The sequence below is a fragment of the Marinobacter sp. genome (genome assembly GCF_041595835.1).
Taxonomy (GTDB): Bacteria; Pseudomonadota; Gammaproteobacteria; order Pseudomonadales; family Oleiphilaceae; genus Marinobacter.
Window position 1 is genome coordinate 56870 of the sequence record NZ_JBFHJO010000006.1, and the last position, 49033, is coordinate 105902.

The following is a 49033-nucleotide window of genomic DNA, read 5'->3' on the forward strand; positions in this document are numbered from 1 at the left end:
AGCACTTTCAGCTTGCTGGCCAGGGCTTCACGAGCCGCGTCATTAAAGTGATTAAAGATTTCAAACGGACTCAAGCCAACCCCGAAACGGACGCCCTGGTGTTGGCACAAGCGGGCAAATTCCACCAATTCATTAAGTTCTTCCGCCGGGTGAGACTCCTGCCAGCGCCGGCGTAAATAGGGATCAGCCTTGGGGGCGTACAGGTAAAAACCATAGCCGTGCATCGCCAGAGTCTTCAACAGCCTGCGGCGCTCAGCCCAACTCCACATCGGGCCGTAAAAACCCTCAATCACACCGAGTTCAACTGCCATACATTGTTTGCTCCCTGACTCTGGCTTTCCTACATCATATACTCAAGTACGTGCCTGGTCAGGGCCTCTGATCATCAACCGACTGCCAGCACCTCGAAACGAAATCGTATACCTGGTCCAAAGCCATCCCGGCTATGATGGGCAAACATTAGCGCCGGAACCAACTCATCTTATGCAAGCCCAGCAAAACCGCCTGACCGCTCTGGACGCACTGCGTGGAATCGCTGCATTAGGCGTGGTTCTGTTCCACTATCTGCCCTACTACCACAAGTTGTACGGGCACGACTTCAGCGTCCCCTCTTTTCTGGATTTCGGGCGTTACGGCGTTCATCTGTTTTTCATGCTCAGTGGCTTTGTCATCTTCATGACGCTGGAACGAACCCGGACGGCCCGCTGGTTTGCTTTGGCTCGGGCATTCCGTTTACTCCCTGCTTTATGGGCTGCTATAGCCCTGACCTTTCTTTCGGTTCATTGGCTGGGTCCGGCGGACCGCGCAGTAGGCCCCGGCTCGGCCCTTCTGAACATGACGCTCCTGCACGAATATCTGGACCACCCGCATGTAGACGGTGCCTACTGGAGCTTAGTGATTGAAGCCACCTTCTATGTGTGGATCGCACTATTGTTTTACGGATTAAACAGCTGGCAAAGGCTCCGCCCGGTATTCTGGCTGTGGACAGCGATCAGCTACATAGGCGTTCTGTGGTGGAAATCCATACCAGACACTTTAGATTTTCTGGTGAAAGACCTTCTGTTTGTTCGGTATGCACCGCTTTTCATCAGTGGCATGTTGATCTTTCGCTGGTATAAGTACAGCAAGCCACCTGCAGCCGACATTACGTTACTGGCCCTGACCATCGGCCACTGTTTGATCGCCTATAAAGCTCCTTACAACCTGTTCGTTTTAAGCTGCTATGGCCTTTTTATCCTGGCATCTGCGGGCTATCTGAACATTCTATCCAGGCCCGGCATACTCTGGCTTGGCAGTATCTCCTACACGCTGTACCTGTTACACCAGAACATTGGCTATGGCATGATCCGTCTTTCTTACCAGATCGGATTGCCCGGACCAGCGGGCGTTGCAATCGCGCTGATCACTGCACTCGGCCTTGCCTCAGCCGTACATTACGGAGTGGAGAAACCCGCTCTGAGCGCTTTCCGCCGATGGCGAGTGCTCCGGGTTGATTCTACGCAGTGAACAATATTAACTAGACTGAAACCACAAAAGATCACTTTGCAACTCTGACTGGAGCACAACACTATGGAAATCAAAACCTTTGAGGACCTGATCGACTGGACCAAACAACTTCATGCTCACCTTGCCCGTTGCCTTCACGAGTCTGCGGACAGGCACAAAAACGAACGTGCAAGCGCACTGCTAGACTACATCAGCAGCCACGAAGCTCTGTTAGAAAAGGCTGTAGCAGAATACGAAAGACAAGCTGACCCGAAGGCCCTGCAAACGAGGCTATACGACTACGGAGTACACAAGCCTCTCAAGAAAAATCCTTCCTGCAACACAGACTATGCCAACATGACGTTTGACGATATTGCCCGCGATATTTTCGATTTTCATGACCAGGTTATGGAGCTCTACGACACTTTGATTGGCAAAGCCGAAATTTCTAGCGTCAAAAGTCTGCTGGAAAGTCTGAAATCACTGGAAAAACACGAGGCCATGCTCATGGCCAGCCAGATAGGACGAATGAACGACCTGTGACCCGGGCTCTTTTCGACCCGGCCACCTAGCCATAGGTCGTAATTCAGCCACTTTTTACCACCCGGCGATAACGAAAGGTGTCTTTCTGAACTAAACTAACCTCCAACTCGGATTCATAAAATGGCCGATACATAACCCAAGTAACAAATACAACAACTACAGGTTGGAAGCGCAATGAAGATCCGTTCTGTTTTATCCGCTACGATCTTGGCGGTGGCAACGTTATTCTTTGCCTCGCAGGCACTCGCTCAAGAAAAATTCACCCTGAAACTCGCCGAGACCTGGGGCCCGAATTTTCCCATCTTTGGTGACACCACCAAGCGCTTTGCTGAAACCGTTGAAAAAATGTCCGATGGCCGCCTGACCATTCGTATCGATTCGGCCAATAAGCACAAAGCTCCACTGGGCGTGTTTGATATGGTCAAGGCTGGCCAGTACGACATGGGGCATTCTGCTTCCTACTATTGGAAAGGCAAAGTTCCCGAAACCCTGTTCTTCACCAGCATGCCCTTTGGCATGAACGCCATTGAACAGTACGCCTGGTTTTACCATGGCGGTGGCATGGAACTGATGCAGGAAGTGTATAGCCCCCACAACATGCTGTCGTTTCCTGGCGGTAACACCGGCATTCAGATGGGCGGATGGTTCCGCAAAGAAATCAAATCCCTGGACGACCTCAAAGGTCTCAAAATGCGCATCCCGGGCTTTGCTGGCGAAGTCTTTGCCCAGGTGGGGGTCAACCCTACCAACATCGCTCCGGGTGAGCTTTACACAGCACTTGAGCGCAATACCATTGATGCGGTTGAGTGGGTAGGGCCGGCCCTGGATCTGCGCTTAGGCTTCCAGCAGATTGCCGACTACTACTATACTGGCTGGCATGAGCCCGCAACTGAATTGCAGTTCCTGGTCAACAAGCGTGTATGGGAAAAACTACCGGCAGACCTAAAGGAAATCATGCGAGTAGCCATGCGCACCGCATCCTATGACATGCTGGTACATTCTCAGCATGCCAACGCAGAAGCCTGGGCAAACATCAAAAAAGATTTCCCCAACGTACAAATCAAACAGTTCCCGGCCGATATCTTTCAGGCCATGTACGATGCCAACAAAAAACTGTTGAAAGAAACGGCTGAAGCCAGCCCCATGGCCAAGAAAATCATCGACTCGCAACTGAGTTATCAGGAACAAAGCCGCGCTTATACCAATATTTCTGAGCGTGCATACCTCAACACCATGGGCGAAGTTCAGTAAACTCTGGGTCGTAATGAATCAGAGCCGGGATCGCTCTTTACGGGGATTCCGGCTTTTTCTTTTCAACAGCCCACAAAACATCCGCTTAGCGGAGGAAGAGGTGCAATGCGCTGGATAATCAGACTGGATGAGGGCCTGGCCTGGCTCTCAAAACTTTGCGGCTGGGTCGCCTGCGTGGCCATGATCCTGATGGCTGCCAACGTGTTCTATGACGTCGTCACCCGATATGTGTTCAGCGATGTTTCGATTGGCATGCAGGAGATGGAGTGGCACCTTTACTCTGTGGTCTTCCTGATGGGCATTCCTTACGCTCTTCGCACCGACGGTCACGTTCGCGTCGATGTTTTCTACACCAATTGGCAACAGAAAAACAAAGCCTGGATTAACCTGATTGGCGCACTGGTATTTGTGATCCCTTTCGCCTACCTGATTGGTATCTATGGCTACAGCTTCGCCGTTAGCGCCTATGAAATGGGCGAAGGCAGTGGTGACCCGGGCGGACTGCCCAACCGCTGGATCATCAAGTCAGTGATTCCCGTCAGCGCCTTTTTTATCGGTACCGCCGGATTAAACATGGTCACCTACGCCATCCGCGTGCTGGCTGGCGAAAAAGAATACGAAAGTGAAAACAGCGCCGGAGGTCTCGCATGATCGGCATGGTTATGTTCCTGGTTGCCCTGTTCATGCTGATGCTGGGCTTCCCGGTGGCGTTCACCTTTGGAGGTGTAGCACTGTTCTTCGGCATCTTCGCCGAAGGCATGGACTTGTTTGCATTCATGCCCTACCGGGTCATGAGCGTCATGCAGAATACCGTACTGATGGCGGTTCCCCTGTTCATTTTCATGGGTGTGATACTTCAGCGAACCAAGCTGGCTGAACAGTTATTAACGTCTATGGGGCGGTTATTTGGTGGTTTGCCAGGTGGTTTGGCCATTTCCACGATTCTGGTAGGTGCTCTGCTGGCAGCTTCAACCGGTGTCGTGGGCGCGAGCGTCGTGGCCATGGGGCTGATCTCCCTGCCGGTCATGCTTGCCCACAACTACGATAAACGGCTGGCCACAGGCACTATCTGTGCATCCGGCACTCTTGGCCAGATCGTACCGCCATCTATCATCCTTATTATTCTGGGTGATGTTCTGGGCCTTCCCGTTGGTGATCTTTTCAAAGCCGCCGTCGGGCCCGGCATGGTTCTGATTGGTCTTTATGTCGTTTACATTCTGGTTCTGACTCGCCTGAAACCTCAAACCGCTCCGCCTATGCCGACAGATCCCAGCATCAGCCGCGGCAAGGAAATCCGTAACGCCCTGCTAGCGATCATCCCGCCTTTGGCACTGATTGTGGTGGTTCTGGGGTCCATTTTTACAGGCATTGCTACCCCCACCGAGTCATCGGCCCTGGGGGGAGTAGGCGCTGTGGTTCTGGCTATTATCTACGGTCAGTTCAGCTTCAGGATGGTCTGGGATGCCTCCAAAGATACGGTCAAGGTCACTGCCATGGTCTTTGCCATCCTGATCGGCGCGACAGCCTTCTCCATGGTATTCAGCTATACCGGCGGGGACTATCTGCTTGAAGAGTGGTTAATGATGCTCCCGGGCGAACAGTGGGGGTTCATCATTCTGGCCATGCTGGTAATACTCGTATTAGGTTTCTTCATCGACTTCGTAGAAATCTCCTTCATCATTGTGCCGATTCTGGCGCCAGTGGCTGAAGCTATGGGCATCAACATGCTCTGGTTTGCCATACTGATTGCCATGAACTTACAGACCAGTTTCCTGACCCCCCCCTTCGGATTCTCTCTGTTCTACCTTAAAGGTGTTGCCCCTTCGAGTGTTCGAACAACCGATATTTATAAAGGTATTGTGCCTTTTATTCTGATTCAGATTCTGGTCCTGGCGATGATCATCATCTTCCCGGAATGGTTCGGAATGAGCTCAACCTACTAATGCTGACGTTTTCTCCTGGCAGGGTCGGTTATGTCCGACCCTGCACACTTCTCCAGCCTCTTCCTTTACTGAACCTGACAAAATCCGATCATTTTCTATACTGAATGAGATACGCGATTCTCAGTCTGGCTTTCGGGACCGCCTGGAAAAGAACACCAAAAGGAGAACCCACTGTGACACGGAGTACTGCCCAAAAGACACAATATCCGGAGAAGGCTGGCAAAGCGCACATACTGAGCCTTCCTACTGAGAATTCCCGCAACGACAGAGAACCCCACAGCTACGAGCGCTGGCTGATCAGCAAACTGATGCGCATGGTCGGATCACCACCGGTCCGTTTCAAACTGTGGAATGGAGACCTGATCGAGCCAGATCACCAGGTTGCCAGCTATACACTAACGCTGGCAGACCCGAAAGCCCTTTATACTCTGGTCGCCAATCCCAACCTTGCCTTTGGAGATCTATACAGTGCCGGCCGGCTAAAACTGGAGGGTGACCTGACCGAATTCATGGAAACCCTATACCGGTCTGTTCACACTGCCCGGCAGCAATGGCCAAAGTGGCTGGCGACACTCTGGAAAACCCCCAACCCCCGATCCTCAGGTATTCCTGAAGCGAAAGAGAATATCCATCACCACTACGATCTGGGCAATGACTTCTATCGGCTCTGGCTGGACCAGGCAGAAATGCAGTACACCTGTGCCTATTACGAAGATGCCGACAAGACGCTGGAGCAGGCCCAGCAAGCCAAACTTGAGCATGTCTGTCGAAAACTCCGGCTGAAACCAGGAATGACCGTGGTTGAAGCCGGCTGCGGCTGGGGCGGCCTGGCCCGTTATATGGCGCGCAATTATGGGGTGACAGTTCACGCCTACAACATTTCCCGGGAACAACTCGACTATGCCAGGGCTGAAGCCCGCCGCCAGGGACTTAACAAGCAGATCACCTACGTAGAAGATGACTACCGCAATATTCAGGGTCAATACGATGCCTTTGTCTCAATTGGCATGCTCGAGCACGTGGGCAAAGAGAACTACTCAGCACTTTCAGATCTGATCAAACGCAGTCTGAAGCCTCACGGCCTTGGTCTGTTACACAGCATAGGGCGCAACCGGCCTATGCTGATGAACACCTGGATCGAAAAGCGGATCTTCCCTGGTGCATACCCTCCCAGCATTGGCGAATTCATGCATATCTTCGAGCACAATGATTTGTCTGTACTGGATGTGGAAAACCTGCGACTGCATTACGCCCAGACTCTGACCCACTGGATGGAAAACTTCCTCAAGCGTCAGTCTGAAGTCTCCCGAATGTATGACGAACACTTCACCCGCGCCTGGCGGTTCTATCTGGCGGGATCTGCAGCTGCCTTCAGGGCAGGCTCACTACAGCTTTTCCAGGTGGTCTTCAGTCACGGCGACAATAACCAGTTACCCCAGAGCCGACAGGATTTATACACTTTCCCGGCAACATTGGAGGGATTGTGATGGACTATTACGATGCCATCATCGTTGGGGCTGGTCCCGCGGGCTCTACTCTGGCACGAGCACTGGAGGGCTCCGGTAAGAAGGTGCTGATTATCGACAAAGCCAGATTTCCCCGAGACAAAACCTGTGCTGGCTGGGTGACCCCCGCAGTTCTGGAAAGCCTGAACATTGATATCGGTGATTACAGCTGCGGCCGAACCCTTCAACCCATTCGCCGCTTCCGGATCGGCATGATGGGGCAAAGCCCGGTAGAAAATGATCACCGTAACATCGTCAGCTACGGCCTGAGGCGCTGCGAATTCGATGCCTACCTGCTCGATCGCGTAACGTCTGCCAAACAGCTTGGTGCGCCGGTCAAATCCATTATCCGGGAAAACGGCAACTGGATGATCAATGATCGATGGCAAGCACCCTTGTTAATCGGTGCCGGCGGGCACTTCTGCCCGGTAGCCCGGTTAATCGGAGCCCGCCCCGGCAAACATGAGACCATCGTCGCGGCCAAAGAAGTGGAATTCAAGATGACGCCAGACCAGGCAAAAACCTGCGCTGCCCTGGGCGACACCCCTGAACTCTGGTTCTGCCGCGACCTCAAAGGTTATGCGTGGGTATTCCGCAAAGGCAACTTCCTGAACATCGGTCTGGGGCGTGAAGATAACCATCTTCTGACGGAGCACCTGGAAACATTTGTCAGCGAGATGACAAAGACCGGCCGTATTCCCTCAGATTTACCCCATCGATTTAAAGGTCATGCATATCTGCTTTATAACCACGCTGACAGGTCACTGGTAGACGACGGCGTCCTGCTGATCGGCGACGCCGCGGGGCTCGCCTACACCCAGAGTGGAGAGGGCATAAGACCGGCGATTGAATCCGCTCTATTGGCAGCACGGGTCATTCTTAACGCCCCGGATTACTCTGCCCTTTCACTCCAGAGTTATGGTGAGCAGATTACTGAAAGATTTGGTCGCCGCCCTACCGGGCAGGAGCACGGGTTCGAGTTGCCGGAATGGCTGAAGCAACCCATTGCCAGCACTCTGATGCGTTCGCACTGGTTTACCCGAAAAGTGGTCATCGAGAAGTGGTTCTTGCACCAACAGGTGCCACCACTGGATGTTGCGGTTTAACAAACGCAGAGGCCGGGCATTGCCCGGCCTCTGAAACCCCTTCACAGCAGCCATTCCGTTAATACGGCTGCTGTGATTTAGCTGTTCTGATCAGAACTTCACCCGCATACCCGCCAGAAACCCCATGTCGGCATTCTCTTCATCGGTATCCGCAACTTCAGCAAAAACACTGACGTTCTTGGCATTCGGGAACTTATAAGTAACGTTGGCGTACCAAGCAGTGACATCATCACTGTTGTCTTCTTCCTGGTTCTGCAAACCGACGGCTACTCCGGTTGTGCTGGTTACATCAAAAGTAGCAGCAACGTTGTACAGGGTTGTGTCCAGGTCTGTATTACCGTCATCAGTCACACTGTAATCGGCCGCCAGTCCAAACATTCCGAAATCGTAGGCTGCACTTACACCATAGGTATCAAGAGAATCACCAACCAATGGTGTGTGTTGCTGGTATGCCGCAGCCAATGTCAGGCCGGCAATCTCAGTGGAAGCAAACAGATCAAAGAACTCTCCGGTAACACCGTCTTTGTCTTCAGCTTCCAGCTCATAAGAAACGGCCAGATAGACGCTGTCGAGTTCCAGGTTAATGCGCAGAGTATCATCACCATCAGTGCCAACAGCATCAAACTGATCTTCATCCAACGGTGCTTCATAGGCTTCTTCAACTCCGAACTCATCAGATGCAAAGTTCTGTTTACCAAAAGAAAAAGCCGTTACGCCATACTGCAACCCCACATAAGCCTCTTCAATCGGCTCATCCACGTCTTTGCCGTTGGCGTGATCTTTAAAATCGAAGTCCAGGCGACCAAAGGCTTTCATATCATTGCCAAGGTCGTAGCTGACATAGTTTTTCAGCTCCAGGTCATCAAAATCCACGTATTCGCTCTTGTCGTCACCGACTTTCTTACGCAACTGAACCTGAAAATCACCGTTCACTGTGTATGTGAACCCTTCATTCTCATACACCGTCACAGCACTGGCAGAACCAACAGCCATTGAAGATACAGCAACCGCCAAAAGAACCTTTTTCATTATTTACTCCACTGCCCGTTTGTTGAGCGATTCACGCCGACTGACACCTGGCCACCGGACACGAACCGCAAGGTTGTTTACTCAACTGAGACGTCACTATGGAGCGGTCTTATGACAGGGCTATGACATGATTTAAGGAACGTGATTTTTTTCAGCCCTAGGATGATTTGTCTGTTTTTTTACACCGATTAAAACGCAAAAAACCGCACCCTAAAGCGCGGTTTTCCTTTGTGGACATTGCTGACTAGCGAGATGAAGTTCCTACAAGTTCAATGCCATACAGCGTAGTGGTCCCACTGACTTCGTTTCCGACAGCCAGAATCGGCTGGCCATTCGGGCTGTCTTCTGCTGGAATAAACGCCATCCCTTCCGGCCCTAAATCACCCGCATTACCTGATTCCACCTCCTCCGTACTCACGGTAAAATCCCGATTATTCAGATACTGAACAAACTGAGGATTCTGAGGATTGGTGACGTTGTAGACCATGATGCCGCCAACACGCTCAAGCCCGATAAACGCATAATACTGGCCATTAATTGCACCAATCGCTACCGCTTCGGGCTCCGGCCCTTTGTCGTCAGAGCGATTATCAGAACCATTGTCATCGTTGTTAGCGTTAAACCCTTCCGGAATCAGTCTGGCCGTAATGCGCTCAAAATCATTACCGGAATCGAACACCTGTTGCCCCTGTTCATTCCAGATGGAAAACGAGCGAGCACCGTAACTATAGAGTTCACTGTATACACAGTCTTTTTCGACATCAGTGGCAGTATTTGCAGGATCGCAGCCATTGCTGACACCCAGCGTAGACGTTACCTTCAGCCGTCCCAGATTAGCGCTATCCTGCAACGCCTTACGCTGAGCTTCGTCGCCAAAGGCATCACTTAACTGCAAATCCTTAACCCGGTACTCTTCAGTGAAGCCGTCATAATCTCGTGAGTCACCTTCATTCGCGGTGATGTAATAGGTTTTTCCATTGTAACCATAGCTTGCAATAGCATCCGGCAGGTACATCCCCTTCACGGGCCAGTTGCGGAGATTGATGCCACCATCCTTATTACTGACATCAAGCTCATTTCCCGGCATCTGGTGATCTTTGAAGCCCAGCGGAAGCACCTCCAGAATGCTGGCGCTTTCAATATCCAGCACGGCCACAGCATTATTTTCCTGCAATACTACCCAGGCACGGGTGTTATCAACGGAGATAGCAATGTACTCCGGCTCGAAATCCTGGGCCGCTGTCGCGCCCGGCCCAAATATCCGGACACCAGCTTCACGCAGCGCCTGTTCACGGCCATTGAACGCGCGAAAATCTGCCGTCCTCACCGTGGCCTTCTCAACTCCGGCAGATAAGTCGATGACACTGACGCTCCCTTCAGGATCATGGGTGTAATCACCGCTGGGCTCACCTTCATTAGCCACCAGAACCTTTTTGCCATCACGAGTGAACGTCACCATATCGGGCAACGCTCCTACCTTTACCTCACCGACCTTAGTCAAGTCGGCCGTGTTGTAAAACACGACCTTACCGTTTGCCTGTTTCACCTTCGCTTCGATGGCCACCGCAACCAGGTCACCGTGCACTGCCACACTGTTGGCAGATGCGCCTTCGCGCGTTGCATCAATGGTACTTACTAACACTGGATTTTCCGGGTTACGGACATCCAGCACATCGACCGTAGCTGCATTGGCATTGATGACGAACAAACGCTGGCTGAGAGCATCATGAGCGACAATCTCCGCAGCGCTCTCATCGAAAACATTACCTTCAGACCGGTAACTGCCCAGTAGATTCAGTTCGATAAGACCCTGAGCCGCCGTATTTTCCTGAGCCGGCGCGTATCCGCTGCCAGAGCAAGCCGCGAGTCCGAGAGATGAAGCCATAACGGCAGTAGCAAGGAGGGAGCAATTAGAGTTCATGTTTACCTTAGGTTGTCGAATTAATGAATAGATCAACCCAACCTATGGCAAGCAGATGACAGAATGGCTTCAGTAAAAAGACAGTTTGACTATCGCGGCACAAAAAAGGCGACTCAAAGAGTCGCCTTTTCCAACTTATGCTCCGCCCGGATTCAGTGCCCCAGGTAACTACGATACATCCACACCGTTTTTTCTTGCTGAGAGATGTAATCACTCATCAGAGCAGACGTGCCCTCGTCCTCGGCTTCGCCAGCCAGATTGAGTATTTCACGCTGCTTTCTGATCAGCTTACCGAAGCTCTCAACAATATTCTTCACCGCTTCTTTACCATTAGAAACGTCTTTGCTCTCAGCGACATCCGACTGCTGGATATAGGCGCTGTAGGCATGGGATGGAGTATGTCCCAGAGTAAGAACACGCTCAGCAATCTCATCCACCTTCAGTAACAGGTCGTTATACAGTTCTTCGAACTTCACATGCAGCTCAAAAAACTGCTCACCCTTGATATTCCAGTGGTAACCCCGGGCGTTCATATAAAAAATCTGGTAACTGGCTAACAGCTCATTAAGTGAGCCTGCCAGTTTTTGAGTTTTATCTGTATCAAGACCAATAAAGTTCTTCCCCATGTTGAACCTCCTAGTTCTTATGCTGGGTTGACTATGTTGATCAGTATAGGCCGGTGCATGGTCCTACTGAAGTTTACTTCTTCAATCGCCAAGATAGCTTTGAGTTATAAATCTAGCCCACAATTAATAGACACTACCTATCGGTAACCATTAAACATTCTATTTGCAAACGATTCTCAATTAGATTCAAATTGGAGCATCGAAATGTAACACGCGGAGCTAATCATGAGTGCACTCAAACAGTATGTTCACAATCATAGCCCGAAAAACGACCATTCGCTGCTGAAGACGATCACCTTTGCCATGACTCACTTCACTGTCGCTTTTACTGTCGCCTACTGGCTGACAGGCGACATCATGATTGGCGGCCTGATCGCCATGGTGGAGCCTGCGATCAACACCGTGGCCTACTTTTTCCATGAAAAGATATGGAAACGGTACGAGCAGAATTCAACCACTAGTGCCGTTAACTCTGCCAGCGCTTTTCCAGAATCCCCCCTGGGCTGCTGAGTCAAACCGCCCGGGTTAAACACCCGGGCCACAGTCCATGCAGCCTTCTTCAACCTGCGGGCCTGCCTGCAGGTTGTAGTGGAGATCCTTCAAGGCTGAGCGCAGCCCCTCTTCAATAACGGGGTGGTAAAAGGGCATTGCCAGCATCTCACTGACCGTCATGCGCATCTGTGCACACCAGGCCAACAGATGGGCAATATGCTCTGCCGCCGGGCCGAACATTTCTGCCCCCATAAACAAACCACTGCCGTGCTCACCATACACCCGTAACAGACCACGGTTTTTACCCATGACTTTGCTACGGCCCTGTTTTTCAAAATTCACCTCACCTACCGCATAACAACCCCGGCATTTCTCATCAACCTGATGGATAGTTAACCCTACCGAGGCAATCTGTGGGTCAGAAAACACCACGCTCATGGGTGTCTTTCTTTTTCCAGCACGCACATCCGGCCAGGCACCGGCGTTATCACCAGCGATACGGCCTTCGTCGGCCGCTTCGTGCAATAAGGGTCGGTCGGAATTCACATCACCGGCTATAAAAATATGGCTGTCGCCGCAACGCATGGTGTAGGGGTCAAATACTGGCATTCCGCGATCATCAAGCTCAATGCCCGCATTCTGGATATCCAGATTATCCACGTTAGGCTGGCGGCCAGTAGCAGCTAACAGATAATCGAAAGTTTCCTGCCATTCACGGCCGTCTTCGACCCAGGTAATCTGAACACCTTGCTCCGTCCGCTCTATCTTGCGGGTCTCAGCTTTCGGGCTCAGGCAGAACTCTTCGCTGAAGGTCTTCAGGGCATAGTCGCGAATTTTTTCATCACGCAGCCCACCAATGCCCCCACTGACACCAAACAGTCGCACCCGAACACCCAGTCGGCTCAAGGCTTGCCCCAGCTCCAACCCAATAACGCCAGGACCGAACACAGCAACAGATTCCGGAAGATCTTCCCAATAGAAAACGTCATCGTTAACCACCAGCCGATCCCCGGCGCCTTTAAAGACCTTGGGAACATTAGGGCGAGAACCGGTGGCAATCACAATGCGATCTGCATGAACTTCAGTATGGTCACCCACCGCCAGGCGATGAGCGTCCAAAAACCGGGCATGCCCCATGAGCCGTTGCTGTTCTGGTCTGGATTCCATTGACCGAACCACGGAACTTACGAAACGGTCTCGCTCATTGCGCACCCGCTCCATGACTTGCCGGCCATCAACCTGCACGTCGCCAACAAGAACACCAAACCTGGCAGCCTGTCTTGCTTCATGGGCCTTGTCCGCAGCCGAAATCAGCAACTTACTGGGCATGCAACCCACCCGCGCGCAGGTAGTGCCATATTGCTCGCCTTCAATAAGTAACACTCGATCGGTTTTCTTTCGTGCCTGCTGGTAGGCCACCATGCCTGCGGTGCCAGCGCCTATAACGGCTACATCTACTTCACGCTTTTCCATCAGGGCTCCTTGATAAACTTTTCCCGGTTTCTCTGTAACTTACGATACGAGTATAGAAAGCTTGTTGACTCATGACAGGTGAAACAGATAAAAGATCCGGCTACGCTTTCGGCTTTTTACCCTGTTCAACAGGTAGCGGCCTTAATAATGACGGAGACGACAGGTGCAAAACTACTGGCTGGAATTTTTCACTGTGGCACTGATTCACCTGTTAGCGGTAGCTAGCCCAGGGCCGGATTTTGCTGTCATGCTACGTCAGGCTTTCACCCAGTCACGCCGGAATGCTCTGCTCAGTGCTACCGGCATCGGGCTTGGAATTCTGGTGCACGTAGCGTATTCGCTGCTTGGTATTGGACTGATTATCCAGCAGTCGGTCATGCTATTTACCGTGCTGAAAATGATTGGCGCTTTGTATCTGTTATGGATCGCCTGGCATTGCCTGCAAACGAAACCCGGAGGCATTCATGTCGAAACCCAGGGAGGCAATGTTCAGTCCGGGCAGGCAGCCTTCCGGCTGGGCTTCCTGACCAATGTCCTTAATCCGAAAGCGACTCTGTTTTTTGTATCACTGTTCTCTGTGATAATTAACCCCGAAACCCCCGTGTTACTCCAGGCCGGCTATGGTATCTACATGGCTCTGGCCACGGGCATCTGGTTTTCTCTGGTCACAATTTTCTTCACCCTGCCCCGTGTCCGCCGGGGATTCAACCGGTTCGGACACTGGCTGGACAGGCTTATGGGCGGCATTCTGGTGCTGCTGGCCGGGCAACTGCTGTTTTCTACAGTGACCGGATCAGAGCCTCCGTCTGTTCCCACCCCAGGCATGGATCCGTAATTGAACAGCCGTAAATCAGCTCGTCGCCATCGTCCTGGCGCCCAAAGGTCAGGAAGCTTTCCAGCATCAGGCCTTTGATATGAGTATTGCCTCTGTTTTTCTGGGTCATCACGTCTCGGGCAATATCCACCTGTCGCTCGGCCTGCTTACAGGCATTGTCATGGCTGCAGTCCACCATCACTGAGGACGATACACCGGCTTTTTGCAGCTCCGCCACCGCCTGAGCAATGCTCACTTCATCGTAATTGGTCACCCCCCGGCCACCGCGAAGAACCAGATGCGTGTCCGGGTTGCCGGTTGTGGTAATCATAACCGGGGCACCTGAACGCGAGATACCCATATGGTGATGAGGATGAGCTGCCGATTTCATCGCATTAACGGCCACAGCTACACCCCCGTCTGTTCCATTTTTGAAGCCGGTGGGCATAGGTAAACCACTGACCATTTCCCGGTGAATCTGCGATTCTGTGGTGCGGGCACCGATAGCGGTCCAACTCACCAGATCCCCCAGGTAATCCATCATGAATGGGCTCAGAGCCTCAGTCGCCAGCGGTAAACCTAATTCGGACAGTTCCAGGAGCAGCTTTCGTGAACGTTCCAGCCCCTGCTTCAGATCACCCTCACCGGTACGAGCCGGATCGTACAACAAGCCTTTCCAGCCAACCGTCGTTCGGGGTTTTTCCAGGTAGGCTCGCATCACAATCAGGAAGCGATCACTCACCTCATCGGCCAGCGCTTTCAACTTGGTCCCATAGTCCAAAGCGGATTTCTCGTCATGTATCGAACAGGGCCCGATCACAATCAGCGTTCTCGGGTCATGGCCATTCAGCACGCCGCGGATCTGGTCCCGGTAATCAGCAATGGCCCGAGTCAGCGATTCACCGGCAGGAAACTGTTCGCGCAGCTCATCAGAGGTCGGCAGCGTCACTTCCTGGCGAGGCTGGCAAGTTGATGACGACGCTGCGTCCAGAGTTTCTGTTTTCAGAGGCATATTCATGTCCGCGTTCCCATTATCCCTATATCAGAATCAAAAAAGCCCCGGCTGGGCTACCAGTCGGGGCTTTTCGAGTCCGGTGGCAGCCTGGGTTGCTTGCCGGGCTGCCTTCCTCGTTGTATTCGGTCGATGAAGATCTTACGGGCGGCCCGGGCTCTGGCTAAAATAAAAGCCATAACCAAACCACCAAAAAAACACAGCAGAACACTCGGCCTTCAGTTTTTCACCGAAAGCTTTCAGAACATTCAATTGACAGGCTGTGTGTTTGGTCTTCATGCTTTTTACTATATACCCGCAGTTTTCAGGTTGGCAACCTGCAATTCGGATTATTTTATGGGCGGGTCCCCTTATCAGGTGGTGGAGATCTGTATGAACAACAATCAATTAAACCGGCACGCCCACGCATATACTCTGAGATTTCTTTTCATAGTTGTACTTTCAACGTTTGCTGCCGGCGTTCTGGCCCAGCCCGAAGCACGCATTTACCAGCTCAATAACCGAACGGCAGAAGACGTATCACAACAAATCCGCACGCTTTACCAGCAATCGCCGGTCACCGTCACAGCCAGAGGGCTACAACTCGTGATCAGAGGCGAACCAGAGCTGCTGGACGAAATAGGCACGCTGATTCAGACCATTGACGTCCCACCCATTCAGATGCGGATCAGTGTGCGCTACAAGCAAGATACAGGTGGTAAACAATCGGGGACTGGCGTAACCATTTCCAACAGGCAAGCTAACGTCAATGTCGAGCGCCGCACCATCAGCACGAATTCCAGTACAGAGCGACAATTAATTGTGCAGGATGGACAGTCGGCTCACATCACCTCTGGCAATGTACGCAGCCTGCCATTCGCTATTCAGGGGGGACGTAACCCTGCGGTCATTTTGGAAAAAGTAGAGACACGTAGCGGATTTGTGGTCAGCCCGCAGGCCATTTCTGATCAATCTATCGAACTGAGCATTGTCTCATTCGAAGAAGATCCCGCTGCCTTACCCGGTTATGAGACAGAAGCTCTGATGACCGTACGCCGGGTTCAGCCCGGACAATGGATCTCTCTGGGCGGCACCCGCACCCGGGAAACTCACCAGCAAGATGGCATTATCTATCGGGTGAACAGTCATAAAGCCGAAAACCAATCCATTGAAGTGAAAGTAGATATCCTGCCCTGATTCAGGCTCCGCGCTTGCCGATCAAGATATCCCGGGCTTCATTGAGTTTAGCGGCCAGATAGTCGTTGCCTCCCCGGTCCGGATGCACTTTCTGCATCAGTTTTCGGTGAGCAGCAATAACATCTTCCCGGGCGCAGCCAGGCTTTACCCCAAGAATGTCGCAGGCTTCCGCCTCTGTCATGGAACCATTGACAGAGGCACGATGTGCCGATGCCCCCCCGTGGTCCGACTGCCCGCCTGCATGAGACCCTGCGTCGCCTCCCATCGCTTTACGGAACATGGGAGCGTAACGCAGCAACGCCGGAATTTTTCGTACCAGTGGAATAAGCGCTGCAACCGCTGCGGTCAGTATATGAACGCGCCCCGTCAGCACCATAAAGAGCAATAACGCACCTCCGGCCACTAACACAATCTTCCAGATGGCCGCCTTCTGCCCTTCCGGCGACAAAGCTCCCCACTTTTTCAGCACCACAAACACAGCCGCCGCCAGTACCAGGCCAAGTATCAGCTGCATGATTAAGCTCTCTCCTTTTAATATGACTTAACGGGTGTTTCGAAGGCACAATGTACTTTGTTCTGTAGGGCTACGCACGACTGTTTTTCAGATCAAACATGACTATTTTTCTGGCCACAAGAACGTGGCCGGCCGAGACTTAACGAACACAAGCTGTCTATTCAGTATAATCCCGCATCTTTATCTTTGACCGGGCTGATGACAAAGCGTCAAAGCTTTTGTAGCATGCTATCCGATACGCTAATGAAAATTAATAACCATCCATTGCAATCGTTGCCGACCCGTTGTTCATAGAAGCAGCATCCCGCTTTTTCTATCCGGCAACAAAATAAGCATCAGGAAACCAGCCCCCAGGAACCCATCTATGCGTACCGCGTCCCGTTTTATCATCGTCATCATCTTTCTGGGTGTCGTCCTCGGCGGCATCTTTGGCTATAAAATCATGCAATTTGGCCAACTGAAAGAGATGTTGTCGCAGCCTCAGCCGCCAGCAATTGTCTCTGTCACTCAAGCAATGACCGAGTACTGGCAGCCAAATATCAAGGCCGTTGGCAGTATTGTCGCTATCAACGGTATTGCTGTCGCCAACGAAGTACCTGGCGTCATTCAGACCATCAACTTCGAATCTGGTGACACTGTCAGTAAAGGCGATGTCCTGATTGAACTGGATGCAGCCATCGATGAAGCCGCTCTGCGCACCCGCCGGGCCGAAGCACAACTGGCCGCACAGGAATTCAAGCGCATTTCAGACCTGCTGCCCAAACGCGCTGTATCTCAGTCTCAGTATGATACCGCCAAAGCCAATTACGATGCGGCCCGAGCTCTGGTGAATGAAGCCGAAGCACAACTGAGCAAAAAGGTGATTCGCGCGCCCTTTGACGGCACGCTTGGTATCCGCATGGTCGACCAGGGCGAATATATCCCAACAGGCAGCCCGATCGTTGAAGTCAATATGCTGCACCCGATCTACGCAGACTACACATTGTCTGAAAAATACCTGCCGAATATTGACCGAGACTACCCGGTTTCTGTAACCGTGGCTGCCGTACCTGACCAGATTTTCGAGGGTAAAGTCAGTGCGATTAACTCTTCAGTCAACCCTGAAACCCGTACCGTGCGCGTACGTGCAACCCTGAACAATGAAGAGAACAAACTCCGCCCGGGCATGTTTGCAACCATTCAGACCGGCCAACCGATAGAGCACGAAGTGGTCACCCTGCCCCGCACAGCTATTTCCTATAACACTTACGGCAACTTCGTGTTTGTTGTAGTCGAGAATGACAACGGTGAACTGATCACAGAACGACGCACAGTCACTACCGGCGAAATTCGTAACGGCCGCGTAGCTGTCACCTCAGGGCTTGAATCCGGCGAAACGGTTATCGCCAAAGGATTGCTGAGACTTCGCGCCGGTCAGCGGGTCACGATTCAGGAAGAGCCCGAGCAGGAGGCGTCTGAATAATGCGTTTCACTGACATATTCGTCCACCGGCCGGTTCTGGCCACAGTGGTCAGCTTGCTGATCCTGTTGGTTGGTGTCCGGGCGGCCATGGAAATGGAAATACGCCAGTATCCGAAACTGGAAAGCACCACTGTGACGGTTACTACCGCCTACCCCGGTGCCAGCTCGGATCTGATCAAAGGCTTTATTACAACGCCTCTGCAACAGGCCATTGCCGAAGCCAGCGGTATTGATTACCTGGTATCTACCAGCTCCCAGAGCGTTTCTACCATTCAGGCCAAGATGGTTCTGAACTACGATGCTAACGATGCCCTCGCCGAAATCCAGGCCAAGGTCGCGAGCCAGCGCAACGTGCTGCCTTCGGAAGCCCAGGACCCGGTCATCACGTCAACAACCGGTGATAGCACGGCACTGATGTACATTGCGTTCTACAGTACAGAGCTGAGCGTGCCACAAATTACCGACTACCTGACGCGGGTTGTACAGCCCAAGCTGCAGGCCCTGGCTGGAGTGGGTAAAGCCCAACTACTGGGCCGCACCTTTGCCATGCGTATCTGGCTGGACCCAGAGCGCCTGGCAGCAGTCGATATGACACCGGTTGAAGTGGCCGCAAAATTACAAGCCAACAACTACCAGGCTGCGGTAGGTAAAACCCAAGGCAAATATACCGAGATCAGTCTGTCCAGTGATACCGATATCGCTGACCCAGATGCATTCCGCAACCTGGTGGTCAAACAAAACAACGGCACGCTGATTCGGCTGCAAGATATTGCCCGCGTTGAACTAGGTGCCCAAGACTACGATAAGCTAGCGCTTTATAAGGGCCAGCCAGCCACCTACGTTGCCATCGAAATGGCTCCGGGTGCCAACCCACTGACCGTAGCAAGTCTGGTAAAAGCAGAGCTTCCCGAAATTGAACGACAGCTACCAAGTGGGCTGGGCGTTCGCCTTGCCTACGACGGCTCTGACTTTATCGATGACTCCATCAACGAAGTTATCTCGACCCTGATAGAGGCCATGATCATTGTTCTGGTCGTGGTCTTCCTTTGCCTGGGTTCAGTAAGAGCATCTGTAGTGCCATCCGTCGCCGTACCGCTGTCACTGATTGGCGGGGCCTTCATCATGCTCATGTTCGGCTTTTCGCTGAACCTGCTGACCCTGTTATCTATGGTACTGGCCATCGGTCTGGTGGTGGATGACGCCATCATCATGGTGGAAAACGTACACCGGCACATTGAGCAGGGTGAATCCCGCTTCGAAGCCGCCATCAATGGCGCCCGGGAAATGGCGACGCCCATCATTGCGATGACCACCACTCTCGTGGCGGTTTACGTTCCCATCGGTTTCATGGGAGGCCTGGTTGGCTCCCTTTTCACCGAATTCGCATTCACTCTTGCCGGCACGGTTGTCATTTCCGGTATCGTCGCCCTGACTCTGTCCCCGATGCTCTCAGCCAAGGTACTGAAACCCCACGGTAACCCAGGCAAATTCGAGCAACTCGTGGAGAAAACCTTCAACGGCTTGGCCTCTGTTTACAAAAAGGCTCTATCCTCGCTGATGCAGACTAAGTCAGTTGTTGTGTTCTTCGCCGTGGTCGTTCTGGGCTCTATTTACTTCATGCTGCTGATGAGCCAGAGCGAACTCGCCCCCACCGAAGACCAGGGCATCCTGTTCTATCAAGGGCTAGGCCCGGAAACCTCTACTCTGGACTACCTGTTTGATCATGGCCAGGAAGTTCAGGAACGCATGACCAGTGTTCCGGGCTATGCCGAAGACTTCATGATTCTCGGTGTCACCAGTCCAAATGCCGTATTTGGTGGTTTCAAGCTTAAGCCATGGAGTGAACGGGAGATCAGTCAGTTTGAAGTTCAGCCCCAACTGGACGCAGAACTGAAAAACGTAACCGGCCTGCAAACGGCCGTATTCCCTCTTCCATCCTTGCCGGGCTCCGGTGGCGGCCTGCCATTCCAGTTCGTGATCACCACCGGTGGCAGCTATGAGCAGTTGGATCAAGTCGCTGATGAAATGCTTGGCAAAGCCATGCAAAGCGGTAACTTCATGTTCCTGAAGAAGTCCATCAACTTCGACAAACCGGTGACACGCATCCATGTCGACCGTGATCGCGTGGCGGACCTGGGTCTGTCAATGCAAGACGTGGGGCTGTCTTTGTCCAGCATGCTCAGCGGTGGCTACATCAACCGGTTCAACATGGAAGGACGCTCCTACCAGGTGATCCCGCAGGTGGACCATCAGTTCCGCCCAAGCAAGGAGTCACTGGAAGATTATTACATCCGGGCGGGCAACGGTGAGTTGGTACCCCTGTCCAGTGTCGCGAGCTTCAGTGAAGAAGTTGAGCCTTCTAACCGCACCCAGTTCAACCAGCAGAACTCGCTGACTCTGGAAGGTGTAGTGATGCCTGGTGTTGCTGCCGGCACTGCGATGGAATTTATCGAGCAAACCGCCGCAGACGTCTTCCCCCAAGGCTTCAGCTTTGACTACACGGGGGAATCACGCCAGCTCGCTAACCAGGGTAGCGCTTTGGTCGTTACTTTCTTCCTGTCGCTGCTTGTTATCTATCTGGTGCTGGCTGCGCAGTTTGAAAGCTGGCGTGACCCGATCATCATTCTGGTTTCCGTACCTATGTCGGTAGCTGGGGCCATGGTGTTTATCGTGCTCGGCTTTGCCACCATGAACATCTATACCCAGGTGGGCCTGATCACTCTGATCGGAGTGGTGTCCAAGAATGGAATCCTGATCGTAGAATTTGCGAATCAGCTTCAGAAAGATCGTGGGCTAAACAAAATAGAAGCAGTAACCGAAGCGGCAGCTATCCGGCTACGCCCGATTATCATGACCTCTCTGGCGCTGATATTCGCCATGGTCCCGCTGCTTATTGCTATCGGTCCTGGCGCACAAAGCCGGTTCGCCATTGGCCTGACGATCAGTGCTGGCCTGGGCATCGGTACTCTGTTTACCGTCTTCGTACTTCCGGCGTTTTACATCCTGCTGGCTCGTGATCACCACGGCTCAGCAGAGAGTGAGTACAGCGAAGTGGAGGACGCTCAGCAGAGCAAAGCCTGACTGCCTGCCCCCGGTCAGAAACTAAAAAGCCCGCCATGAACAATCATGGCGGGCTTTTTTTATTCAGGTCACAATCCGTTAAGCTGAGAGATGGCACTGCGCCTGCAGCCTACGGCGCCATTGCACCGTTTCACTGGGCAGCTCACCGAAGTGCTCTTTATAAAGAGCAGCAAAGCGCCCGAGGTGACTGAAGCCCTCATCTGCCGCGTACCACGAGATATGGGGATCATCACACTCACAACTTACCAATCGCCTGCGTACGCGAATCAGCCGGCACCGCTGATAGTAGCGGTAAGGCGTAAAACCAGCTTCCCTCTTCATAAGGTAATACAAGTTCCGCTCACTCGCTCCGGCATGCTTCGCCAGCTCTTGCAGGTTAAACTCCCACTCGGATTCTGTTCGGATTTTCTCAATCGCTCTAACCAGCCTTCGATCCAACTGAGGCGGCTCCGCAAGTGAGCCCGGATGTTCCCTGGCCAGCAAACATTTAACCCTACGGAAAAGATCATTTACTGTTTTGCAGGCATGCTGATGCCCCCGCAGGTATTCTGCCATGAACATAAAGCGGCGAATCTCGCTGGCAACAGCCTGAGCTTCATCAGGAACAGAGCACAACTGAGGCAGCTTGCCCGAAGGTAAAAGCAGAACCAATTGACTCAGACCATCAACAGACAGCGTAAATTCCATATCTTCTGGAATTACGATAAGCGGGTAAGCGGGAAGCCTGGAGCCGTTCAGTGTAATGTTGCACCGGCCTTCAACTGAGAGAACAACCATAGGTCGTTCCAGCAGGCGGCCGGTGAACGTCATATCCTGGTGAATATCTAAAACACACACATGGCCGGCATCAGCCTCAAGCATAGACAACGAGCCGGCGACACTTTGCGGGTTAGCAAGGCGACAATGTAAGTCAGATGGCCAAAGCAGGTCCTGCATGGCCGCAAGCCATTCATCTCCAGTGCCCCGGTGAAGCCGCAAATAGGCTTCCAAATCAAAGTGGGTGTTGCGATCGCGCATTAGGCTCAAACAGGTAATGATTAGAACTGCCCTTTTATGTTACATAAGTAAAAAACCCTAGCCAAATATCGCAAAACAGGAGCTATCCGGGCTCAAATCGAGTCTAAATTGATACTCGTCAACTATAGATCAGTTCACCCACTCACTATTCACGCCAGATTCAAGCTGGAAAATGGTAACGGCCGCGCCATCAGGTAACCTTGCCCGCGATTGCATTTCAGCTCCCGCAGCTTCGTCCTTTGATCCTCTGTTTCTATACCCTCTGCCACCACCTCTAACCCGAGAGCTTCTGCAATCGCCAGAATAGCAGACACAATTCTTGCGTCGGCGCCATCCTCTCCCAATCGCTGAACAAATTTCCGATCAATTTTCAGTACGTTAACCGGAAGGCTGTGAAGGTATGCCAGAGAGGAATACCCCGTACCAAAATCATCAATCGCAACCCTTACGCCCTTGTCACAGAACTCTTGCAGCTTAACAAGGCAGCTACGTGAAAGATTCATCAGATGGGTTTCCGTAATCTCAATCTCCGGCTGCCAGCCCGCCAGCCGGATCCGGGCAAAAAACGGTTCCAACAGTTGCTCAAGTCGCTCATCGGCTATCTGTCTTGCAGAAATATTGATGGCCAGATATTTCGAATGACCACTACCCATCTGACATTCATCCAGATCTCTGGTAATCCTGCGAACCAGTACTTCCGTGAGTTCATGAATCTGCCCTCGCTGCTCAGCCAATGGTACAAAGTCAGCGGGTGAAACCGGCCCCAGCTCTGGATGCTGCCATCTCAAGAGTGCTTCCATACCCACCATCGCGCCGGACGCAAGATCATATTGGGGTTGATAGACAACGGAGAACTCTTCCTTTGATATTTTCAACGAGGCAGTTAATGCCTCTGAAAGTCGCTGCTGGAACTGCTCCTGCTGACATTCCATTGCGCTATAGACCCGATAGCAGGCTCGACCTGACAATTTCGCGGTGTACATTGCCCGGTCTGCGTTTTGCAACAACTCAGCAGCAGTTTCACCATTCTTCGGATATACTGCTGCGCCGACCGAGGCCGTCAAAAAGTATTCACGGTGATCCACCATTATCGGCGCACGAAAGGCCTGAACCATACGTTCACATACGGCCTGAAATTCCATCTCCGTGTCGAGTTCCACCATCGCGGCAAACTCATCCCCGGACAGGCGAGCAACCATATCCCCCTTGCGTACAACCTCCTGAATACAGACGGCCGCCTGCTGAAGAACCCTGTCGCCACAGTCATGACCATGCAGGTCATTAACAGATTTGAAAAAATCCAGATCAATGTACAACAAGACAAACTTATTATTTAAAGAATCGCGCTGGCTCACCCGCGCTTTTAGAAACTCCTGAAAAAAAGACCGGTTCGGCAATTCCGTCAAAGGATCGTAGTAAGCCAGAGAGGCCAGATAGTCATTTCCTGCGGTCAGCTCGCCTACATCCATAAACATACCGGCAAAAAGGCGATTACCATCGTATTCCACCGGGTAGATAGTGAGCCACTGAGGATAATTTTCGCCATTTTTCCGGCGATTCCAGATTAACCCCTCCCAGCGACCACTCTCATTAAGGCTTTTCCACATAGCCTGGTAGAACTCAGCTGAGTGCAGCCCCGAACTCAATACCGAAGGCGGCCGGCCCAGAACTTCACTTTCCTGATAGCCGGTAACCACGTGAAACATGCGATTAACGTAGGTAATTTTCGCGTCCGGTGTCGAGAGCATAATGGCTCTGGGATGGCTATCCACGAAAGCCTTAAACCCTCGTTCCTGTAACGTCTGCATCATAGATGAGTCTCTTCCATGCTTAGCTTATTCATCAGCCTTAAACCCCAGCATAGGGAGAAACTACCGTTAACCTATCCACTTTTTGCAAAAAATCGCTGTCTTTGACCAAAACAGGAATAGGCCTTAACAAAAACGAGAGAATTGCAATATACGGATACCCCCGCAATGGCGACAGGCTGATATTGGGTACATCAAATAACAAGAAGGCAGGGAGTGCACCAATGCGCAGAAATGAACCGGTTACCCAGATTGAGAGAAAGTTCCACAATCACAGCCATCTCATCACCACAACGGACCTCAAAGGGAAAATTACTGCGGCGAACGAGGCGTTTGTCGAAATATCGGGATTCAGCATGGACGAACTCCTCGGCCAGCCTCACAACCTGATCAGGCATCCCGACATGCCAAGGGAAGCTTTTGCCAATTTATGGGACACCATCCGAAGCGGGAATTCCTGGCGTGGCCTTGTCAAAAACCGCTGCAAAAATGGTGATTATTACTGGGTAGATGCCTATGTAACGCCCATCCTCAAGGATGGCGTGTTGGTGGAGTTCCAGTCTGTTCGCTTTTGCCCCAGCCGATCTCAGATTCAACGTGCCGAGAAAGCCTACGCGGCCTGGAATAACGGCAAGTTACCACGTCGCTACCAGGCAACCAGCCCGCCTCTGCTGTCCAAACTGGCCTGCCTGTATGCACTGCTGGCCTGCAGCCTGTTGTGGTTTGGCCTCGCTGAACTCAGTGTCACAAGCCTGCTTGGACTCCAGGCTCTGTTACTCGGCGTTTTTGGCGTACTGTTCTGGCTAACGCTGCCCATGATCAGAACCGCCCGCAGCGTGGCCCGCGACGCCCACCCTGTAATGCCGTGGATCTACACAGGCCGGCGAGATGAAGGCGCCTGGATTGATTATGACCTCCAGAAAAAGGATGTCACGCTGCGAGCCATTTCAGCAAGAATGCATGCCAATATCGCAAGACTCCATGGCCGAAAACAAAAAACCATGGACTGGGTATCCAGTTCAATGACCTGCATTCGCAGTCAGCAGTCGGATATAGAACACATCACCCGCGCCTTTGAGGAACTGGCACAAAGCGTCGCGCGGGTAAACGAAATGACAAGCCGTACGGACCAGGCCAGTGCCGACGCACGACACTCGGCCAAACAATGCCAGGCTCGCATGGACAACGTTGACCAGGCGCTTCGCGAGCTGCAAAGTCAATTGACCGAAGCCAACGCGGATATGGCCAAGCTGACCGAACGCAGTAATGCAATCAGTGTTGTATTGGAAGTCATCTCAGATATTGCCGGACAAACTAACCTGCTGGCACTGAATGCAGCCATTGAGGCTGCCCGGGCGGGTGAAACTGGTCGCGGCTTTGCGGTAGTGGCTGATGAAATCCGGGGGCTGGCACAGCGCACTCACGAATCCACCCAACGCATTGATTCCATGATAGAAGGTTTACAGTCCGAAACCCGTACCGTGGTCAATGCCATCAGCAACGGAGCTAACGCCTGTGAGCACACCGCAAGCCTGGCGAATGAAGCCTGCCAGGCACTTCAGGTCACTCTCAGCGACATCGACGTCATCGACGATTGCGCCCGAGAAGTAGCCAGTGCGGCAGAGCAGCAATCAGCACTCGCACTGCAAGTAGAACAGCAGGCAGAAAGTCTGCTGAAACTGGGCAACCAATCCGTCGAAAGCAGCGAAAGTGCCCACCAGGAATCCGAGCGGTTGGGCAATAATGTTGACCGCGCTCAGCTCCTGACAAGCCATTTTCTGCAAATGCTGCTGCCACCGACGAGCAACAAGCAGCAAAAATTCCCCGAACCGACACAATAGGGTAGTCTGGCGTTTTACCGGCTCAAAGAGCCGGTCACACCCATGACAAACAGGGCTGCCTGCATTTTGACTCTTGGAACCCTTTTCTGGATTTTCACTGCGGGCTTCGCGACGTGGTACTGGTGGAAGGCAAAAGCCATCAAAGACTCCGTGTTAGAGGCTACACGCCGCTATTGTAAGACCATGGACGTGATGCTCCTCGACGACGCTGTTTTTCTTCGAGGCATCTGGTTCAAACGCGACCAGACCGGCAACCTTCGGGTATGGCGCCGCTTTCTATTTGACTTCACCACCACCGGCGAAGAAAGATATACCGGGCGGGTGATCATGCTGGGCAAAAAAATCATGCATATGGAACTGGACCCCCACCGGTTCTGACCTGCACATGTCTGCACACTGGTTTTCTAACTGAAACCTGCCTGTCACATTTCTGTAGCATCCTTATCCCGTCTCAAGTTTCAACCACGGGCTCTATAAGCATGGCAATGCCAACTCTCAGAAATTTCGTTTTCTTTGCATTCTTATCACTGCAGTTCCACTCTCCTTTATTCGCTCATGTGCTGGAAATTCATGGATCAAACACGATTGGCGCCTCACTCGCACCACTCCTCGTGACAGAATACCTTGAACAAATTACCCAACAAGAGGTGCGCAAAGAGCCCACCGGAAATGATAATGAGCAGGTTCTGACAACCACCAGTCAACAAGGTGGAGAACTGTCTGTTCTGGTAGCAGCCCATGGTTCCAGCACGGGATTTCAGGCGCTAGCTAACGGGCAGGCTGATATCTGGGCCTCTTCCCGTCCGGTAAAGAAAGCAGAGGCTGAACAGCTTCGGCCAGAAACTGAGCTCACAAATCTCCAGACCGAGCATGTCATTGCCATCGATGGCCTTGCCATTCTTGTGCATCCAACAAACCCGGTCAATCAACTCAGCATCAGCACCCTTCGGAAAATTTTTAGCGGCCAGATCCAAAACTGGTCAGAGTTAGGCGGCAACAATACCCCCATTCAGCTTTATGCTCGTGACAAGCGTTCCGGGACTTGGGACACATTCAAATCACTGGTACTAGGCAAAACCGAAAAGCTGCATGAAACCGCTCGCCGTTACGAATCCAACGACCAACTCTCTGACGATGTATCCCGAGACCCTCAGGCTATCGGCTTCTCAGGTCTGGCGTCCGTTCGAAACAGCAAATTACTGGCCATCTCTGACGGCACAGCTCCTGCTTTAAAACCGGATCAACTGACCGTCGCCAGTGAGGATTACCCTCTCTCCCGCCGGCTGTACATGTACACCATGGGATCAAACAGCACTGAATTTGCCCAAAACCTCATCGAATTCACATTAAGTGCCAAAGGACAGATGCACGTCGCAAGATCCGGCTTCATATCTCAAAACCCGATCGCAGTGAAACCCAGACTGGACCACTCCGTGCCTGAATCCTTCAGGCGCCTGACAGAAAACTACCTTCGATTGACGGTTAACTTCCGCTTTTCAGAAGGCCGAACCAAGTTAGACAACAAAGCCCGCCGGGACCTTCTACGAGTGAAGCATTACCTGGCCAGTAACAACCGCTCTACCGATGACCTGCTGTTAATCGGCTTTTCCGATGCTCAGAGTAATGAATTACGAGCCCAGCTTATCTCGGAACTCAGAGCACTCTCTGTTCGCCGTGCATTAAACGACATCGGCTTGAGCTCAGTTACCTATACAGGTTATGGGCACTACATGCCGGTTGGTGATCGCGGCAACCAGCGCAATGGCCGTGTAGAAGTCTGGGTAAAAGCTCAAGGCCTCACCCATATGGGCGATTCCTGAGGCCTCTGCTTTCCGCAATACTTCCTGTTGCAATAAAACCAACAAAAATAATAGGAGTGTTTATATGCGTTATGCCATGCCTGTCCGGCTAGTGGCCGGAGCCCTTATGCTTGTGTTCTCAATGTTGAGCTACGCAAGCTATACCCAAACCCGATACCCGATTGTTCTGGTACACGGTGTTACCGGCTTCAATACACTGGGAGGTTTGGTCAATTACTTTCATACCATCCCGTGGAACCTTGAACGCAGTGGCGCTCAGGTGTATACCGCCAGCGTCTCCTTTGTGAACAGTAGCGAACAACGGGGCCAACAGTTAGCCAGCTACATCAACAGCTTAGGGCACAGCAAAGTCAATTTGATGGCCCACAGCCAAGGTGCCCCGACGTCTCGCGTTGCTGCGGCTCTGATTCCAGATCGCATTGCCTCTGTCACGTCAATCAACGGTGTCAACAAAGGTTCAAAAGTGGCCGACGTGATGCGTGGAGTTATACCTCCCGGAAGCTACGTGGAAGGCGGAGCTGATGCCATCGCAAACGCCTTCGGCGGCCTGGTCAACGCCTTGTCCGGGGCCAGCAACCCCCAAGACGGCATAGCCGCTTTGGAAACACTGACCACTGAAGGCACCACAGATCTGAACGATGCTCTCGGCTGGAGCGGAGTGAACCGTAATGCCTGTTCAGGCACCAATGAAGATGTCTGGATCAACGGACATAAAGTTAAGTTTTTCTCTTGGACTGGCCGAGGCATCTGGACTAACGTTTTTGATATTACAGATCCCTTCCTGGCCGTTACGTCTATGGCATTTGGCAATGAGCCAAGTGATGGCCTGGTGGACGTTTGCTCCACCATGATGGGTAATGTAATTGGTACCCACTACGACATGAATCATGTTGATGCCATTAACCACTTGTTCGGCGCCCGGTCTCTATGGACCAATCCGGTAAGCCTTTATCGCTCCCATGCAAACCGCCTGAAAAATCGCGGATTGTGAGGTTGTTATGAAGCAAAAAGCCAACGCACTGCGCTGGTGGCTGATTCCCGGAACCCTGCTGGTCATTGTGGCCGGCAGCGGTCTCTGGTACAGCTCCGGCTCTTCCGGCATCACCGTCGAAATGTCCGGCAAGCCAGGCACAAAGAGCCCAAGCCAGACAGAGATCGCCTACAACCACGTCCTGCCCGAAGTGAACCACCCATCTTCGACCGCTTACAAGACCCCACCCAGGCTATCCAGCCCTCCTATCGCCCCATCACTGGAAGGCACCGATATTGACGGCACCCTACAAGCCACCGCTGATGGTCAATTGGTTGTGAATTTAGAGGTGCGCGACTTCTTTGATTACTTCCTCAGCACGGTAGGCGAAGTATCTCCGGAAACGGCCATCACTCAAATTCAACACATGGCACAACAGTACCTGCCCGAGCCTGCCAGCAGTCAGGCCATAACCCTGCTGGAGCAATATCTCGCATACAAACAAGCATCTTTAGACGTGTTACAAACAGAGCTGGACCCAAGCCGCCAGCATGATGCCGCTTACCAGCTTGAAGCTCTCGGCAGCGCCCTCGCGCAACTAAAACAACTACGTCAACAGATTTTCAGTCCTGAGGCTCACCAGGCCTTCTTCCGCCAGGAAGAAGCCTATAGTGAGTACACTCTGGCGACTCTGGGTATTCAGCAACGCACGGACCTGACGGAACAAAGTAAGCAAGCCCTGCTGAACTGGCACAGAAATCAACTACCCGATACTCTGAAATCGACCGAACAGCATCTGCACGCTGATATTCAGCAACAACAGCAACGAATCGCGGCAATGGCATCCGCCAGCTCACCGGAAATGGCCGGACAGCAGCTAATCGACATGGGGCTCGACCCAGAAAGTGCCGATGATGTTGTGAGCTACCTCCAACAACGTCAGGCTTTCAACCAGCGCTTTGAAGCATTCCACGAAGCCATAAAACACCAGCAAAAGGCTGGTCTGGCCAACACTACAGAAAAGGAATACCAGGCACACCTTCTGGAGCAGTATTTTCCAGACCAGCAGGAACAAACCTGGGCTAAACTAAAGCTGCTCGACCAAAGCTAACCTTGGGATCTGAATGACCGCAGAACAGATCAGACATCAGCAGTCCAGCGGCTTTTTGACTCTACGTTTCGAACCATCGCTTGAAGCCAGCTACCGGGAAACCCGTTCCGCCCTGATCCGGCAACGTGCACGCGTAATCTCGATTACGGGCCTACTCCTTTTTATGGGCTATGCGCTAATGGACGCAATAACGCTGCCTCAAGCACTCGCACAGATCACCGTATTTATCCGACTGGCGGTGATCTGTCCCATCATCGCCTTTGTCCTCTGGCTGGTAAACCGAACCGCTTTGCCTGATTCGGTTTTTGAAAAAATTTATTGCCTTGCGTATCTAGCCGGGGGGCTGAGTATTATTGCCATTATTATGGCCGCCCGGCTCCACGCATACCCTCTGCCTTATGAAGGCATGATTCTGATGCTGATGTTTGGCTATTTCGCCATGGGCTTACCCTTTTCAACCGCCTCCATTTCATCCTTTACGCTGGTGGGGGTTTACCTGTTAGCAGAAGCTTGGGCCGACACGCCATTATCCGAGATTCTGAGCAACGGTTTTTTTCTGATAACAGCCAACGTGATCGGCATGATTGGTGCGTGGATGTCTGAATATCGCCATCGAGCTCATTTTCTTGACCGACAGTTACTAGGACTGATGCACCGGGCCGCAGAGGATGAAAACCGTCGAAAAACTGAATTAATTACCGCCGCAAGTCACGACCTACGCCAACCTCTAAACGTTATCGAAATCACTCTCGAAAATCTTCAGCCCACCCTGCAGGGAACGCTTCATGGCAACATGCTGCGCCAACTCAAAGACATGGTCAGCCAACTTCGCAGCTTGCTAGCCACCGTACTCGACAGCGCCCGCCTTAACGAAGGAATGATCAAGCCTGAACTGGAACCAGTCCAAGTGTCCGGGGCTTTTCAAAGCGTACAGGATCTTGTTGAAGACACACTTTACAGCCGAGGACTAAACCTCTGCCTGGAACTTCCCTCAACACCGACTTACGTTATGGCCGATCCGGTGCTGCTTCAACGAATTCTACAGAATCTGATCATCAACGCAGCAGACCACAGTGGGGCAGACACGGTCCGCCTGTGCTGCAAACAACGCGGCACAAACGTTCGCATTCTGGTTTGCGACAATGGCAGGGGCTTACCTGAAAACATTAAGGACAGGCTATTTCAGCCCTATATACGCAGTAGCAAGAAGAACAATTCCCCCGGGCTCGGTCTCGGGCTGACCATCGTGCATGAGTTTACAAATCTGATGGACGGTCATTGTGGTGCCGAATCCACGCCACAAGGCTCGATATTTTGGGTAGATTTACCTGAGCCAGTTACAACCAGCCCCGGTCTCTCGCCTTATTAACGCACTCCGTGCGATTTTGAACACCTAACTGGGTAAAAATTGCTTTTAAGTGGGTTTTAACGGTGTTTTCGGTCAAATCTAAACTTTGGCAAATACGCTTGTTGGGAAAGCCTTGCGCTAAAAGAGACAGCACTTCAAGTTGTCGAGGTGTTAACGGCACAGCCCGGGCCAAAGGAGCCATACCCCCAGGAAAATAATCCCTCCCCTTACTGATAGCAGTCATCATCCGAACGAACGCCATCCGGCCTGCTGACTTGGCAAGAAAACCTCTGGCTCCCGCAGCCCGAGCCTCTCGAATCGTGCGTTCATCATCACTGCTGGAAATAATAACGACAGGTAACTGCGGGCATTTCCCGGAAAGCTTTGGCAAAAGAGATAGCCCTGATTCGCCCTCAAGAGATACATCGAGCAAAATAAGCTCCACTCCCTCCCTCTGCATCAGGCTCTCTGAGGCCTCTTCAACAGAAGAGACGGTTTCAACCACTTCAGCTAAACCTTCCTGCTGAATGAGCCCGGCCAAACCCTGTGCGAAAAGGGCATGATCATCTACCAAGAGAACCCGGTTAAACGGTAATGAATCCTGAGGCCCGGCAGCACACGAGCAATGCTCAGAGCGAATCGCAGTCATCATGCAGCTCCCAGAATAATTATTTTTATTACTGCGGAAGCACTATAGCCTAACCAACACAGCTCCTCAGCGGCCTGCTTAACATTTCACGGTTTACGGCTTAGCACGCATTCCATACAAACTTACAGGCTTCGGCAAATCCCTACCTAAATCAGGGTCACAGATCTGGTTATGCCCCATATACTGCTAGTGTCGCTTCCAACTAAAAGACCGGGACAATGGACATTAAAAACGACCACCGCTACGCCATTAACTTGAACGTTCGGGGCATTCAGCCCTCGGCCACCCTTCGCATCAATGAGCAGAGCAACGAGCTGCGCGCTGAAGGGAAAGACATCATCAAGCTGGGCCTTGGGCAATCCCCTTTTCCAGTCCCTGAGCGGGTAGTAGATGCGCTCAAAGAGCACGCGCATGAGAAGGACTATCTTCCGGTGAAAGGTCTCAGAGGCCTGCGTGAGTCCATTTCCGGCTACATAAACCGCAATGAAAAGATGCGTTCTACATGGGAAGACGTACTCATTGGCCCGGGCTCCAAAGAACTCCTGTTCATTCTTCAGCTGGCTTATTATGGCGACCTGCTGATTCCGCGGCCGAGCTGGGTCTCCTATGCTCCCCAGGCCCGCATCATCGGTCGCTCGGTACATTGGTTGCCCACCCATGCCGAGAATAACTGGCAGCTGACGGCAGAAGAGCTGGACATCGTTTGTCGGGATGACCCCTCACGCCCACGTATTCTGATTCTGAACTACCCATCCAACCCAACCGGCTGTACCTATACCGATGACCAGTTACTGGCCATCGCCAATGTCGCCCGCAAGTACAATTTGATCCTGCTGTCTGACGAAATCTACGGCGAGGTAAACTTTGAAGGCCGGCACAAGTCCATCGCCCGTTATTATCCGGAAGGCACCATTATCAGCACCGGTATGAGTAAATGGCTTGGTGCAGGTGGCTGGCGCCTGGGAACGTTCATCTTCCCGCCCGAGCTACGCCCCCTGCAGGATGCCATGGCCATCATCGCCAGCGAAACCTTCACATCGACCGCTGCGCCTATTCAGCACGCTGCAATCACTGCCTTCAACGGCGGCGATGACATCAACGAATACCTGCACCAGTCACGACGGGTACTGAAGGTCGTTGGCGAATACATGCACCGTCGCCTCAGCGATATGGGTGCCGTAGTGCGCAAACCTGAAGGTGCGTTCTATGTGTTCCCGGATTTCTCAGGCTTCAGCGATAAGTTGGCGAGAAAAGACATCAAAACCTCTCAGGCCTTCTGTACTGCACTGCTGAAAGATACCGGTGTAGCAATCTTGCCTTCCAGTGACTTCGGATTTGTCCCGGATCACATGGGCGCGCGCCTGGCGTTTGTGGATTTTGATGGTGCACAAGCATTGGCGCTGGCGGGTGGCGAATACGCTGAGCAGGAATTGGCGGACGATTTCGTCAAACAAGCCGGTCCCCGCCTGGTACTGGCTATGGATAAAATGGAGAAGTGGCTGAACAGCCTGTAACTCCCGGCCGTGATAGACTGGCACCCTCACGTAAAAATACACCGAGGGTGCCATGTCTGATTCTCTTTCTCTGCGCGATATCACTGACTTTGCCGAAGCATTAGCCAAAGACGCCGGTGAGCTGATCCGCCACGAGCGGGAAGAAAATACCCTCCGTACCAATTACAAAGATCAAACAGAGCTGGTCACTCACGCCGATGTTATGGCAGACGAATTCATCACTGCCGCCATCCGAAAACGCTTTCCCAGCCACCGTATTCTGTCTGAAGAAACCATGCCCGACCTGTCCCAGGCAGAACACCTGGACACGCCGCTATGGATTATTGATCCCATCGACGGCACCGTAAACTACGCCTACGGCCACCCTCAGGTAGCAGTATCAATTGCTTACGCAGAACGTGGTGAAGTTCAGGTCGGCGTGGTGCATGCGCCTTTTTCTGGTGAAACCTTCCGGGCCACCAAAGGCGAGGGAGCAACGCTGAACGGCAATTCTATCCAGCACAGCGGCGCCACAATTCCCAGGCAGTCACTGTTCGCTACCGGATTCCCCTACACCAAAGACAATCTGGCTCCCCTCATTCGCAGGCTGGATGCAATGATTCACCAGTGCCGCGACTTGCGCCGCATCGGCTCTGCCGCCCTGGATATTTGCTGGGTTGCCTGTGGTCGACTGGATATCTACTACGAAAACGTCAGCCCATGGGATTTCGCTGCGGCCCGCCTGATCGCCTGGGAAGCCGGTGCAACCGTTGGTCACTTCGGAGACGTCCCGGACGGCTACCCAGCTGACCTGTGGGGCCGAGACATTCTGATTTCAGCGCCAGAGGTGTGGGCGCCGATACGATCGACTCTTCGCTCAGCCTCTGGCTATGACTGATTGGGGGGAAATTAACCCCAGGTCAGTTCAGAGAGCAGCACCCAGGCCTCATCAAAGTCGGTGGTAGGCAGGCGGGAAAAAGACGACCGGACAAAGCGCTGAATGCGCCCCTCAAGGAAAACCATAACAAAGTCTGCACCTCGCGCTGCACTCGTGCGAGGACGCAGCCCCTGGCGAATTTCACCTTCCTTCAGAGTCTGACGAAACTGGGTTTCCAGGCGTTCAAAGAACTGGGACGCACGTTTACGCAGAGACTCGTCTTCCCCCATCAGAGCATCGCCGGTCAGCACACAGCACAGCCCTGGATTTCGTTCAGAAAAGACTAAGACCAGATGCACCAGTTGCTGCAAGCGCACACGAACATCCTCCTGCTCCTGCAGGACCACCTGGCAGCGGGAAAACACAGCCTCCTCCGCAAACTCGATAAGCGCCTCAAACATTTTCCGTTTGCTGGGAAAGTGTCGATATAACGCCGCTTCAGTGACGCCCACGGATTTAGCCAGGCCCGCCGTAGTAATGCGAGCTCCCGGATCTTTTTGCAGCAATTCAACAAGCGCCTGCAGGATGGCATCCCGCCGGCTCGGTTTCTGGTTGGTCATATCAGGACTACAGCGCTCTGGTATCTTTTTGGATGTTTAACCGCTTAAAAAAACGTACCGTCAACCGGGGAAGAGGCACTGGCGTATAGTTTCTTCGGCATACGGCCTGCCAGGAAAGCTTCCCGGCCGGCTTCAATGGCCAGGCGCATGGCATTTGCCATTCTGACCGGATCTTTGGCCTGAGCAATAGCCGTATTCATCAGCACTCCATCACAACCCAGCTCCATAGCAATGGTGGCATCGGAAGCCGTTCCAACGCCAGCATCCACAAGCACCGGTACTTTCGCGTTTTCAACAATCAACCGGACGTTATAACGATTCTGTATCCCCAAACCTGAACCAATCGGGGCACCCAAAGGCATGATCGCAACACAGCCCATTTCCTCCAGACGCATGGCCAGCAAAGGATCATCTGAGCAATACACCATCACTTTGAAACCGTCTTTGATCAGCTCTTCCGCTGCGGCCAGAGTTTCCGGCATGTTCGGGTACAACGTTTTGTGCTCGCCCAAAACTTCCAGTTTCACCAGATCACGCCCGTCCAGCAGTTCACGGGCCAGCTTGCAGGTGCGCACCGCATCTTTTGCCGTGTAGCAACCGGCGGTGTTAGGGAGAATGGTGTACCGTTCCGGGGAGATCACATCCAGCAGATTCGGCTCATCCGGATTCTGGCCCAGGTTGGTCCGGCGAACCGCAACCGTGACGATTTCTGCCCCACTGGCTTCAATCGCATGGCCTGTTTCCATCAGGTCCTGATACTTGCCCGTACCAACCAGCAAGCGGGACTGATAAATCTGGCCTGCAATTTCCAGGGGTTTGTCTTCGGGAAGCTGAATTTCCGGTGTGTCTGTCATAACCTACCTGAGTTCGATAAAAAAGATTGGGAGTTCGTGAAGGTTCGCGCACCAACATTCTGATAATGCAGAATCAACCTCCGCCGATCGCATGCACCAACTCTACCCGGTCATTTTCACTAAGGGTGAATTCCGCGTGCTGGCTACGAGGAACAATGTCCTCATTAACCTCAACAGCTACTCGCTTGCCCGTCAGCGATAGTTTTTCGATTAAAGCGGCAACCGTTGCTCCTACGGGGAGCTCCATGGCTTCGCCATTTACCTGAACCTGCATTATTCTGATTGTCTCCGTTATTTTTTCAGGGCTGCGGCTACCAGCAGCCCCCAGCCAACCATAAAGCAAACGCCACCTATCGGTGTTACTGGCCCAAGCCAGTGGTTTCCGGTAAGCACCAACAAATAAAGACTGCCGCTGAAGAGCAAAATTCCAGTCAGCCAGAAGCCGCTGGCGATGGACAATAACCGACGATTCAACCCCACCGCAGACATCAGCCCGGCAACAATCAACGCCAGGGCATGGTACATCTGATAGCTCACGGCCGTTTGAAACACCTCAAGTTCCCGTTCACTCACCACATGACGCAGCCCATGAGCACCAAACGCCCCCGCCATAACCGCCAGCAAACCCGCGAGCCCGCCAATGGCAAGCGCCCAGCGAATCACCCCGGTTTGGCTATTAACGGCAGTCACAGTGAATTTTCTCCCCGCTGTCCAGGTTCATCAGTGTAAGGGCACCACCCCATACGCAACCGGTATCAAGACCAATAAAACGGTCGCTGCCGGTGTCCCCATCCAATGCGGCCCAGTGGCCAAAGATGACTCGGATATCATCCCTGCGCGGGTAAATAAACCAGGGAGCATAGCCTTCCGGTGCCTCATCTGCCGACTCTTTGGCCGTGAGTTCCAGGCTGCCATCTGCAGCAATAAAGCGCATCCGGGTGAAATAATTGGTAATCACCCGCCAACGATCCATACCCGTGAGGGTATCACTCCAGCGTTCAGGCTGATTACCATACATCAGTCTGAAATACTCGCCTGCATCGCTACCGCGAATCACCGCCTCCACTTCACGGGCACAAGACAGAGCCTGCTCAACACTCCAGATATGGGGTAGACCGGCGTGGGCCATCAACAGATTCCGGCCGGCATCGTGAACACAAAGGTGTTGCTGTCGCATCCATTGCACCAGCCGGTCACAGTCCGGTGACTCGAGTATGTCATACAGGGTGTCTTTCTTTTTCGGACTATGGCCACCTAAAACTACCGCCAGTAAGTGCAGATCATGGTTCCCCATAACCACCACCGCAGCATCGCCCAGACTTTCGATATAACGCAAAGTCTCCAGCGAGGACGGCCCGCGATTGATCAGATCACCCGCCACCCAAAGTCTGTCTCTTGAAGGCGAGAAGTCTACTTTTGCCAACACATCCCGCAGTCGATCGTAGCAACCCTGAATATCGCCAATGGCGTAGTCAGTCATTACTTACCTCGTCGGCCTCTGTTTTCTTGGCCTTTGCATCAACCAGAAAATCAGCAATCAGCACGTAATCCGCCAGGCTCAGGTTTTCCGGACGAAGACCGTCGTTAATTCCCAGAGACTGTAACTGGTCTACCGTGACCATTGCGGCCAGTGCTTTCCGAAGAGTTTTCCGCCGGGCATTAAACGCAGTACGCACAACAGACTGAAGCGTTTTAAGATCTTTTGCAGGATGAGGCAGTTCTTTATGCGGAACCAGCCGAACAATGGCGGAGTCCACTTTGGGTGCCGGCCGGAAAGCGCCCGGGCCCACCTCAAACAACGGCTGCACCTTACAAAAGTACTGGGCCATGATCCCCAATCGACCGTAATTATTGTCACCAGGAACCGCAGCCAACCGCTGTACCACTTCTTTCTGCAGCATGAAGTGCATATCTTGCACCACGCCGGATTGCGCCAGCAGATGAAAGATCAGAGGCGTCGAGATGTTGTACGGCAAGTTACCGACAATGCGCAACGGGCGGTCGGTTGCCAACACGCTGAAATCAAAGCTGAGGGCATCGGCCTCATGAATTCTGAAGTCTGGATAGTTGAAAAACTTGGTGCGCAGCACCGGAATCAAATCCCGGTCGAGTTCTACCACCTGCAGGCGAGGGTTAACGGCCAGAAGTTCTTCAGTGATTGCCCCAAGCCCCGGACCAATCTCAACAAGGACGTCGTCTGGCTTCGGGTTGATGGAACGAACAATCTTTTCAATCACGCCGGGATCATGCAAAAAGTTCTGGCCGAAACGTTTACGGGCTTTATGGCCGTGCTGGTTACTCATTGATACTCTCCGGCTGGGCTTCTCGACGGCAACGGGCCATATGTTCTCCTACTCGAATGGCAGTATGCAGGCTACCAGCATCGGCTTTGCCTGTACCCGCCAGATCCAGAGCCGTGCCATGATCCACTGACGTACGAACAATCGGCAGCCCCAGCGTGATGTTAACTGCGCGGCCAAAGCCCTGAAACTTCAGCACCGGCAGGCCCTGATCGTGATACATAGCGAGTACCGCATCGGCGCTGTCCAGCCAGTGCGGCGTAAATAGGGTATCTGCCGGCAGCGGACCGGTCAGGTGAATATTTTCCTGACGAAGCCGATCCAGTGTTGGCTCAATCACCTCGATTTCTTCCCGGCCCAAATGGCCGCTTTCTCCCGCATGAGGGTTCAGCCCCGCCACCAAAATGCGCGGTTGCCTGATGCCAAAAAACGTTTTCAGGTCGGCATTCAGAATCCGGGCTACCTGAGTCAACCGCTCCGGCGTAATCGCTGCGGGTACATCCTTCAGGGGTAAGTGAGTGGTTACCAAAGCAACCCTGAGCTCATCGGTCGCCAGCATCATCACCACCCGCTCAACACCACAAAGTTCCTGCAGGAACTCAGTATGACCACTAAAAGCAATGCCAGCTTCGTTAATCACCCCCTTGTGCACCGGCGCCGTTACCATGCCGTCAAAGTCACCGTTCAGGCAACCTTGTGCAGCAAGCGTCAGAGTGTCCAGAACATACTGGCTGTTAGCAACATTCAGCCGCCCGGCCTCGGTCGATTGGCAGCCGTCTACAGTGCAAACAGAAAGATGGCCGGCGCAGATCTCTGGTTGCATACCTGGTTGCCAGTCATGCAACTGAACGGCCAGACCAAGCTGCCTGGCACGCTGCTCCAGCAAACCTTTACCGGCGATGACCACAATACCAGCACCACGGTTTTCACCCGCCAGCTGCAGACATAGCTCTGGTCCGATACCTGCCGGCTCGCCTGCGGTCAGTGCCAGAATTACCGGTTTGGTCATGATGCGCTGTCTTCCTCACTGGCGGGGTTCATATCCGCGTACTCACCTTTGAACTCTACGAAGGCTTCATCACGGATTTCTCGCAGCCAGTTCTGCAGTTCAGTTTCAAACTTACGCATGTAAATTGCCTGACGAGCCTGTGTAGCACGGCTCTCAGCAGTAACATCCTGGGTTCTGCGCTCTTCAACCTGAATGATGTGCCAGCCAAACTGGGAACGTACCGGACCATAAATTTCGCCAACACTGGCTTCCAGCATGCCCTTCTCAAACTCAGGAACCATCTGGCCGGGACTCACCCAGCCCAGATTTCCGCCATCAGAACCGGAAACCGGGTCATCCGACAATTCACGGGCCAATTCTGCAAAATCAGCACCATTTTTAAGCTGCTGGTAGATGTCTCGTATGCGTTTCTCTGCCTGCACTTCAGTCACCGCTTCAGAAGGGCGAACCAGAATATGGCGAACGCGGTGCTGCTCAATAAACTTTTGCTGCTCGCCGCCGCGCTTGTCCATCACCATCACCAGATGGAAACCGCTGTTGTTTTCCAGAACGTCAGAAGGTGCTCCTATCTTCAAACCCGGCACCACAGGTGCAACCAGTGACGGCAACTGACTTTCAGCCCGCCAGCCCATATCACCCCCTTCTAAGGCATTGCTGGCGTCAGACTCGGCCACCGCGACTTCGCGGAAGTCGCGGCCATCAAGTATCTGCTGGCGTAACCGTTCGGCGGTTGCGCGGGCTTCGGCAACCGAAGCGTCATTGCCAGGTTCATCAACCTGAATAAAAATATAGGCCAAACGGTATTCAGCACCATTACTGCCAGAGCCAGCCTGAGCCTTCAGGTAATTCTCTACCTCACGGTCAGTTATCCGCACACGGTTGCCCACGCGGGCCTGTTGCACCCGACTGGTCAGCATCTCATTGCGAATCTGTTCACGGGCCTGCTGATAAGTGACGCCTTCCTCCGCCAGCTGATCCTCGAACTGGGCCATGGTCAAACCATTGCTGCGGGCAATACTGGCCAATGTTTCGTTCAGCTCATTATCACTGATTCGCATGCCCATTTTGTCAGCCATCTGCAGTTGCACAGACTCTGAGATCAACTGTTCAAGCACCCGGGCTTCCAACATGTCGCGAGGCGGCAGCCCGGTACCCTGAGCTCTCAGGCGACCAATAATGGTATTCACCCGGGCTTCCAGTTCAGTCTGCAGAATCACATCGTCATCGACAATGGCTACCACACTGTCCAGTACCTTTCTTTCTGCTTGGGCTGCAACCGACAGGGCCATCATGGCCAGAGTCAGTAACAGGGTCAGTCCATGGCGTACAGTCGCCTTCATAATCACCTCATGGTTTGTGCATTCTCAGCCACCCGGCCTGATACCAGGTTAGTGGCTTTAGTTCGTGTTAACGGCGCTGAGTTCCAAAACGGCGGCGCTCGCGCTCGTCATAGCCATAAATAGCATCGCCAATGCTGTCTGATGCACCGCCGCTGCCACCAAGACCTTTAAGCTCAATTCTGAACAGCAGGCGGGTATCCAGTTCTTCATCATCGGTCAGGTAGTTCTGGTGTACCACCTGAACGCTCCAGCAGCAGTTGTTATATTCAAGACCGGCCAGCGAGCCCACCGTTCGATCCAGCTCTGAATCCCATACCCAACGGCCAATGGCACTGAGCTTGTTGGTAACCGGGAACACTGCACCGATGTCGGTCTGTTCAATATCATCAGGCCGACTGTAGGTATGGCCCATCGTAGCCAGGTATCGATAATCCTTGGTATGGAACACCAGCTGGCTACGCCCTTCTTCTGTTCTGTGGGTGTCGTGATCCCACAATCCAGACATGCTGATTTCCAGATTTTCCATTGGGTTCAACACCAGTTCCCCTGCAATCGGGGAGTTAGCCCGGTCGGATGCGCCCTCAGTAAAGAGGCTCACATCCCGGTCATCAAAATAGCGCACCTGGCCAATACTGACCCGCGCCCGCTCAGCACCGGTAAGAAGATCATTAAAGCGGCTGGTCAGTGCTACGGTGAGTTGGTTTGCATCCCCAACCCGGTCGCCCCCGGAAAAACGGTTACGTTCAAACAACCGGTCAAACCGGAAGCTCTTAACAGCGGTATCAAAGTCCGGGATGTCATCCTGGTCGGCGTCGGCATCGGCCCAGGCGTAATACAACCGAGGCTCCAGCGTCTGATTGTAAGGAATATCAAACAGACTTGAACGGCGGTCAAAATACAAACCGTTATCCCACTCAATCACCGGCACCGTGCGGTCAAAACTGCTGTCCCCGAGGGTATAGTCCTCAAGATCATAACGAGTGTAATCCAGGCTCAAAGAGGGCCGGCTAAAGCCCCAAAGAGCACGCATCGGCATGGCCAGTTCAGGAATCACCCGTACCCGCTGGCCGTTAGCTTTATCCAGGCCGCTGAGGCTTTCATTATCCCGGTAGAACCAGGTGTACTGGCCATCTACGCCTGCTTCGAACAGCCCCATATTCGCGGTACCTGCGTACAGCACTTCCGGCAATTGAGCGTATGGCTTATCAACATCAGCAATACGCTCGGCAATCGTCTGGTAGTCATTCAGGTAGGCATCGAAATACTGATTCTTATCTGAGTACCGCACCCCCCCGCGTCGCCGCAGATGGGTAGCCTGGTCAATTTCGAGAGAACGGTTCAAGTCACTCAGGTAGTCTTCATCAGAAACCACTGAGTAATCACCATAACCACGCCAGCCGCCACCAAAACTCGCCCGCGTGGAGAAATTCAGTGCCCAGCGTTCGCCGTCTGCGCCCGGAGTCTCGTCTTTGTACGCAGAATCGTCACCAATATAACCCAGCTGCAACACCGACTCGCCTAACCGGCTCAGATATCGGCCTTCCACTTCGGTAAACAGTCCACGACCGTGAATGTACTGGGGCGTCAAAGTGGCGTCGTAATGAGGTGCAAGATTCAGGTAGTAGGGTAACGCCAGATAGGCACCACTACCGGCACTGGAAGAGCCGAACTGAGGGTACAAAAATCCGGATTTACGGCGGTCATCAATAGGGAAGGAAATATAGGGCCAGTAGAACACTGGCGTATCCAGCACTTCCAGGCGCACATGTGTAGCCGTGCCAAAGCCTTCAGCCTGATCAAGCTCTATGTCCGACGCCACGATTGCCCAGTCATTCTGGCCCGGGCCGCACGTCGTGAGCATGCCGTCCGTAATCAACACCTGGTTTTCACCAATACGGGAAAGCGACGATGCCTCACCACGCATCTCGGACGCATGCAACAGGAACGTCGCCGTATTGATATCCAGCTGCCCCGAGTCAGTAGAATAACGGGCATCATCTCCCGTCAACAGAAAGCCCTCGCCGCGGCTTACCAGAGGCCCCTCCAGACTCAACTGACCAGACTGCGTGTTATAACGAGCCTCAGAGCCAGACGCCTGGAAGCTGCCTTGACGCAAGCGAACATCACCCTGCAGATACAGCTCAGCATCTAACTCGTAACGGGCGTTAAGCGCACTGGCCTCCAGCGGCACCGAGTTGACATCGGTCGCAGGGATGATTGTTGACTGGCCGCCAGCCAATGCCGAAGGCAGGTATCCACCTGCACAAAACACCGGAAGCTGAGCCTGCACGCCGGGCGGCAACTCACTTCTCGGGCGCCAGTCTATCTCTGCAGCACTTGGGGAGCTGCCCGGATTGTCTTCCGCCATAGCGGCCACCGGAGCCATAGCCATTGCCAGCAAAAGCCCGGCTAAACGGGGCTTAAACCACAACAACTGACGGTATCGGCTGGGCACGACGGCAGGCTTCCTGTTTCAGATGAATGGTGGCCGGAGTTAAAAACAGCTGCCTAGTTTACACGCGCCCCTATGGCTTGTTAACGGAAACACCGCTGCAAATCCGTTTTACGCTCTTTATACTCCTCTGCTAACGTGATCAAACAGTAAAACAACTCAGGAATCACCTCACAATTATGGACACCCGTCTGCAACTGCTGACCGACTGGGTCAGGCAAATTCCCGGCTTTGACAGCGCCTGCGCAGAACCCGTTTCAGGTGATGCCAGCTTCCGCCGGTACTTCCGGGTATGGCGGGAAACCCCCGAACAGCCGCACACACCGTTCATCATCATGGACGCGCCACCAGAACACGAAAACTGTATGCCGTTTGTTGCCATCGCCAAACACTGGCGACAGCACGGCATTCACGTTCCTTCGATTATAAGTGAGGACCTGAAACGGGGTTTCCTGCTGATCGAAGATTTTGGTGATCAACTGATGCTCGGCGCTCTGACCCCGGAAAATGCTGACACCTATTACCGCCAGGCTCTGGACGAACTCGTGCGCATCGCCAGCCAGTCTGCTCCGGCAGACCACCCGCTTCCTCAGTATGACGCCCCGATGCTGGACCGGGAAATGGCATTATTCCCCGACTGGCTACTTGAGAAGCATTTAGGCCTTGCGCTGAGCAATCAGGAACGCGCTCTGCTGGAGACCGCTTTCGGATTACTGAAAGAGAGTGCCCTGACTGAGCCAGAAGTCACGGTTCACCGCGATTATCACTCCCGGAACCTATTGATCATGGAAGGCCAAAGTGTTCCCGGTGTGATCGACTTTCAGGACGCGGTGAAAGGCCCGGTTACCTACGACGCTGTTTCTCTTCTTAAAGACTGCTACGTGCGCTGGCCCGAAGAAAAAGTCCGCGAATGGCTGGAATACTACCGGGCTATCAGTCTCGACGCCGGACTGCATCGAGCCGATGCCGACACCTTCCGGCAATGGTTCGAATTAATGGGCATGCAGCGGCATTTGAAAGCCGCTGGCATATTCGCCCGGCTGGCCATTCGTGACAGTAAAACCGGATACCTCGCTGACATTCCACGAACCATCAGCTACATACGGGACGCCAGTGCACGCCAGCCAGCCTTCCGGCACTTTCACGAATGGTTGTGCGGCACCGTTATCCCAGCAATAGAAGACAAGATCGGGCCAGTGCCAGCCCCGGAGAAAACAACCCCGTGAAAGCTATGATTCTGGCCGCCGGCAAAGGTGAGCGTATGCGCCCACTGACACTCACAACACCAAAACCACTGCTTTCGGCAGGCGGCAAGCCACTGATCGTACATCACCTGGAAAACCTCCAGCGGGCAGGTTTCCGGGACATAGTGATCAATCACGCCTGGCTGGGGGAGCAAATCGAACAATATCTCGGCAGCGGCAAACAGTTTGGCCTGAGCCTACGCTATTCCGCTGAAGGCACCCCACTGGAAACCGCCGGCGGAATAGTACGGGCACTGCCAATGCTGACAGACAATCAGGAAGACTGGTTTCTGGTCATCAACGGTGACATCTGGACCGACTTTTCCCTGAATCAGTTGCAACCACCTGCAGACCCGGACTGTGACGCCCTGTTAGTACTCACCCGAAACCCCGAACACAACCCTGAAGGCGACTTCCACCTTTCATCAACCGGACACCTTGCCTCTGAAGGCAATCACAAACTGACGTTCACCGGCATCAGCCTGTTACACCACCGTCTGTTCAACGGACTGGACGAAGGCGCAGGCAAACTCGGGCCGGTACTTCGGCAGGCCATGGCCCAAAACCGGGTACGAGGCCTGAACCACCAAGGCCTATGGATTGACGTAGGGACACCAGCCCGGCTGGAAGAACTCGACACCCTGCTCACGGAAAGTACACCGCACTCATGACAAAACCCAGCGCACCGCACATCCCGGCAAGGCTTGAATCAGTTTTCTCTGACCTGCTTCACGAACTCTCCAGCTGCGGCCATCAAGCCAACACTCTAATGGAACGGGCAAAGCTGCCACGGCGGTGCCGCAAGCCTCTGTTCTTCTTTCTGGGCTACATCGCCAAGGCCGATGGCCGGGTTATGGAACCGGATATCCGATACGCAGAGTCGCTAATGAAGGCCCTGAAGCTATCGCCGAGGCAGCGGAAAAAAGCGATTGAGCAGTTCAAGAAAGGAAAAGATTCCAGCGAGCTGAAATTATATCAAGGCTTCTGGAATCGATTTTTAACCCTGCTGTCACCCGATGCAGCACTAAAAACAGCCATCTGCCTTTGCCATGGCGCACAGGTTTCAGGGCAACCCGGGAAAACACGACGCTATCGCTGCGAAGACGCCATTGACCACCTCGGCCTGCCGGTCACCGTGTGCGATGATATTTTCGAAAGTTATGCCAGCAAAGTCTGGATTCGGACCGCCAGCGGCACCGGGAAACCAACCACCTACGAACAGGCCTGCCAGATTCTGGGGGTTACCCGAAGAGACAGCGTGGAAGTGATCAAGCGCACCTACCGAAAACGCGTGTCGGCCTGCCACCCAGACAAACTCGCGCAACAAAATCTGACCCAGTCAGAGCTGGCTTTAGCCAAAGATCAACTTCTGCGTTACCAGCAAGCCTGGGAACTTATCAAACAGCGGAACCACTCCCGATAGCAACGCCGTGATGGTATTGATTACCGCCCCAGCCAAGCGCTGATTCTGCTGGCCACACGCTCTGCATCCGCAAACCGGGGCGGGTTTTCCAGTGCCAGCAACTGGCGCTGATATCCCTGGACTTGCTGCCGCCCAAGCGCCGCTGCACGTTCCTGGCCCTCAGCCCTCTGACTGGCCCCATGCAAATCCAGCACACGCCAGGCACGCTCAGTTTCAAGCAGCCCAGGCAATCCCGATCGCTGCTCTGCAGAAAACTTCGGAGCCAGCCAAACCACGCCCGCCAAGGTATCCCGGCCAAGGGCCCAGTCCGTCACATGCTCTGCAGACCAGCCAACACCGGCCACCGCAATTCGTTCATACCCCTGATTTTCCAGCGCCTCAAACGCAGCGTCCAAAACATGCCGTACATTGGCCAGATAGCTCGAAACATCCTGAACGCCCCCTTCCACTTCACCCACATCGATCATGACCGATGACGGCTCAGATGCCCGTGGCTGCACCGGGCTTACCGCCAGCACTTGTTGGCGGCTACGGCGCAGCTTTTCCGGAGCAGCACCAAGCCCCAGAGTCATTACCGCCACACCTCTTTCGGCCATCGCCCTTCGCAAAGGCCCAAGCAAACCTTCATCTGCGTTCTGCCCTTCATTGGCCAACACAATCAAAGCCCCTCGCCCGGGCGTGACGAGTTCAGCCTGAAACAGGCTCAGTGCCCGGGCATCACCTGCCAGATTCAGCCAGACAACCTGTTCAGGGTGCGCCTCCGCCAGCGCCCACTCAGCCATGCCAGACAACGACATCGCCCGCACTTCCTGAGCACTTGCCTGAGCACCCACTGCAAGCCCGACAAACAGAAACCAAAGAACCCATCCCATTGCCCGAACCGTTAACACATCCGTATACCCCACGCTGCGAAAACCAGTAACAAACTGATAGACTAACAGGCTTCAACTGCCGCCGATAATTCATCTGACCGAGAGTGTACCGATGAACCCTTATCTGATTGCCCCATCTATCCTCTCCGCCGATTTCGCCCGTCTGGGAGAGGAAGTCGATAACGTACTGGCCGCTGGCGCCGACGTGGTGCACTTCGATGTCATGGACAACCATTACGTACCCAATCTCACCATAGGCCCAATGGTCTGCGAAGCTCTGCGCAAGCACGGCGTAACCGCACCCATCGACGTACACCTGATGGTCTCTCCGGTTGATGACCTGATCCGCATGTTTATTGACGCTGGTGCCAGCTACATCACATTCCACCCCGAAGCCTCACAGCATATCGACCGCTCCCTGCAACTGATTCGCGAAGGTGGCTGCAAGGCCGGCCTGGTATTCAACCCAGCCACTCCGCTGAGTTACATGGATTACGTGATGGACAAACTCGACATGGTGCTCCTGATGTCGGTAAACCCGGGGTTTGGCGGGCAAAAGTTCATCCCCGGCACGCTGGACAAACTGAGAGAAGCCCGTAAGCGCATCGATGCCAGCAACTACAACATCCGGCTGGAAATCGACGGCGGTGTAAAAACAGACAACATTCGCGAAATCGCTGAGGCTGGAGCCGACACATTCGTAGCCGGTTCCGCTATCTTCAATACTCCGGACTACCAAACCACCATCGCCGCCATGCGCGAAGAACTGGAACAAGCACGCAAGGTTATCATCGGATGAGTCTGAAAGGCCTGTTTAACGCCCGCTGGCCAGGTGTTGCCCTGTTTGATCTGGACGGCACACTGGTAGACAGTGCGCCGGATCTGGCTGCCGCCATCGATCAGATGCTCGCACATCTGGGAAGAAGCCCTGCCGGGCTGGACAAGGTACGTAACTGGGTAGGCAACGGCGCAAGTATTCTGGTGCATCGTGCGTTGGCGGGAAAGGCCGACTGGGAGCCCGCATCACCCAAAAACGAGGCTCTGCACAAAGATGCCCTGGCCATTTTTTACCACGCCTATGGCCAACTGAACGGCCAGCACGCAGTGGTCTTCAATGGCGTACTGGAATGCCTTGAACACCTGAAAGCCAAAGGCTGTCGTATGGCGGTGGTCACGAACAAGCCCGACCAGTTTGTCGCACCGTTGCTGAAGCAGACAGGGCTCGATCAGTACTTCGAACTGTTCGTTGGCGGTGACACCTTACCTGTCAAAAAACCAGACCCGGCACCACTTCTGCACGCCATGGAAAAACTCGGAGGCACCCCGGGCACCACCGTTATGGTGGGAGATTCTGCCGCAGACGTACATGCTGCTCTGGCAGCCGGAATCCCCTGCGTAGCCGTTCGCTATGGTTATAACTTTGGCACCCCGATCGCCAGCCTCGGTGCAGATGCAATGGTTGATTCCCTGGCCGAGCTTTTGTAAACATGCAAATCCGATTTCAGGAAACAAAGACATGACACCTGAGCACTTCACCAGCCTTGCCCGGGCTGGCTACAACCGTATTCCCGTGTACCGCGAAGTCCTGGCAGACCTGGACACCCCGCTGAGTACCTATCTCAAGCTGGCCAGCGGCCCATATTCCTATCTGTTCGAATCCGTTCAGGGCGGTGAGAAGTGGGGCCGTTACTCCATCATCGGCCTGCCCAGCCAGGAAGTGCTGAAAGTCTATGACCACCGCATTGAAGTCAGCCAGAACGGCAAAGTGGTGGAACAGGCGGAAGTGGAAGACCCGCTCGCCTTTGTCGACGAATACCAGAAGCGCTTCAACGCACCCGACCTGTCCGAACTCCCGCGTTTTAACGGCGGGCTGGTAGGCTACTTCGGGTACGACACCGTACGCTACATTGAAAAGCGCCTGCGCAAGACCTGCCCACCCGACAAAATCGGCACCCCGGATATCCTGCTGATGGTATCGAACGAAATCGTGGTGTTCGACAACCTGCGCGGCAAACTGCACCTGATCGTACACGTTGACCCGGCCGTTGAAGGCGCCTACGAGCAGGCCCAGGCGCGCATCGACGAACTGGAAAAGCAGTTGCATCGAACCACCGCCGACGCACCTCGCACGCCAGAGCACCTGCAAGGCAAGGAAGTGGACGAAAGCGACTTTGTTTCCGGCTTCTCGCAGGAAAAATTTGAAGCCGCGGTCGATAAAATCAAAGGCTACGTGCTGGACGGCGATGTCATGCAAACCGTCATCTCCCAGCGCATGTCCATCCCCTTCGAAGCACCGCCACTGAACCTGTACCGTTCGCTTCGGGTGCTTAACCCGTCGCCGTACATGTACTTTCTGGATCTGGGCGACTTCCACATTGTGGGTTCATCACCGGAAATCTTAGCGCGGGTAGAAGACGAAGAAGTTACAGTACGGCCCATCGCCGGCACCCGCAGGCGCGGCGCCACCGATGCCGAAGATAACGCACTGGAAAAAGAACTGCTGGCTGACCCGAAAGAAATCGCCGAACATCTGATGCTGATCGACCTGGGCCG

The 49033-nt window shown here is 53.4% G+C and carries 46 protein-coding genes (1 of these 46 only partly in view); 26 read left to right on the plus strand and 20 right to left on the minus strand.

What is annotated here, in order from left to right:
* Window positions 1-311 carry the start of a beta-N-acetylglucosaminidase domain-containing protein gene (locus ABYA77_RS04235; protein ID WP_372964697.1) on the minus strand. 757 nt of this gene lie to the left of the window's left edge, so only the first 311 of its 1068 coding nucleotides appear in the window; the start codon lies at window positions 309-311; its stop codon lies beyond the left edge, outside the window.
* 172 nt (window positions 312-483) lie between these two features.
* On the opposite strand from ABYA77_RS04235, the gene ABYA77_RS04240 reads away from it, so the two are divergent.
* From ABYA77_RS04240 to ABYA77_RS04270, 7 genes are all read left to right on the plus strand, one after another.
* Entirely contained in the window at window positions 484-1506 is a 1023-nt protein-coding gene (locus tag ABYA77_RS04240) for an acyltransferase family protein (RefSeq protein WP_372964698.1), read from the plus strand.
* Between the two features lie 63 nt (window positions 1507-1569).
* Entirely contained in the window at window positions 1570-2028 is a 459-nt protein-coding gene (locus ABYA77_RS04245) for an ATPase (protein WP_372964699.1), read from the plus strand.
* 174 nt (window positions 2029-2202) lie between these two features.
* Entirely contained in the window at window positions 2203-3279 is a 1077-nt protein-coding gene (locus ABYA77_RS04250) for a TRAP transporter substrate-binding protein (protein ID WP_372964700.1), read from the plus strand.
* 105 nt (window positions 3280-3384) lie between these two features.
* The gene (locus tag ABYA77_RS04255) at window positions 3385-3930 is read left to right on the plus strand and encodes a TRAP transporter small permease subunit (protein ID WP_372964701.1); all 546 of its coding nucleotides are present in this window, start codon (window positions 3385-3387) and stop codon (window positions 3928-3930) included.
* Entirely contained in the window at window positions 3927-5222 is a 1296-nt protein-coding gene (locus ABYA77_RS04260; RefSeq protein ID WP_372964702.1) for a TRAP transporter large permease subunit, read from the plus strand. The genes ABYA77_RS04255 and ABYA77_RS04260 overlap by 4 nt, the downstream gene beginning before the upstream one ends.
* Window positions 5223-5395: 173 nt before the next feature.
* Window positions 5396-6709 carry a class I SAM-dependent methyltransferase gene (locus ABYA77_RS04265; RefSeq protein ID WP_372964703.1) on the plus strand — a complete coding sequence of 438 codons (1314 nt, stop codon included), beginning with the start codon at window positions 5396-5398 and terminating at the stop codon, window positions 6707-6709.
* Window positions 6709-7833, plus strand: a complete 1125-nt coding sequence (locus ABYA77_RS04270; RefSeq protein ID WP_372964704.1) for an NAD(P)/FAD-dependent oxidoreductase — start codon at window positions 6709-6711, stop codon at window positions 7831-7833. Before ABYA77_RS04265 ends, ABYA77_RS04270 begins: the two co-directional genes overlap by 1 nt.
* A gap of 90 nt (window positions 7834-7923) precedes the next feature.
* Here the strand turns inward: ABYA77_RS04270 and ABYA77_RS04275 are convergent, their stop codons facing one another.
* The 3 genes from ABYA77_RS04275 to ABYA77_RS04285 all read right to left on the minus strand — a co-directional run bounded on the left by ABYA77_RS04275 (window position 7924) and on the right by ABYA77_RS04285 (window position 11409).
* Window positions 7924-8862 (minus strand): porin, encoded by a 939-nt coding sequence (locus tag ABYA77_RS04275; protein ID WP_372964705.1) that lies wholly within the window; start codon window positions 8860-8862, stop codon window positions 7924-7926.
* Between the two features lie 244 nt (window positions 8863-9106).
* Complete coding sequence (locus ABYA77_RS04280; RefSeq protein ID WP_372964706.1) at window positions 9107-10747, minus strand: choice-of-anchor I family protein; 1641 nt, start codon at window positions 10745-10747, stop codon at window positions 9107-9109.
* 188 nt (window positions 10748-10935) lie between these two features.
* The gene (locus tag ABYA77_RS04285; protein WP_372964707.1) at window positions 10936-11409 is read right to left on the minus strand and encodes a Dps family protein; all 474 of its coding nucleotides are present in this window, start codon (window positions 11407-11409) and stop codon (window positions 10936-10938) included.
* Between the two features lie 225 nt (window positions 11410-11634).
* Here ABYA77_RS04285 and ABYA77_RS04290 point away from each other — a divergent pair, with 225 nt between their 5' ends.
* Window positions 11635-11919, plus strand: coding sequence for a DUF2061 domain-containing protein (locus ABYA77_RS04290; protein WP_372964708.1), 285 nt, complete (start codon window positions 11635-11637; stop codon window positions 11917-11919).
* A 15-nt stretch (window positions 11920-11934) separates the two neighbouring features.
* Here ABYA77_RS04290 and ABYA77_RS04295 read toward each other — a convergent pair whose 3' ends face one another.
* Window positions 11935-13374 carry a dihydrolipoyl dehydrogenase gene (locus ABYA77_RS04295; protein ID WP_372964709.1) on the minus strand — a complete coding sequence of 480 codons (1440 nt, stop codon included), beginning with the start codon at window positions 13372-13374 and terminating at the stop codon, window positions 11935-11937.
* A gap of 163 nt (window positions 13375-13537) precedes the next feature.
* On the opposite strand from ABYA77_RS04295, the gene ABYA77_RS04300 reads away from it, so the two are divergent.
* Window positions 13538-14209: a LysE family translocator gene (locus ABYA77_RS04300; RefSeq protein ID WP_372964710.1), complete on the plus strand. Its 672-nt coding sequence runs from the start codon at window positions 13538-13540 to the stop codon at window positions 14207-14209.
* Here ABYA77_RS04300 and ABYA77_RS04305 read toward each other — a convergent pair.
* A complete protein-coding gene (locus ABYA77_RS04305) occupies window positions 14154-15206 on the minus strand; it encodes a 3-deoxy-7-phosphoheptulonate synthase (protein WP_372964711.1) in 1053 nt (350 codons plus the stop codon). The two genes, ABYA77_RS04300 and ABYA77_RS04305, sit on opposite strands and share 56 nt — an antisense overlap.
* A 366-nt stretch (window positions 15207-15572) precedes the next feature.
* On the opposite strand from ABYA77_RS04305, the gene ABYA77_RS04310 reads away from it, so the two are divergent.
* Window positions 15573-16376 (plus strand): secretin N-terminal domain-containing protein, encoded by an 804-nt coding sequence (locus ABYA77_RS04310; RefSeq protein WP_372964712.1) that lies wholly within the window; start codon window positions 15573-15575, stop codon window positions 16374-16376.
* A gap of 1 nt (window position 16377) precedes the next feature.
* Here ABYA77_RS04310 and ABYA77_RS04315 read toward each other — a convergent pair whose 3' ends face one another.
* A complete protein-coding gene (locus ABYA77_RS04315) occupies window positions 16378-16890 on the minus strand; it encodes a molecular chaperone DnaJ (protein ID WP_372964713.1) in 513 nt (170 codons plus the stop codon).
* A gap of 364 nt (window positions 16891-17254) precedes the next feature.
* Here ABYA77_RS04315 and ABYA77_RS04320 point away from each other — a divergent pair, with 364 nt between their 5' ends.
* Window positions 17255-18352, plus strand: a complete 1098-nt coding sequence (locus ABYA77_RS04320) for an efflux RND transporter periplasmic adaptor subunit (protein ID WP_372964714.1) — start codon at window positions 17255-17257, stop codon at window positions 18350-18352.
* Window positions 18352-21432 carry an efflux RND transporter permease subunit gene (locus tag ABYA77_RS04325; protein WP_372964715.1) on the plus strand — a complete coding sequence of 1027 codons (3081 nt, stop codon included), beginning with the start codon at window positions 18352-18354 and terminating at the stop codon, window positions 21430-21432. Before ABYA77_RS04320 ends, ABYA77_RS04325 begins: the two co-directional genes overlap by 1 nt.
* Window positions 21433-21510: 78 nt before the next feature.
* On the opposite strand, the gene ABYA77_RS04330 is transcribed toward ABYA77_RS04325, so the two are convergent.
* Both ABYA77_RS04330 and ABYA77_RS04335 read right to left on the minus strand, forming a co-directional pair.
* Window positions 21511-22449 (minus strand): helix-turn-helix domain-containing protein, encoded by a 939-nt coding sequence (locus tag ABYA77_RS04330; RefSeq protein WP_372964716.1) that lies wholly within the window; start codon window positions 22447-22449, stop codon window positions 21511-21513.
* Between the two features lie 149 nt (window positions 22450-22598).
* Complete coding sequence (locus tag ABYA77_RS04335; RefSeq protein ID WP_372964717.1) at window positions 22599-24260, minus strand: putative bifunctional diguanylate cyclase/phosphodiesterase; 1662 nt, start codon at window positions 24258-24260, stop codon at window positions 22599-22601.
* 221 nt (window positions 24261-24481) lie between these two features.
* On the opposite strand from ABYA77_RS04335, the gene ABYA77_RS04340 reads away from it, so the two are divergent.
* The 6 genes from ABYA77_RS04340 to ABYA77_RS04365 all read left to right on the plus strand — a co-directional run bounded on the left by ABYA77_RS04340 (window position 24482) and on the right by ABYA77_RS04365 (window position 31368).
* Window positions 24482-26098, plus strand: a complete 1617-nt coding sequence (locus ABYA77_RS04340) for a methyl-accepting chemotaxis protein (protein WP_372964718.1) — start codon at window positions 24482-24484, stop codon at window positions 26096-26098.
* A gap of 66 nt (window positions 26099-26164) precedes the next feature.
* The gene (locus ABYA77_RS04345) at window positions 26165-26476 is read left to right on the plus strand and encodes a DUF3301 domain-containing protein (RefSeq protein WP_372964741.1); all 312 of its coding nucleotides are present in this window, start codon (window positions 26165-26167) and stop codon (window positions 26474-26476) included.
* Between the two features lie 101 nt (window positions 26477-26577).
* On the plus strand, window positions 26578-27918 hold the full coding sequence (locus ABYA77_RS04350) for a substrate-binding domain-containing protein (RefSeq protein ID WP_372964719.1): 1341 nt from the start codon (window positions 26578-26580) through the stop codon (window positions 27916-27918).
* Between the two features lie 64 nt (window positions 27919-27982).
* Window positions 27983-28909: an esterase/lipase family protein gene (locus ABYA77_RS04355; RefSeq protein ID WP_372964720.1), complete on the plus strand. Its 927-nt coding sequence runs from the start codon at window positions 27983-27985 to the stop codon at window positions 28907-28909.
* Window positions 28910-28916: 7 nt separating this feature from the next.
* Entirely contained in the window at window positions 28917-29999 is a 1083-nt protein-coding gene (locus ABYA77_RS04360; protein WP_372964721.1) for a lipase secretion chaperone, read from the plus strand.
* A gap of 13 nt (window positions 30000-30012) precedes the next feature.
* On the plus strand, window positions 30013-31368 hold the full coding sequence (locus ABYA77_RS04365; RefSeq protein WP_372964722.1) for a sensor histidine kinase: 1356 nt from the start codon (window positions 30013-30015) through the stop codon (window positions 31366-31368).
* Here the strand turns inward: ABYA77_RS04365 and ABYA77_RS04370 are convergent.
* Window positions 31337-31999 carry a response regulator gene (locus ABYA77_RS04370; RefSeq protein WP_372964723.1) on the minus strand — a complete coding sequence of 221 codons (663 nt, stop codon included), beginning with the start codon at window positions 31997-31999 and terminating at the stop codon, window positions 31337-31339. The genes ABYA77_RS04365 and ABYA77_RS04370 overlap by 32 nt on opposite strands.
* 215 nt (window positions 32000-32214) lie before the next feature.
* On the opposite strand from ABYA77_RS04370, the gene ABYA77_RS04375 reads away from it, so the two are divergent.
* On the plus strand, window positions 32215-33510 hold the full coding sequence (locus ABYA77_RS04375; protein ID WP_372964724.1) for a pyridoxal phosphate-dependent aminotransferase: 1296 nt from the start codon (window positions 32215-32217) through the stop codon (window positions 33508-33510).
* Window positions 33511-33562: 52 nt separating this feature from the next.
* Window positions 33563-34387 carry an inositol monophosphatase gene (locus ABYA77_RS04380; RefSeq protein WP_372964725.1) on the plus strand — a complete coding sequence of 275 codons (825 nt, stop codon included), beginning with the start codon at window positions 33563-33565 and terminating at the stop codon, window positions 34385-34387.
* An 11-nt stretch (window positions 34388-34398) separates the two neighbouring features.
* Here the strand turns inward: ABYA77_RS04380 and slmA are convergent, their stop codons facing one another.
* From slmA to ABYA77_RS04425, 9 genes are all read right to left on the minus strand, one after another.
* Complete coding sequence (gene slmA / locus ABYA77_RS04385) at window positions 34399-34986, minus strand: nucleoid occlusion factor SlmA (RefSeq protein WP_372964726.1); 588 nt, start codon at window positions 34984-34986, stop codon at window positions 34399-34401.
* 44 nt (window positions 34987-35030) lie between these two features.
* Window positions 35031-35840 (minus strand): thiazole synthase, encoded by an 810-nt coding sequence (locus tag ABYA77_RS04390; RefSeq protein ID WP_372964727.1) that lies wholly within the window; start codon window positions 35838-35840, stop codon window positions 35031-35033.
* Between the two features lie 73 nt (window positions 35841-35913).
* On the minus strand, window positions 35914-36114 hold the full coding sequence (gene thiS / locus ABYA77_RS04395) for a sulfur carrier protein ThiS (protein WP_372964728.1): 201 nt from the start codon (window positions 36112-36114) through the stop codon (window positions 35914-35916).
* Window positions 36115-36131: 17 nt separating this feature from the next.
* On the minus strand, window positions 36132-36452 hold the full coding sequence (locus ABYA77_RS04400) for a DUF423 domain-containing protein (RefSeq protein WP_372964742.1): 321 nt from the start codon (window positions 36450-36452) through the stop codon (window positions 36132-36134).
* Between the two features lie 64 nt (window positions 36453-36516).
* A complete protein-coding gene (locus tag ABYA77_RS04405; protein WP_372964729.1) occupies window positions 36517-37320 on the minus strand; it encodes a symmetrical bis(5'-nucleosyl)-tetraphosphatase in 804 nt (267 codons plus the stop codon).
* On the minus strand, window positions 37313-38143 hold the full coding sequence (gene rsmA, locus ABYA77_RS04410; RefSeq protein WP_372964730.1) for a 16S rRNA (adenine(1518)-N(6)/adenine(1519)-N(6))-dimethyltransferase RsmA: 831 nt from the start codon (window positions 38141-38143) through the stop codon (window positions 37313-37315). The genes ABYA77_RS04405 and rsmA overlap by 8 nt, the downstream gene beginning before the upstream one ends.
* Window positions 38136-39149 (minus strand): 4-hydroxythreonine-4-phosphate dehydrogenase PdxA, encoded by a 1014-nt coding sequence (gene pdxA / locus ABYA77_RS04415; protein WP_372964731.1) that lies wholly within the window; start codon window positions 39147-39149, stop codon window positions 38136-38138. The genes rsmA and pdxA overlap by 8 nt, the downstream gene beginning before the upstream one ends.
* Complete coding sequence (locus tag ABYA77_RS04420) at window positions 39146-40489, minus strand: peptidylprolyl isomerase (protein ID WP_372964732.1); 1344 nt, start codon at window positions 40487-40489, stop codon at window positions 39146-39148. Before ABYA77_RS04420 ends, pdxA begins: the two co-directional genes overlap by 4 nt.
* A 67-nt stretch (window positions 40490-40556) precedes the next feature.
* The gene (locus ABYA77_RS04425) at window positions 40557-42881 is read right to left on the minus strand and encodes an LPS-assembly protein LptD (RefSeq protein WP_372964743.1); all 2325 of its coding nucleotides are present in this window, start codon (window positions 42879-42881) and stop codon (window positions 40557-40559) included.
* Window positions 42882-43120: 239 nt separating this feature from the next.
* On the opposite strand from ABYA77_RS04425, the gene ABYA77_RS04430 reads away from it, so the two are divergent.
* The 3 genes from ABYA77_RS04430 to ABYA77_RS04440 are packed head-to-tail and all read left to right on the plus strand — an operon-like array spanning window position 43121 to window position 45608.
* The gene (locus ABYA77_RS04430; RefSeq protein ID WP_372964733.1) at window positions 43121-44167 is read left to right on the plus strand and encodes an aminoglycoside phosphotransferase family protein; all 1047 of its coding nucleotides are present in this window, start codon (window positions 43121-43123) and stop codon (window positions 44165-44167) included.
* Window positions 44164-44856 carry an N-acetylmuramate alpha-1-phosphate uridylyltransferase MurU gene (murU, locus tag ABYA77_RS04435; RefSeq protein WP_372964734.1) on the plus strand — a complete coding sequence of 231 codons (693 nt, stop codon included), beginning with the start codon at window positions 44164-44166 and terminating at the stop codon, window positions 44854-44856. Before ABYA77_RS04430 ends, murU begins: the two co-directional genes overlap by 4 nt.
* The gene (locus ABYA77_RS04440) at window positions 44853-45608 is read left to right on the plus strand and encodes a molecular chaperone DjlA (protein ID WP_372964735.1); all 756 of its coding nucleotides are present in this window, start codon (window positions 44853-44855) and stop codon (window positions 45606-45608) included. Before murU ends, ABYA77_RS04440 begins: the two co-directional genes overlap by 4 nt.
* A gap of 20 nt (window positions 45609-45628) precedes the next feature.
* Here ABYA77_RS04440 and ABYA77_RS04445 read toward each other — a convergent pair whose 3' ends face one another.
* Entirely contained in the window at window positions 45629-46480 is an 852-nt protein-coding gene (locus ABYA77_RS04445) for a DUF3530 family protein (protein WP_372964736.1), read from the minus strand.
* Between the two features lie 112 nt (window positions 46481-46592).
* On the opposite strand from ABYA77_RS04445, the gene rpe reads away from it, so the two are divergent.
* From rpe to ABYA77_RS04460, 3 genes are all read left to right on the plus strand, one after another.
* Window positions 46593-47279, plus strand: a complete 687-nt coding sequence (gene rpe, locus ABYA77_RS04450) for a ribulose-phosphate 3-epimerase (RefSeq protein WP_372964737.1) — start codon at window positions 46593-46595, stop codon at window positions 47277-47279.
* Complete coding sequence (locus ABYA77_RS04455) at window positions 47276-47965, plus strand: phosphoglycolate phosphatase (RefSeq protein ID WP_372964738.1); 690 nt, start codon at window positions 47276-47278, stop codon at window positions 47963-47965. Before rpe ends, ABYA77_RS04455 begins: the two co-directional genes overlap by 4 nt.
* Window positions 47966-47996: 31 nt before the next feature.
* Window positions 47997-49033 (plus strand): anthranilate synthase component I family protein (locus ABYA77_RS04460; RefSeq protein ID WP_372964739.1); only part of this gene is annotated, 1037 nt, incomplete at its 3' end.

What these genes read in the sequence shown, in the direction of transcription:
- ABYA77_RS04240 (WP_372964698.1), top strand. Translation starts at nt 484, where the DNA reads ATGCAAGCCCAGCAAAACCGCCTGACCGCTCTGGACGCACTGCGTGGA.
- ABYA77_RS04245 (WP_372964699.1), top strand. Translation starts at nt 1,570, where the DNA reads ATGGAAATCAAAACCTTTGAGGACCTGATCGACTGGACCAAACAACTT.
- ABYA77_RS04250 (WP_372964700.1), top strand. Translation starts at nt 2,203, where the DNA reads ATGAAGATCCGTTCTGTTTTATCCGCTACGATCTTGGCGGTGGCAACG.
- ABYA77_RS04255 (WP_372964701.1), top strand. Translation starts at nt 3,385, where the DNA reads ATGCGCTGGATAATCAGACTGGATGAGGGCCTGGCCTGGCTCTCAAAA.
- ABYA77_RS04260 (WP_372964702.1), top strand. Translation starts at nt 3,927, where the DNA reads ATGATCGGCATGGTTATGTTCCTGGTTGCCCTGTTCATGCTGATGCTG.
- ABYA77_RS04270 (WP_372964704.1), top strand. Translation starts at nt 6,709, where the DNA reads ATGGACTATTACGATGCCATCATCGTTGGGGCTGGTCCCGCGGGCTCT.
- ABYA77_RS04275 (WP_372964705.1), bottom strand. Translation starts at nt 8,862, where the DNA reads ATGAAAAAGGTTCTTTTGGCGGTTGCTGTATCTTCAATGGCTGTTGGT.
- ABYA77_RS04280 (WP_372964706.1), bottom strand. Translation starts at nt 10,747, where the DNA reads ATGGCTTCATCTCTCGGACTCGCGGCTTGCTCTGGCAGCGGATACGCG.
- ABYA77_RS04285 (WP_372964707.1), bottom strand. Translation starts at nt 11,409, where the DNA reads ATGGGGAAGAACTTTATTGGTCTTGATACAGATAAAACTCAAAAACTG.
- ABYA77_RS04290 (WP_372964708.1), top strand. Translation starts at nt 11,635, where the DNA reads ATGAGTGCACTCAAACAGTATGTTCACAATCATAGCCCGAAAAACGAC.
- ABYA77_RS04295 (WP_372964709.1), bottom strand. Translation starts at nt 13,374, where the DNA reads ATGGAAAAGCGTGAAGTAGATGTAGCCGTTATAGGCGCTGGCACCGCA.
- ABYA77_RS04305 (WP_372964711.1), bottom strand. Translation starts at nt 15,206, where the DNA reads ATGAATATGCCTCTGAAAACAGAAACTCTGGACGCAGCGTCGTCATCA.
- ABYA77_RS04310 (WP_372964712.1), top strand. Translation starts at nt 15,573, where the DNA reads ATGAACAACAATCAATTAAACCGGCACGCCCACGCATATACTCTGAGA.
- ABYA77_RS04315 (WP_372964713.1), bottom strand. Translation starts at nt 16,890, where the DNA reads ATGCAGCTGATACTTGGCCTGGTACTGGCGGCGGCTGTGTTTGTGGTG.
- ABYA77_RS04320 (WP_372964714.1), top strand. Translation starts at nt 17,255, where the DNA reads ATGCGTACCGCGTCCCGTTTTATCATCGTCATCATCTTTCTGGGTGTC.
- ABYA77_RS04325 (WP_372964715.1), top strand. Translation starts at nt 18,352, where the DNA reads ATGCGTTTCACTGACATATTCGTCCACCGGCCGGTTCTGGCCACAGTG.
- ABYA77_RS04330 (WP_372964716.1), bottom strand. Translation starts at nt 22,449, where the DNA reads ATGCGCGATCGCAACACCCACTTTGATTTGGAAGCCTATTTGCGGCTT.
- ABYA77_RS04335 (WP_372964717.1), bottom strand. Translation starts at nt 24,260, where the DNA reads ATGATGCAGACGTTACAGGAACGAGGGTTTAAGGCTTTCGTGGATAGC.
- ABYA77_RS04340 (WP_372964718.1), top strand. Translation starts at nt 24,482, where the DNA reads ATGCGCAGAAATGAACCGGTTACCCAGATTGAGAGAAAGTTCCACAAT.
- ABYA77_RS04350 (WP_372964719.1), top strand. Translation starts at nt 26,578, where the DNA reads ATGGCAATGCCAACTCTCAGAAATTTCGTTTTCTTTGCATTCTTATCA.
- ABYA77_RS04355 (WP_372964720.1), top strand. Translation starts at nt 27,983, where the DNA reads ATGCGTTATGCCATGCCTGTCCGGCTAGTGGCCGGAGCCCTTATGCTT.
- ABYA77_RS04360 (WP_372964721.1), top strand. Translation starts at nt 28,917, where the DNA reads ATGAAGCAAAAAGCCAACGCACTGCGCTGGTGGCTGATTCCCGGAACC.
- ABYA77_RS04365 (WP_372964722.1), top strand. Translation starts at nt 30,013, where the DNA reads ATGACCGCAGAACAGATCAGACATCAGCAGTCCAGCGGCTTTTTGACT.
- ABYA77_RS04370 (WP_372964723.1), bottom strand. Translation starts at nt 31,999, where the DNA reads ATGATGACTGCGATTCGCTCTGAGCATTGCTCGTGTGCTGCCGGGCCT.
- ABYA77_RS04375 (WP_372964724.1), top strand. Translation starts at nt 32,215, where the DNA reads ATGGACATTAAAAACGACCACCGCTACGCCATTAACTTGAACGTTCGG.
- ABYA77_RS04380 (WP_372964725.1), top strand. Translation starts at nt 33,563, where the DNA reads ATGTCTGATTCTCTTTCTCTGCGCGATATCACTGACTTTGCCGAAGCA.
- slmA (WP_372964726.1), bottom strand. Translation starts at nt 34,986, where the DNA reads ATGACCAACCAGAAACCGAGCCGGCGGGATGCCATCCTGCAGGCGCTT.
- ABYA77_RS04390 (WP_372964727.1), bottom strand. Translation starts at nt 35,840, where the DNA reads ATGACAGACACACCGGAAATTCAGCTTCCCGAAGACAAACCCCTGGAA.
- thiS (WP_372964728.1), bottom strand. Translation starts at nt 36,114, where the DNA reads ATGCAGGTTCAGGTAAATGGCGAAGCCATGGAGCTCCCCGTAGGAGCA.
- ABYA77_RS04400 (WP_372964742.1), bottom strand. Translation starts at nt 36,452, where the DNA reads ATGGCGGGGGCGTTTGGTGCTCATGGGCTGCGTCATGTGGTGAGTGAA.
- ABYA77_RS04405 (WP_372964729.1), bottom strand. Translation starts at nt 37,320, where the DNA reads ATGACTGACTACGCCATTGGCGATATTCAGGGTTGCTACGATCGACTG.
- rsmA (WP_372964730.1), bottom strand. Translation starts at nt 38,143, where the DNA reads ATGAGTAACCAGCACGGCCATAAAGCCCGTAAACGTTTCGGCCAGAAC.
- pdxA (WP_372964731.1), bottom strand. Translation starts at nt 39,149, where the DNA reads ATGACCAAACCGGTAATTCTGGCACTGACCGCAGGCGAGCCGGCAGGT.
- ABYA77_RS04420 (WP_372964732.1), bottom strand. Translation starts at nt 40,489, where the DNA reads ATGAAGGCGACTGTACGCCATGGACTGACCCTGTTACTGACTCTGGCC.
- ABYA77_RS04425 (WP_372964743.1), bottom strand. Translation starts at nt 42,881, where the DNA reads ATGGCTATGGCTCCGGTGGCCGCTATGGCGGAAGACAATCCGGGCAGC.
- ABYA77_RS04430 (WP_372964733.1), top strand. Translation starts at nt 43,121, where the DNA reads ATGGACACCCGTCTGCAACTGCTGACCGACTGGGTCAGGCAAATTCCC.
- ABYA77_RS04440 (WP_372964735.1), top strand. Translation starts at nt 44,853, where the DNA reads ATGACAAAACCCAGCGCACCGCACATCCCGGCAAGGCTTGAATCAGTT.
- ABYA77_RS04445 (WP_372964736.1), bottom strand. Translation starts at nt 46,480, where the DNA reads ATGGGATGGGTTCTTTGGTTTCTGTTTGTCGGGCTTGCAGTGGGTGCT.
- rpe (WP_372964737.1), top strand. Translation starts at nt 46,593, where the DNA reads ATGAACCCTTATCTGATTGCCCCATCTATCCTCTCCGCCGATTTCGCC.
- ABYA77_RS04455 (WP_372964738.1), top strand. Translation starts at nt 47,276, where the DNA reads ATGAGTCTGAAAGGCCTGTTTAACGCCCGCTGGCCAGGTGTTGCCCTG.